Genomic DNA, 57,671 nt, shown 5'->3' on the forward strand with positions numbered 1-57,671 from the left:
ACAACAGCCTGCCCAAGCGAAACCCCGCCGTCATTCGTCGGTGCCTTAGCCTGCAACAAAACATCAAAGCCATCCCCCTCAAGACGGACTGCGAGCTCCTCGACGAGAACGCGATTCTGGAACACCCCGCCCGTGAGCGCGACGCGCTTCGCAATCCGCGCCTCGCCATCGAACGCCGCTTTGCGAACCATCGCGGCGATCGCCCGCGCGAGGCCTTTATGGAAGCGCGCGGCGATGACCGCGGGCGGCGCATTCTCATAGAGGTCGCCAAACAGCGCCCGCCACATCGCGGCCGGCTCGATATAAGGAAGTCCCGATTCTTTGAGGTTGGGGATGCTGAACGGATAGGCGAGATCCTCGTCGACGGCCGCCAAGGCTTTGGCGTCGACAAGCGCCTCGAGCCGCATCGCGGCTTCGCCCTCATGCTGCGCGACGTCGCGACAAACGCCAATCGCGGCGGCGACGGCGTCGAACAGGCGCCCGCAGGAGCTCGCCAGCGGAGCGTTGAGCCCTTGCCGGATCATCGCCGCGAAGGAGTCGATCGGCTTGCCTTTCAGGAAATCATAGAGCGCGATATCGCCGAAATTCATCGCGAAAGCTGGCCAGCCCATTTCGGCGAGGATGTGGGCGAGGACATTGCGCCAAGGCTCGCGCATCGCCTGCGCGCCGCCCAACATGGCGACCGGTTTGAACGTCCCGACGCGGCGGTATCCGAAATAATCGGCGAGCAGGAACTCGCCGCCCCAAAGCGCGCCATCGTCGCCATAGCCAATGCCATCCAGCGCGACGCCGAGCACAGGGCCTTCGCTTGCGGCTATGCCATTTTCTGCAAGACAGCTTGCGACATGGGCATGATGGTGCTGTGCTTCGATAAGCGGCAGACCTTTATCGGAGGCCACTCGCCGGCCCAGTTTGGTCGAGAGATATTCTGGATGGAGATCGACGGCGATTGCTTCCGGCTCATGATCGTAGAGCGCGGTGAAAAGATTGAGCGCGTGTTCGAAATCGGCGAGCGTGCGCGCGTCTTCGAGATCGCCGAGGTGCTGCGACAAGATGGCGTCGCCGCCTTTGACCAGGCAGAACGCGCTCTTGAGCTCAGCGCCCATCGCGAGGATCGGCGGGCCCTCGCGCAAGCCCTGCGGGAGCGGCAGCGCGCCCGGCGCATAGCCGCGGGCGCGGCGGATGACGCGAGGCGCGCCGTTGACGACGCGAACAACCGAATCGTCGAGCCGCACCGCGATGCCGCGATCATGGGTCAAAATGAAATCCGCGATCGCGCCGAGCCTCTTTCGCGCATCGTCATCGTCAATGACTTGCGGCTCGTCGGAGAGATTGCCGCTCGTCATCACCATCGGCCGGTCGAGGCGGCGGAAAATGAGATGATGCAGCGGCGTATAAGGCAGCATGAAACCCTGCGTCGAAAGGCCGGGAGAGACCTCTTGCGGCAAGCGCGGTTCGCTCCGGGCTGCGAGCAGGACGATCGGCGCGGCGGAGCTCGTCAGCGCTCTTTCCTCTTCCTCGCCAACGAGTGCATAGCGGCGGATGACGCCGAGATCGCGTCCCATCAGCGCGAAGGCCTTGCCATAGCGGCGTTTGCGCGCGCGCAGCCGCGCCACTACTTCTGCATTTGTCGCGTCGCAGGCAAGATGGTAGCCGCCGACGCCCTTGATGGCGACGATATGGCCCTTCAGCAGCATGCCGGCGACGGCGTCCGCGTCATCGAGCATGCTGAAAGCGGAAAATTCCACGGCGCCGCCGCCGGTCTTTTCAATCGAGACCCTCGGCCCGCAGACATGGCAGGCGATCGGCTGCGCATGGAAGCGCCGGTCGGCCGGCGCCTCATATTCCGCGCGGCAGTCGTCGCACATCGCAAAGGCCGCCATCGTCGTGCGCTCGCGATCATAAGGCGCGGCGCGGATGATCGAAAGGCGGGGTCCGCAGTTCGTGCAATTGGCAAAGGGATAGCGGAAGCGTCTGGCGAAGGGGTCGCGGATTTCGGCGAGGCAATCGGGACATGTTGCGGCGTCGGGCGCGACCTCCGTATGCATGCGCCCGCGCGCGCTTACGGAAATGTGAAAGCCGCCGAGCGCGCAAGGCCTCGCCGCTGGGCGCAAGTCCACCTCGTCGATGCGCGCCAGCGGCGGACATTCGGCTTTCAGAGCCGCGACAAGACGCTCCGCGGTCCCGCTATCGCCGCCAACGCGGATCAGCACGCCATCGGAATCATTCAACACTTCGCCGCTGAGCCCCAAGCGGTTGGCGACGCGCCAGACGGCTGGCCGAAAGCCAACGCCCTGCACCAATCCACGAACCCGGATCTCCGTGGCCATCGCGGCGGCGAAAGGCGGAGGCGCCGTCATGACGCGGCCCGCCACAACATGACGCGGTTATTGCCGGAATCGGCGACGACCGCCGCATCCCCAACCGACGTGACGCCGTAGGGCCAGCACAGACTATCGCGCACCGGCGTCCGCCAGCGATTGTCGCCCTTCGATTGGAAATCAGGCTGACCGTGCACGGCGCGCGCCGGAGCGCCGGTCGCAAGTTCGGAAATCGCAAAGCCAAGGAGACGCGAATTCGCCGTATCGGCGACGAGTATGTCATTTCCCATCACGGCGCAGGCATAAGGCATGTTGAGGCTCGCGGCGTCCGGCCGATAATTAGCGCGGTTGTGCTCGGATGCCGACGGGTTGATCTGGCCGATCAGGAAATCGGCCGGCGCGCCATTTTGGCGCGGCATGCCGCGCCAGACCATCACGCGATTATTGCCCGAATCCGCCACGAGCAGCGTCTCCCCGGCGACCGCCGCAGAATGCGGCCAGCGCATGCCGCGCGCATCGACGCCAATGCCGCCATTCTCGTCGCGGCAATCCATCCGGCCCTGCCCGAGGACGAGATCGGCGGGCGTCCCATTGGCTGTCGGGATCTCATGCCAAAGCAGCACGCGGCGATTGCCGGTATCGCAAACGATCAGAGACTGGCCGACGATGCTGACGCCATAGCACCAGTTGAGCGTATCGGCGCCGACTTCGCCGCCGCGGTTGGCGAGCATTCCGCCAAAATCGGCTTGGCCGAGGACGACATCGGCAGGCTGGTTGTTGGCCTCCGGCAGGCCGCGCCAGATCAGGACGCGGTGATTCCAGGCGTCGGCGACGGCGAGGACTTCGCCGCTGGCGGCGACGCCGGTGGGAACGTTCAGCGTGGCGGCGCCAGGCTCGCCCTTTGCGTTGCGCCCTTCATGCGCGAAATCGGGCTGGCCAATGAGAAAATCGGCCGGCGCGTGATCGGCGATCGGTCGGCGCCGCCAGACCAAAAGCCGGTGATGGCCTGTGTCGGCGACGAACAGCGGCCCCTCGGCGCCGGCCAACGCAGCCCCGCGCGGACCAAACATCGTCGTCGTCGATGCCGCGACGGGCGTTGTCAGATCGAACCCACCGACCGTCGAGCCAAGCACGATTTCGGGGCCGGCCGGATCGAGAAGCGGCGGCGCGGCGGCGGAGTCGCCAGGGAGCGGCTCCGCGAGCGCCCGGAGGGAGACGCGCATCGCCTCAGCCCTCGAACCTGATTTCAACGCGCTCTCCCACGAGTCGCACGGCAATGGCCTGCAATTGCGCCACAGGCGCGGTCAGACATTCCCCCGACATCAAATCATATTCGAAGCCGTGGCGCGGGCAAGTAATTCGTCCCTCCGCGACAACTCCGCCGGATATAGGCGAACCAAGGTGAGCGCAGGCGTCTCGAAAGCACGAAACGACGCGGCTGAGGCGGCTGAAAATAAAAGGCGCGCCATCGACGGCGAAGGCCTTCACGCCCTGCTCGGGAATCGACTCAAGGGTTGTCGCCAAGCGCCATTTGGCTTCAAGGCCGGCTGAGAAGGGACTGACGTAATCGACTTTTCCCTGGGCCGTCCCGGATCCCTTCACCTGCCGCACATCCTTGATCTCGGGGCAATATTCCTCGATCGCTTGTTTGACGCCAGCGACAAAGGTCAGCGTCGACGATGGGCAATGATCGCAATTGCCGACAAAGCGAACTTCGACAGCGTCCGGCGGAAGGAAGGCGACGAATTCCACATCGCCGCCATGCGAGGCGAGCATCGGCCGGATCGATGCGAGCGCCTGTTCGACGCGTTCTTGCAGGCTCGCCCGGATCAGCCCGTGATGCCGCAGCACGGCATAGACCAGCGGGTCGGAGGCGGCTTCGCGCAAAGCATCAAGCGCGCCCGGCGCAATCTTGACGCTGGCGATCAGTTTGCGCAACGCGTTCTTGTGCAGATCATCGATGGCGTGCCGGTAGGCGAAGGCAAGGGTGCGCTGGGATTCGTCCCAACCTGCGATCACCGCCTCGAGCCGCTCCACATCGCCGACGAGGTCGTCGACGCTTTCCCCGATCCTTGGCGCTTGATCCTCCGGCCGTTGCGCATGCGCATTCATGATCGCCTTCCTTGAAGCGCGCTCTGGCCTCGCCAGGACGCTCCGACCTCAATTCAGAAGCAGCTCTATCCCGACCATATGCAAACCCGTCATCGCATGCCGCGCGCTTTCAGGCGGGCAAAGAACGCTTCACCGGTATTTCAGATCCTTGAACAGGGCCGGCTGCACAGTGCCGCCGATGAACCCCGCGACGACGCCGGCCAGCACTATGTTGGCGAGCTTGGCGACGACAAGAAAAACAACGACGGTCAGCGCGATGCCAATCGCCAGCCGGCGCAGCGCATCGGACTGATCTTGAAACAGCTTCCCCTGGAAGAAGAGGATCGCGGATGATTTCACCATCTCGAACATAGCGGCGCCCTTTCAGAACAGAACGGCGGCGATGCCGACGCCGATGATGACGCCGACGGCGCCAGCGAGCGGCCCGTAGAGCGCCCCTAGCCAGGCGGCTAACTCATTGCCGAGCGCCTTGCCGCCAACAACGATCCCGCCGACGGCGCCGCCAACGACGGAGAATGCGGCGCCTAGGACAATGGCGGCAAGTCCGAGACATAACGACCAGATCATCAACTTCTCCCGTCATCCACTTTGATTTTTGTTCGATCTATTGCGCGCCGACCGCGCGCGTGGAGGCAGGCGAAATTTGCGCCAGCTCCAATTCGATCTCGGCGCTCATTTCCGCAATGATCGCAATTTTTTGATGTTCGCCGGAGGCCGCGAAAATTTCCTCAGCCTCGCGGTAGCAGCGCAAAGCCTTGTCGAGATTTTCCGCGTTGCCGCCTTCCGGGCGTGCGACGTCATCTGGAAGATTGCGAAGGCAGTTGGCGTAATTGGCGAGCGTGTTGGCGTATTCGACCGGAGTCGTCGCCCGCGTGCGAACCTTGAGGGCTTCGTCATAGGCGTCAAGCGCGCGCAGACAATTTTCGACCGAGTGGCTCGACGACACATATTGCAGCGCGTTGCCGAGATTATTTTGAAGCATCGCGTATTCGTTCGGATGGTCGATGATAGTGACCACCTTCAACCCCTCCTGAAACGCCTGCACCGCGAGCGCCTCGCGCATCTTGGCGCGCTCGTCGGTGAAGGGAATCGAAAGGAAAGCGGTCGCCAGATTGTTTTGAAGAATCGCGTATTCCTTTGGAAAAGCATTGGCGTCGAAAGTGCGCAGGGCTCTTTGATAGGCGGCGATTGCGGCTGTGATCGGCGCCGCATTTGCGGCGGCGAGGCTCTGAAAGACCAAACCGAGGTTCATCTCGATTTCCGCGAGCTCCTCCGGCGCTCCTTCGTGCTTGAGGATGTCGCGAGCCGCTTCGAGATTTTGCCGCGCCCTCTGTAGCGGATCGAGATCCTCCGCGGGGATCGCCTGCAGCGCGGTCGCTAGCCGTGCATGGATCCGGCCACGCAAGAGATATTGCTCGGCGGGACAAAGTCCGAGCGCCGTTTCGTATAAGGCGACGGATTGAAGCAAGTCATCGGGAGATCGCGGCCGGATCTGCAAGCCCATGGCCATCTCCATGAGCATCTCGACCTTTTCCGCGAGCGGCGCGCCCTCGGCTTCCACTGCGGCCAAAGCGGCTTCAACATCGGTGTCCGCGCGCGACGGCATGTGTGGCGCCCCTCCCAAGAGCCCCGCCCGATTGAACTCGAGCTTATCGCCCCTCACGCTATGCGTTCAAGCCGCACGAGTCTAGTTTACTTTCGCATCGCCAACCAAGTTTGCTCATCGGCAAAAAAACCGACAACCAAAAATCCGGCCCGGGCTTCAGTCCATGTCGCGTCAATTGGAAAGTCGCGGTTCTCGTCGATCCCATTCAGACGCAGGAAATCGGCCGCATGAATGGCGCGATCGCCGCGCGCATTGACCTGCTTCACCAGAAAACCGCCGGCTTCCGCGCCGCAGATCGGCAAGATCAAAAGATCGTCGCCCTCGCGCAGCAATGCGACGTTGCTCACATTCGCCATATGGGTCGCGAAGTCGGCCGCATCGACGTAAAGGCAGTCGCGACGCACGCGCATGAGCAAGGCGCCGCTTCCGCCAAGCGCCATGCTCATGGCGCCGGCTCGCTCGCCGAATAGGCTTCCATCAACTGAGAGATGCGCGCGGTGACGATGTCGGCGGCGCGGGCGACAGGCGCAGAAAGTTCGAAGCCGAGGCCGAGCGTCTGAGCCTCGATAAGAAAAACCGTCACGTCGTCTGGAAAATCATTCGCCCAGATCCGCCGCCCAGCGTAAAGCGCATGGTCCCAGCGAAAGTCGTGCAGCGTGTAGCTCGGCGTGGGGTGGTTTTCAAGCGCGCCGCCGGGCGCCTCAAAGACCGCGCCAGGTTCAGCGCCGCTCGCGCAGGCGTCGATGATGACGAGCTTCCTGGCGCCCCGCGCTTGAAATAAGACATCCATTCCATTCGTGCCGGCATCGAAGACCCTGATCCGTCGAGATGGCTCAAAGCCGATCGCCATGAGGCGCCGCGCGATGATCACGCCGACGCCGTCATCGCAACGATTGAGATTGCCGCAGCCGATCACCGCCAGCATGGGAGTAGCCCCGCCGGCCGCGGCTCGCGGCGAATTTGATCGCGCCGCAGCCGATTTCGCCTGTCGCTCAAATGCGCCACAGACGGCACCACCAGTCCGGTTCGACGGGCACGGCCAATTCCGGCAGATCGCACCATTTTCGATGCACGAGGTAATACATGCATTCCATGCAGCGATATTGCTCCTCGCCGAAGGGATGATTGATGAAGCCCCCGATCACGACCTTGCCCTGCAAATCATCCGGGCTCAATGCGCGCAACTCTCCCAAAATTTCGCCGAATTCCTTCTCGGTCTCCGGAAAGGGCTCCGTCTTGGTCTTCAAACCATTTGCCAACAGCTTGGCGATTTGATCAAGGACGCTGTTTGTTTCGCCCGTAGACATATTTTGTGCCCCACAAACCTATCCAGTCGCTCAAACGCGAGTCGCGCGCCACGACGATCCGCCCTTCGTGCTGAAGACGGCGGAATGGGCGGATGGCCTTTTCTAGGTCCACGTCCAGAACGCCACTGCTTTCCTCGTCAGCGGCAATGCAAGACGCATAGGCCAACGCTTGGGCGCCAGCAACGCAAATCGGCATGCGGCTCTCCTTGCGCTCCGTCGCGTTCAAGCGGTTCTGAAGCGAGCGAGTTCGGCTCCGGTTTTTGCATCATGCGCATGCACGGTGCAGACGAGACAGGAATCATAGGACCGCGCGACATGGCCGACTTCGACCGGATCGTGTTGATCCTTGATCGGCGTTCCAATCAGCGCCTCTTCGATTGGACCGCGCTCGCCGGTCGAGGCGCGCGGGCCGACATTCCAGGTCGTCGGGGCGATCATTTGATAATTCTTGATCTTGCCATTTTGGACCTCGATCCAGTGACACAAAGCGCCGCGCGCGGCTTCCGTCGCGCCCCAGCCGCGTCCGTCCTTTTCCGTCGGCTTGATATACCATTCGTCGCCAAGACGAAGCTCGCGCAGCACCCGCTCCATCTCGCGATAGATTTTCACCGCCTCGTGCATTCGGGCGAAATGGCGCAGCACCACGCTCGCTCCCCCAAGCTTGCGATACATATCGAGAACCAAAGGATCGTAATGCTGCCAGCTTTCGCCATGACGCCCGCCCGCGACGAGCTGGCGCGCCAGCGGTCCCGCCTCGAGGCGGCCATTGTCGATATGGGCGACAGCGGTCGACCAGGAATATTTGGCGTTATGGTCGAGATCGTTCTTGGAAATCGGCTTGGTGGTGCGATCGAAAGGATGCACAGGGCCGCCCTCGTCATACCAAGCATGCAATGTGTCCTCCCGCGTGAAGGACTGATCCATTGCTTTATGGCTATCCGTCTTCCCGTCATAGACCCCACCCTTCATGATGACGGCGGCGTTGCGGCCCTCGATGGTCGGATGATTGTATTTGTCTTCATGTGGGAGATAGCCCCAGGTGACATATTTGCCGAGGCCGACGCCATATTTATCGAGGCCGATGTCGAGGCTCATGCGCCAGAACATGCCGAGATCGGAGTTGGCGTGTTCCGGCCGCTCGTCGAGCCAGGCCAGGAAATCGTCGTAGGATTTGATCTCCTCGTAGCGCTCCAGCGAGCAGCCGAGCCACATCGGCTCCATCCAATTGCGCCGGAAATGCTCGAGAATCGACCACGCGCGGGTGACATCGGTGAGCGTGGGCGCGCTCATGACGCCGCCCGGCACCATATAGCTCGAATGCGGCCATTGCCCGCCAAGGAGCGCATAGATTTCAACCGGCCGGCCGGAAATCGTGACGCCGGCTTCGTAATGTTTGCCGGTGAAGGGCGCCCACCGTTTCACGGCCTCTTCGTAATAGCGGCTGCTCGCATAGGCCTTGTTCGTGTAGTCGATCATGAACAGGCCGTAGTGATGCCGCGGCAGGCTCTGGAGCGATTCCGCGAGCTGCCCGAGGTTGCGCGCCAGAATGGCGTTGCGCGGCACTGTCGTCTTCCAGGCGGTGTCGAGCGCCCAGGCGGCGCAGGTCAGATGCGAGGCGCCGCATATGCCGCAAGCGCGGGGCGTGACCACGAGGCCCGCCTGCGGGTCCTTGTCCCGCAAGATGATCTCGAAGCCGCGAAACAATTCGGCCTGGGTCCAGGCATTGACGACGACGCCGTCGGCGATGTCGACGCGAACGTCGAGGTCGCCTTCGACGCGGCCTACAGGGGATATGTCAAGCGTCTGAACGGCTGCTTCGGCCATGATGCGGTGCTCCTGAATTGCGAATGAGGCGGGCGCCTAGAGCGCGTCTTGAAAAAGGCGACCGACTTTTTCGATAAGGACATGCTCAATCAAAAACATCCGTGCGAAACCCATTCAACAAGGTCGGATTTCGCACGGGCTGAACCCGATCAGACGACGAAAATGTCCTTCTCCGCCCAGGCGGGCGCTGCGGCTTTGGCGGCGGCCGTCAGCTTGATGTAGCCAGTTTTATCGACGCCCGCCGGCATGTCCTTCGGCACGCCCATCACCGTCTGGGTCTTAAACACCGTCCCCGGCGCCAAATCAAAGAATGGAAACTCCGGCTCGGTGCAGCCAAGGCAGGGCATGCCCGCGCGGGTTTTCGATGATTGCCGGTTCCACAATATCCGGTTGCAGGGGCTGTGCGTCATGGGTCCGCGGCAGCCGAGATCGTAGAAGAGACACCCCTTGCGCTGGCCGAACGCCGTCGCCGAGACCTTGTAGGCGAAATGCATGTTGCGGGTGCATCCCGTCTGCGTGAAGCTCGTGAAGAATGTCTTCGGCCGCTGGAATTCATCGAGGCTGAGATCGCCGGCTCTGCCCGAGGCGACAGCGACAAGGATCTGTGTCACCCAATCAGGATGCGCGGGGCAACCGGGAATATTGATGACGGGAAGGCCCGCCTTCGACTTGAACGCCGTTCCGAGCGACCCGCCGGGAGCGCGCTTCAGGAATTGAAGTCCAACCGATTCGCTTGGATTGGGGGCCGTCGCCGGGATGCCGCCCCAGGTGGCGCAATCGCCGATCGCAACCACGAATTGCGCCGCCTCCGACAATTCGCGAACCCAGTCCTTCATCGGACGGCCGCAGAAACGGTTCCAATTGCCGGTGCCGTTCGGCGCATTCACGACAGTGCCTTCAAAAACGAAGATGTCGAGCGCAATCTTGCCGGAAATGCAGTCCTGAAGCAGTTGCTTGACATTGTCGCCAAGCTCGATGCCGAGCGAAGGATGCCAAAGCACGTTAATGCCGAAATCGGTCACGAGGTCGCAGGCGCTCGGCTCCTCGGCATTAAGAAAGGACATAGTATTGCCGGAACAGGCGCCGCCCTGAAGCCACAAAAGATTGGCCATTCTATCCTCCCGGAGCGCCGCGCTGTCATCGCGCAGGGTCGCCATCAGAAGCATGGCGCAAGCTTCGTGCCCGCCGCCACAAGAATAGAAAGACTCTAGATATCAGTTTCCTACGCGGAAGGGACGACATCTGGGCAGAGCAATTGCTAACAAACTTAGTTTTCATCTGCAAACTAAGTTTGCATACATGAATGATAGCGTCAGCACATTATCCATGCCGATTGCCGCAACGAGGACATTCAACTTCAAGCGCATAACCGAACCAGACGCCTCGGCAGCGGCTGCACCAGTGGCCGGTCATCTGGCCTTTGCGCATCCCCAAGCGGCGCGCCATGGCGCCGGTTCCAAGATCCTCAAAGCCGCCGGCGCTTCCCGAAGGCGTCGTGCGCGAGAATGGGAATCGCAGGATTTCCGCGGCTTTCTCAGCATCGTCCTCTTGTTCGTCCATTGGCCACCCCTTCCCCAATCGTGGGATCGCGGCCAATTAAGACCGGCGACGGCTTGATGAGGCCCCGTCAAACCGTCTTTCACCTTCTCGAAGGGCGCGTCAATCCGCCCGCGCGGCGCCATCCGCCAAGGTGTAGCGGCGAATTTTATTCGCCAACCCCACGCGCGATAAGCCCAGTTCCCGCGCCGCCTTGCTTTGGTTCCAATGGCATTTCTCCAGCGCCTGTCGCACCAACTGTCCCTCGAGGGACTCCACCATCTCTTTCAGGGTGCGGCCGTCCGCCATCAATCCCAACCGATCATTGGCTGACGCGCGCCATGTCGCCAGGGCCGGAGACAGATGCCGCCTCGTCAAATACTCGCCATCCTTCGCCAAAGCCACCATGCGCCGCACTTCGTTCTCGAGTTCGCGCACATTGCCGGGAAATCGATAGGACTTGAAAATTTCGATTACGTCATTTGATACGCCGAGCACGCGATTGCTGAGGAGGCCGCCATGCTTGCGCACGAAGAATTCCGTCAGCACCGGAATGTCCGCGGGCCGCGCCCGCAACGGCGGCAGCTCGAGATCGAAGCCCTTTAGTCGAAAGTAAAGATCCTCGCGGAACTGGCCTGCCTTGACCAATTGCTTCAGCGGCTTGTTCGAGGCGGCGATGATGCGCACATTGGCGTGCACCATCTGGTCGCAGCCGAGCGGCTTGACCTCGCCTTCCTGCAAGAAGCGCAGCAAGCTGACCTGAAAAGACGGCGAGATTTCCGAAATCTCGTCGAGGAAGACCGTTCCGCCGTCCGCCGCGCGAAAAAGGCCGAGGCGATCGCTGATGGCGCCCGTGAAGGCGCCGCGCTTATGGCCAAAAAGCTCGGAATGCAGCAGTTCGTCGCGGACGCCGCCGCAATTTTGCACCATCAAAGGGCTCGACGAGCGGCGAGAATGGAAATGCATGGCGCGCGCAAGCAATTCCTTGCCGGTTCCCGTCTCGCCTTCGATCAAAATTGGCAAATCCGTGCGGGCGACCTCGCGGGCGAGGCCGCAGAGTTCCGACATGGCCTCGCTGGCGTAGACGAGGCGCTCGAAATGCGAGGCTTCGGCTCTTCCCGCTCGATCTGGCTTGTCATGTAAGAAGGCGGCGTCATCGTCGATCTTGAGTTCGCGAACAAGCCGGCGATGACGGCGCGCGAGTTCGCCCGTCTCAAGGGCGCGCTTGACGACCAGGCAGGTCTGCTCAACCTGCAGTGGCTTGGTCAGATATTGGTAGGCCGCGGTTCGCGCCAGCGCTTCGTTCAGCCGAATGTCGGGCTCGCCGCCGACCAGTAGGATCCGCACAAGGTTGGGATGCGTGAATCGCAACCGCGACAAAAAGGCCACAATGTCACAATCCGGCCTTTCGACATCGGCAAGGATTAAATCGACGTGCGCATTGTCGAGAACCTCCGCCGCTTCGCGGCCGCGCGCCGCAATGATGACGCGGTAGTCCGGCTCCCGCGCCAGGACCTCCGCCGCCGCTCGCAGCCGGGGACAAGCGTCGGCAACAAACAAAATCGTCGATTCGATGCTCATGGCTTCGATGCCGCTCCTCCCAATCGATTTGAGCGCTGCGCCGCGCCGCATCGACTTAAGCCCACCCGCGAAATCTCCATCACGCCGAAAGCCGCGGTGCGCATTTATTACCTATTTTCAAACCTTACAAAAATTGCCTCATTTTGTCCTTTCCAGCAACGGGATGATTTCAAATTGCGTAATGACTCATCTCCATCATCCCTCGGTGCGAAGGAGATCAGGAAGAGGCTCATTTTTAAGGCGCACGACGCGAGGGCGGCATATCGCCCTGGATGACGCGACGTCGAACGATGGCGCCGATCGAGCCCCTGTCTTCGCTCGCCGACGCAAAAGAATCCGGTTTCGGTCGAGACAGGACTTGGTCACGCAGCGCCCTATAAAACAGAAGGAAACGCGAAAGCGTTACAGTCTCACATTGAAGCTGAAATCAACCCCGGCCTCGCCTTTTCGGTTTTCGGTCGAGCTGCGCAAATAGCGCCTTGTCCCTCGGACGCCGCCGTCGCCCCGGCAGAATGGCGGTATCATAACGCACCGCTATTTCGGCACAGGTGCGATTGACGAGGGGGTCATAACGACAGGTCTTAATGACCGCAGTCTTGGTGTTGCCTGGGATCAGGAGATGCTGCACGCCATCACCCACATTATCAACGAACAGCCGGTCGCCGGCCGCATGCGTCTGCCGCATCGTCGGCGACGGCTTCGATTCAAAACTCGATAGAGCTCGCAAAACCGCGAATGGCTGTAACCGCTCCGCTTTTTGCGATATATTCGTTCCAAATGGTCCGCAGGGCGACGTGCTCGCGCTTCAACTCTCGATGAATTGCTGGGCCAATCCGGCTCGGCGTGACGATGGTGGCCCCGCTTGCTCCTTTCCGTTTCATGGCTTCTGGCTTTTTGTCTCAATCGCGTTGATGATCGCCGGCGCGTGCCTCAAAGCTTGGATGGACAAGTGTTTGCGGCTGTCTCGGTTTTGATCTTGCTCTTTAGCTTCGCGGGTATAAGCATGCCCGCCTCGGCTGCGGCATGCTTAATTCAACCGAACCCGCGGGACGCGGATTTCGTTCAAAAGGCATTGCTTTCGCCCGAGGAAATGTCGCTGGAGGAAACAACCGCACGCGGCGACAACAGCGCTAACTATGATGCCGATAGAGACGGCCAACTGACCATGCGGGACTATGCCTGCCTGCGCGGTCAACCGGAAAGCTGGAGAACAGTCTTTGTCGCGCCGCAAGAACCCGGCGCTGGGCCGGGTCAAGGGACATCTGATGATCCGTTCCGTCTTTATGATGGAAATGAGTATGATTTCAATATCTTGCTTAGGCAGACGCTCGACGCCGGAATCAATGTCGAGGTTATTTTCCGAAGTGGCGTCTATCTGAACGTCCGTCTTCAAATCATCAAGGAAGGCTATAGGGGACTTGCGCCGGGCAATAAATCGGCCGGCGCTCTCATGATGCTGGAGGATGCGCCTCCCTCGGGCTTAAACCAGAAATCCAGGCAAACAGCGATTTCCCGCTGCGCAACGCCTACGCGACCGGAACAGAAATGCGTTTGCAACCGGGAGGGCCGGAATTGCCGGGTGCCCAGCGACTATTTTGCGTTCGGCTACACCGAGCAGCACTATGACAACAATCCCAAGCTGGTGTTGCGCGCGGAGGAATTAGGCAAGGCTGTATTCTGGGCGCGGGATTTCGCAAACACACATAAGAATATTGGGACAGAGGCTCTGTTAATTTCAGGAGCCGCTCTCACCGGTCCCACCAACCCGGATATCTCGTTCAGCAATCTCAATTCGAAGAAGATTCAAAATATTCTCGTGTCTGGCCTAGCATTTCGTGAATATACGAACGGCATTCATGTTCAATATGGAACAAGCATAGTTGTAAAAAACTGTACAGTGTTGTCGGTCGGGACCAGAGATTTGACTGACCTGACAGGAAAAACCGAAAAGATTGGCACCTATGGTCTGAGAGCAGATGGAGATTCGCAAGTCGTTCTATTTAAGAATAACAAAATTATTGATGCCTGGAATTCAGTAAGGGAGCCTGTCGTAGACAACACTAAGAAAATTGGCGTTCTCGGGATGATTCATTCCATCTATTTCGGCTACGTACGAGATGTCATTTTTCTTAGCAATGAACTCAATAATGCATCTGGAGCGCTCCTGAAATTTGGATATTATGCGCCATTACTTGATGGAAAGGCGAGCAGGGAGTTAGAATATCCGCACGAATATTCGTGGCAACGACGTGTCTTCTTCCTGGGCAATCACTTCATCCAAGACAAGGTTTTCGATCGCGACAAACATGCAACCGTTAGTTCAGCAATCATGAGTTTCGTCCATGAAAACTCTCAGACTCTCAATATCGCCGGTGAACGCACCGCCGGAGCCCAAGGGGTCGTCATGATTGGCAATCGGTTCAGGATCGACATCCTGGCCGCGGAAGCTGGGGATCCTTTGGACCATATGTCCTTCCTTCGTGAAGAACTGCCAAAGAAATGCATGGTTCCTGAATTCAAGGATTGGTTCGTAGGGGGCAATTCGATAACCGGCAGACATTGGTCTCTGCCGCAAGCAAAAAAAGACGCTACGGACAGGCATCCCCTCTTCTACGCTCGGGCGCGCGGTTCGGCCATCGACCCTCCCCCCGCTTATCCGGATCCGGCATGCCATGGCGCCGACCGGCTCACGCCGTCATTCCAAGCCACGTTGCAGGAACAGGCAAAGCCGAATGCTCAACCTTTTGGCTTGAACGCAGCCATCGAGGCCACGCTAGGAATTCTAGACAACAAGCTAAGGTCCGACGATCCTGCCCGGGACCAATTGATGAAGGATATTGTCAAAGCGCGGGGAATCCCGGGACTCGATATTCCGGACTGAGTGTTGCCGTTATTCGAAGCGGTGTCGTTGTGTGTTGCGGGCCTCATCGCTGGTCATGCGCCGCTCGGGAGTTACTGACAGAGGCCGCTCGCCGCCATCACGCCGCAGAATACTGCAAACACTTGACATTGTGTGGGTGAAGGCTTAGCCGGCCACTGGCTTGATACAATTCTTTTCATACAGATTACCCCAAACATTTCAGGAGAGATTTATGAGTCCTGCCTACAAGGCTCTGTCATTGCTCAGGCCCTATGACATAGATAAACCTAAGACCCGCATCGGGCCTCTTGGCGATGGCGGATATGTGTTAGCGGACGATATTTCGCCTGACCAGGCAGTAATAAGCTACGGAATCAGTTCTGAATATGATTTTGATAAGGAGTTGGCGGAGAGAGGGCATGATGTATTTATGTTCGATCATACTATTGAAGGAATCAACGCAACAAACGAGAAGATGCACTTTTTTCGGGAGGGCGTTGCAGGGTTAACTGATGCGTCCAAGAACTTGTTTAGCATTGAAGATCATTTACTCCGGCATCAGGTTGCCGGCGATCGTCTGATTTTGAAAATGGATGTCGAAGGCGCGGAATATGATGCCCTCGAGTCGGCGTCAGCAGAGACCTTGCGTCGCTTTGAGCAAATTGTGCTGGAAGTTCATGGCTTACATTTGTTGAACGACTTAAGATTTGTAGAAAAATTTTGTGCGGTGTTCGGTAAGCTCAACAGCTATTTCACTTTGTTTCATGTTCATGCAAATAATTATGACGGATCGAACAGTCTATCTGTTGTATCTGGAATGCCCGTTTCCAAGCTCATGGAGCTTTCTTATATCAATTCGGATTGTGTCCAGCGTCGTAACTCGCAAACTCTGTATCCGACAGCACTCGACTATCCAAATACGCGCCAGAAAGACAAGCTTCTGTGGTTTTTCCCTTTTATGCCTACTCATTTGTCTTTGGAGGACTTCGCGGTCTGCGGCAATCGCGTTGAATCGTTTCATCGCCAGGATGATCAGCGTTCAAGAGAACGCCTATTGATCAGCGAACGCAAACAGGCCGAACGTCAACTGGTGAATATTGCGATAGGCAGGCCGGCTACCCAAAGCAGCTACTCGCCCTGGTCGACCCAATCCGAAGCATCACAGGCGGTTTCGGGGGCAATTCAACGTCCGTTTGCGTTCCACACCGATCTCGAGGATCGCCCATGGTGGCAAGTAGATCTGCTGAGCGTCTATCCGATCGAGTCCATCGTGATTCACAATCGGCTGGACGGGTTTGCCGACCGCGCCAGGACATTGCGCGTGGAAGTATCCGAAGGAGCTGAGGTCTGGCGCCTCGTCCATGCCGGGCTTACGGTCTTTTCGGGTGGCGCCAGCGGTTCTCCACTGAGTTTACCCTTGAACGGCGCGGTCAATGCCCGTTTCGTGCGGATCTCTTTGGACGAGAAACAATGTCTGCATTTGGCGCAGGTGCAGATATTCGTTCACGCTCAAAATATTCAATCTTCGTAAGAGCAGGCCTTCGCTTCGTTTAACGCTGCTTGCAATTGGAAGAATATCGTGCTGATATTCAAAAGCACGAAGATTGTGCAGTATTATCATTTTATATTTAATGAGAATCCGCACGACCGGCAGGATTGAGGCAAGATCTTTATTTAGTAGCCCTAACATGTAACGTGAGATAATTGAATGGCGAAGGCTATTGAGGGAAAGGACGGTTTTCTTTTTCTTACTAACGACAACAACAATATTATGCAGCAGACGACGGGCCAGTATGTTATGCCCGACTCCCACTTCGAACAGGTGCTTTCCAGGCACGATGAGCGCATTGCGGTCTGCCGAAGTGTCGGCGCATCCTACCGTCACGTCATTGTGCCGAACAAGGAGACGGTTTACCGCGCCTTCCTCCCCGAGGAATTTCAATATGAAAAATTCGGGCCGACTCCGGTGCGGAAGTTTACCGAACAGACTCGCCCTAGCCAAGATATCGCCTGGTTCCGGCCAGAGGCGTTGCGGCAACTGATCGACCGCGGCGCCATGCCCTATAGGCGCTGCGACACACACTGGACAGATTCCGGCGCCTACTCCTACCTCGTTGAAATACTGCGCGAGGCCAACCATGCCTTAGAACTTGATGCCTTGCTGCGCACTGAGTTCGACAGCAGTATCGTCGGGATGAAGGGCGACTTGGACCCGCATGCCAACAGGCCGATAGAGCAGGTCAACCGGCTTACCATTCGCTCGCCGAAGTTTGCTGTCGCTTTTTCAGGCCAATGCCGCAATGAAGGCTACGTTCGGCATCAGCGGTCGCTAGAGCCAGGCGCCAAACGGCGCGCGCTATTGTTGCATGATAGCTTCTCGCAATGGCTCTTTCCGTTCTTCGGTCAAATCTACGACGAGGTGCTTTCGATCCATTGCCCGGATCTCGACTTAAGGCTCGTCCAGCAATTTTGTCCGGATCATGTGTGGTTTATTCAGGTAGAGCGTTTTTTCACGCGCTTGCCCCGTAATGGAATCGACATTGTCGCGGCCGTGAGGCAACAGGAAGCAGCCAAGGGCGTCTCAACCTCCACCTCTGAATACCTTTGTTCCATTCTGACGTCTCAGAGCACGCCGGTGACATTACCAATGCCGCTCATCAATGTCGCGCAAGGTAAGCCTGCAACACAAAGCAGCTATTCACGATGGTCTACAGAATCCGAAGCATCGCAAGCGGTCTCAGGGTCAATTCAACGTTCGTTTGCGTTCCACACCGATTTCGAGGATCGCCCATGGTGGCAGGTCGATCTGCTCGGCATCTATCCCATAGAATCCATCGTGATTCACAATCGACTGGACGGGTTTGCCGAGCGAGCGAGAACCTTGCGTGTGCAGCTTTCCGAAGACGGCGAGGTCTGGCGCCTCGTCCATGCCGGCCTCGCGTTTTTTTCGGGAGGGGCTAGCGGCCCTCCTTTGACCTTGACGTTGAACGGCATTGTTTCTGCCCGTTTGGTGCGACTCTCTTTGGACGAGAAAGAATATTTCCATCTAGCCAAAGTTGAAGTTTTTGTCTTTACTGAGAGTAAGCAGATTATAGATTTTCGAGATCGGCATGGCATAACGGATTTGAATCCGAGAAAGCTTATCGGCCTAAAGAAGAATGCAGAAAAATACCAGATCGAACAGCGGAGCAAAAATATCAATGTGCCCATAATTGGTCTTAAGCTCTTGTATGTTGGCCGATTTGGGAACATGCTGATACAATATATCAACGCAATACTTATTGCGGAGAAAGGCGGACTAAAATACGTCCAACTCGGCCAACATGAATTAAGTGACCCTATCGCGCCAATTCATGCCGGATCCTTGACCTTTCTACCCAGCAATGTTCCGCTTCCTGAAGAAGGCGCATTTCTCACCGGAGCTTTTTTCGCCGCAGCCTTCACAGGGGCGAGCGCTTCCGAGGCCGAAAAATGCCGCGTTGCACGCGAAATTATCCGTCCCCACTTGTTGACCGGACTTGGTCAAATTAAGAATAATTCGTTTCAAGATTTCCTAGCAATTCACATTCGTTCAGGCGATCTTTTTGCCGATGGAAATGCGGTTCACGCAGGCTATCGACAGCCGCCGTTATCCTTCTACATCCTGGTCATCAGGAGATTGCTGGCAAATGGAACGATAAATCGCGTCCTCATCGTTTATGAGGACCGTGGCAATCCTTGCGTGGATGCCCTTGAAGAATATCTGACCGCCGAGGGTATCCAGTTCCGTAGCCAGTCCGGCACTTTGGCGGAAGATCTCTCGGCCCTTGTCGATGCGCCTCATCTCGTGTTCGGGTTGGGCACATTTGGCTATGCCGTTTGCAGACTATCGACCCGGATTCAGACGGTCCACTACTTTGCGCCATCCCCAGGGGTAAGCTACGAATCGATTCCCGGAATCGATAAGGTTTATTCAGTCCATGACCGGGAAGGCAGCTACATAAAGGTTGGCGATTGGCATAACACCGCCGAACAACGGCGGCTCATGTGTAGTTATCCTGTCGATGCTCTGGAAGTAAGAGAATTCAACTGTAGTCGATAGCCATGCCCGCCGTTTCGAGATCAAGTTAGGTGGGGCAGAATCCTCCCAAAGGGTCAAGGATGGGAGTGTTTGCTGAATGAATAGGAGGGCCTGATGGAAGCGTTGCGACTGTTGAAGTCTTTTGGTCTTAGCCCAGATGGCATCATTCACGTGGGGGCCAATTACGGGCAAGAATTCGAGGCCTATCAGAATTCGGGGGCGGAAACCGTCGTTTATGTTGAACCCATTTCATCCGTGTTCGACGCTTTGAAAGGCAAAGTCGAGCGTGCGCGAGGCCATTATGCGGTAAAGGCAGTTTGCTCTGAGCGGGCTGGCGATAAGGTTCGTTTCAATGTGGCAAGCAATAGTGGCGCTTCATCCAGTATCTTGGAACTTGGCAATCATGCAAAAATTCATCCTGAGATCGTGTACGTCAAGCATGAGGAAATGACGACGACGACGGTCGACAAAATTGTTTCAGAACAATTCAATAACAAGCTGTTTAATTTGTTGGTTATCGATGTTCAAGGCGCTGAGTTATTGGTTCTGAAAGGAGCGATCGAGACGCTTCATAAAGTTGACGGAGTCTATGTTGAAATATCGGAAGCGCCTCTTTATGATGGCGGCTGCACTTGGCCGGAACTGGAAGCGTTTTTGAGCTCTTTCGACTTTCGGCTCAAACATATGTGGATCGGACGAAATACCTATGGTGATGCATTTTTCTTGAAGAATTCGGCGTTTTCGTTTTGGCGTCATCCTAAGCTGATTGAGCGGTCGGGAATCAACGTTGCTCTTCGCAAACCCGCAACGCAAAGTAGTCTCTCGGTCTACTCGCGCCCCAACGACGCGCAGGGCGCTGTCAGCGGAGTCCTTAATGGCTCTTACGGATTTCATACCGGCAAGGAGAACCGGCCTTGGTGGCAGGTCGACCTCGAAGCTAGTTTTCCGCTGGAAGAGATCGTTATATTCAACCGGCTCGATGCGGCGCGAGAGCGCGCCTATTTTTTCGTGGTCAAGCTTGCTTCCGAGGAAGGTAAGTTTCGTGAAGTCTATGCTCACAACGGAGTTCCCTTTGGAGGAATCGATGGAACCCCGGCTACGATCAAATTAGATGGAACTGTAGCGCGTTACGTGCGCATTGAGCTGCCTCGGGATGAGTTTTTGCATCTCGACCAAGTTGAGGTCTATTCTCAGGGCGGCTCTGTAGGACAATAATTGACATCAGTAGTGATTGATTGTGATTGCCTCGGCGCCGCGCCGGCAATGCTCAGTACTTGCTTACATCGTCAATGACCCGACAAGATCGCCCAAAATTCGTTCGTTCCCGGTTCTGGCTCCTTCACCCCGTCGAGACCCAAATTTACCGTTCCTGACGACCGTAGATCGGCAATCAACTGAGGGAAGCTATCCGCGGTAAAGACCCAGCAATGGGCGTCCGTGTATTGCCCGCTCTTCTCTTCGGCCATAATGAGCGCCTTGGCCAAGCTGAAGCGAGGTTCAAATTTCCTGGGCAGGTTGCCGTCCCACAATTCTTTCAGGCTAACCTTCTGATGGTAGTAGAAGTGCTCGGCAAGATGCCACATGTCTGGCTTTTCAAGGCGGTCTCTATGCGCCCTTATCATCTGCGTCGCCAGACTCAGAGGGCGGAAATAATCGAACGTATAGCGGCGATCGGGGACCGCCAAAAACGCAATTCCACCCCGCGTGAGAAGCGTTTGGGCTTGCTGAAACCAGAAAATTAGATCGGGTATGTGCTCGACCACATGATTTGCCACTAGGAGATCGAACCTCTCCTTAATCTGATCGACAAATCGGTTCGATTTGACAACATAATCGACATCGACAATAGCGTCGAGGTCGCGGTTCTGGTTGTCTTTATGCATCTCGCGCAACTCTGGACCAGAGAAGAAGTCGAGATACTTCACGTGATCCCCGAGCTCACGACGGAATGTAGGATTGTCGAAGGCCCCAAACTCGAGAATCCTCGGCTTCTTGCCACATAGGCGATTCTCTATGAATGCCCTCCGCCGCATTGCCACATTGCTAAGCATGGACTTGGCTCCGCGTGTTGGACGGCTCCCTTTGTATACCGTCGAGTCTTGTTCCTGTGATGCGTCGCCGTGCCTGCCTGTGTGCAGGGAACATCGCTGGTCAAGACTGAAGAGAGTTTTCCGGTAGCCCAGACCAAGAGACGGCCACGCAATCGCGTTCAGTGAATCAAAGAGCTGGCTCTGCGCCCTCACGATTGTGCGATGACGCGCGACCTATAGCGCTCATGATATGCGCGTCATATTCCCGAATGCGATCGTTAAGGGAATAGTGCATCGCGACCCGCTCAATCCGTTCCGCGCGCGTCCGCCGAATATTGTCGAGATCAGCGATCGTGTCCTTCAACGCGGCAAGCCATTCCTCCGGGTCTGGCGGCACTAGGCGGCCGAACCCATTGGCCTCGACGATGTCATGATAGCTAGGCACATCGCTGAAAAGTCCGAATAGTCCGGCGCCAGCGTATTCCAGGCACTTGAGGGCCGATTTCGTTTCGTTGAAAGCATTGTCGCACAGGGGAGCAACGGCGAAATCCATATTCGCGGCGACCTTGCGAAACCAAGGAACGAAGGCCGGATAATTTCCGGTCTCTGGTGGGAGCTTAATTACGCTGAACCATGGCTGCGGATCGAGTGCGCCGCCGATGACGAAAAAACGCACGTCCGGCCTTGCCGCCTTAAGCCTCTCCATTGGCCTGCGAATAAGCTCTAGGTCGGCGTCGTGAGTATTAGACCCCATATAGACGATATGAATCTCGCCGGAGCTTGCTTTCACAGGGACAGCAGGCAGCGGCGCTTTTGACAGCGGCGCGAACCATAATCGCGAACTGAGGCGATTCCCGACAATCTTAATATTAGGGTTCAGCGGAGCCAATCGTGCGCGCAGCGGTTCTGTTGACACAATGATTGAATCAGCCACCCGCAGCAGTTTTCTCAAGCTTGGAGCGGTGGCGGCATAGCGGCCATCGGGATCCTTGGAAGGCGGCACATCAAGCAGGTCATCGTCGATCTCGACGAGGAGCGCTACGCCTTGGCTGCGGCACCGCGCAATCGCTTTATCGACGATCAATGGGTCGAGGGAGTCCCTTTGTATAACGACAGCGGAAAGCTCGGCTATGCGCTCGTCATCACACATATCGGCATTCTTGATCCTCAAGTAGCGAACGGAGCGCGTATCAGAGTTCCTCGTCCATTCCCACATGCGGACATGCGTCGATCCGTTCGCTTTGCTCGTTTCATTATCCCCGCATGTAAGCGTTCCGACCAGCGGCGAGGACCCGCGACTCTGGCCGAGGCGGGGGAAGGCTGCTCTCGCATCAACGACCTTGCGGTAGAGCTCGGCATACCGCTCGGCCATGATCGGAACCGTGTTCCTCACAACCTCGTGTTCTTGCCAAGCCAATAAGCTGTTCATCTTGCGCTTATAATCGTCGGCGTCTTGAACGATTTCGAGGATTGCCGCGAGCATTGCTTCAGGTCCATCGTGTGGGATGAGCCAGCCCCCATTTGACGATCGAATACGCTCTGCGACAGCGCCGAAATCGAAAGCCAATACCGGCAGGCCCACCGACCACAATTCGGTGAGCGTGTGACAATAGGTTTCCGGCCAAATCGAAAAAACCGCGCCAAAATGAGCCTTGATGACCTCGGCCCGCGCGGAGAACTCCTCGCGCTTGTACACGCCATGCCGGATAATTCGAGGCCCGGAGAGTGCGCCGACCGCATCGCCCAGAATATGAAATTCGAGGCGCCCGAGCTTATCGGCATCACGCAATGCCAAAATCTCGCGTGCTCCTTTTGCGTCGTTGATGTTTCCGGGAATTAAAATGCGAACCCGTCCAAAAACCCGCGGTGGAAGAGGGCTCGCGCTCTGCATTGCCAACGTCCTGCCATGAGCTATCACCTCGAACAGTCTGTTGCCCAGGAAAGGAAAGTTTGAGAGCAGGATATCCCGCGCGCTCTGTGACGTGGTGACAAACGCCGCGCATTTCTGCAATACGGCTTCCATCATGCTGCGCCACTGGCTTATCCAGCGATGCTTGAGAGGTGGCACCCGATCAGCCGGCCATAGCTCGGTGGTGCACGTCCCTTTACTGGGCGTGCATGTGCCGCCGCAGAAGTCCAGACTGTCGTCGAGCAGCTTGACGGTTGGACAAATCGCATAAAAATCATGGAACGAGAAGACGACGGGGATGGACAACACATCGCAGCGATCGATGAGACCGAGGCTGTGCCAGGAAATATGCCGGATATGAACGAGCTCAATCGAGTGGCGATGCAGCCAACGAGCAATGACATCGTCGTATTCCTTGGACCGGTGCGAGACAATGTCGATGGGCGTATCCAGAACGTGGCGTTCCACGATGCTCAAATCGAAGGAGTGTATCAGTTCCATCACTCGGGTATTGCAGCGCAAGAGCCATGTGTCGAATTCACCCGAAAGCCCCTGCATCAGGTCTGCATTGGTTTGTGGCGTACCGCCTGATGTCGTCGACACGACATACAGGATACGCATACGCCCTGTTGCTCTTGCCTCGAGGCCGAAGGACACGGTTCGCGCCTTGTAGCGCATCGCACGGAGCTCGGGCGAAATCCTGAAGGTCGCGATCGCCTTTTGGTACTCCGGATAGCGGTCGTCGATGATCGCGCGTCCGTGGCGATAGAGCTCGGTCTTTTCTTCGCCAAAGCTCGCGGAGCGTCTGTGATAAATGAGCGTCTTGTCATCAATGACGTGAGCCCAGCCCTTGCGCGACGCCCGCATGCAGAAATCATTCTCTTCGCCATAGCCGCGAGGGAATGCGGCCTCGTCCAGGAGCCCAATATCATCCAGGCAATCGCGGCGAACATAGAGGCAAAAGCCGTTGCCTGTCGGGACGCGGGGCAGGAGACTTGGCATTGCCTGGCGCAGCGCCCGCGCATATTCCTCGCGGCTCATCCAAGTTGGGCGCGGGTTAAAAAGTCCGATCTCCGGAATGGAGAAAGCGCCTGCATTGTCGGAGGTTGCGGTCACGGTCCCGACATCTCTCGCGGAATAGGCGGCAGTGCGCAGCCCTTCGAGCCAACGTGGCGTAACGATCGTGTCCGAATTTAAAAAAACAACATCATCCCGGCCGGCATGCGCAATGCCTTTGTTGACTGTTCGGGTAAAGCCAAGGTTCTGTTCATTAGTGTAAAAGTCGAGGCCCTGAAATCCGCGATAAAGGTCGAAAATCTGTTGAATGCGTTCATCGGAACTCTTGTCATCGATGATGATCGCCCTGGCATGCTCTGTCGTATGACGAACGAGAGAATCCAGGCAAGCCTCGACATCGTCGGCCGCATTATAGATCGGAATGATGATGGCGACGCCGGCATTCGAATCACGCGCGGATAGATGCAGGGGGACGCCTTCGACGGATTTCGGTTGTACGGCGGCATTCGTGACGGTAAGAGACGCCTTGCTGCTGAGCGCTACCGGCTGACCGCGCTTTGCTATAGAAATGTCGAAGGTCGGCTTACCGGTCGGCGAATACGGAATGTGACAATTGAAGCCACCCCCATCATGCCAGGGGAATGCCCGGTGCAGATCTAATCTGGGCAAGTCTGCACAAATCGTCGCATATATCAATCCGTCAATCAGAACATCGACTTCCACAGGTTTGCCTATACCACACGTTCGGACGGCCCATCCGGTCAACAGCCCCTCCTTGTAGCGCTCGGCGTTCGCGTTAATGTCGTCTGAAAGTTCGACATCCATGCGTCCAAGCTCCCGACCCGCTGCAAGGAGACTAATGGACATCCTGCTGTCTGGCGATCCATTGGTCTGAAAAGCAGCCTGTTTGGCCGCGCGCGGGATTGCGCCGACGGGAACGGCGAAGCCTACAAGTTCGTCGAGAGACATCCCAGCGGCGACAACATCCGGCCGCGGCCTGTCCAACTTGAGAGGGAAGGCTGGCGCACCATTGACTGTTAGAACCGGCTGCGCATCAATCGCAAGGTTCGACGCATCAACCCATCCGGACAGTACGCCATTTTCAATTGCCTCGAGGTTGCCTCGCGGTTCGACAGGAGCAAAAGTGGGCTCGGCGAGGCGAATGCGGTCGCCACACGTGCGCAAACCAATCTGTGGGGCAATGAGAGCGCCGGTGTCCGGATCGCAAAATGATTCTATTGGCGCGAAGATGCGAAATCCTGCGTGGCCGTCACCAAGACCGTTTGCTCTGAGATCCTCACGAAAGACCTCGAACCAATGTCCCTCGACCACTGTTTCATTGGCGAAAACTGCCCGGTCTCTCCGCTCGCTTTGCTCGAGTAGAAGCCAGCCCTCTATAATCATATAGGAGCGGCCCGCTTCGACGCGATCTATGTAACCCTTGAGCCTTCGCTCTCGGCTGTCACTGCCAGGCATTGACCTCAATATAGTGCGGCACCTGCTAATGACGTGATCTGTCAGCCACGACGATAGCCGACTGGCTCCCGGCGTCAGCTCGCGGGATCTCAGGAGAAAGCGCTCTCGCTGCGTTTTCACTGTGGCCTGCAGCTGCTTCAGCGTGCTCACGTCTACACCTGGGTCTATTCTTCGGCACGAGCCTGCGTCGAATGTCCGAACCCCTTCGTTCAGACGAGAGCTCTCCGAGCAATGCATAGGCTAATATAGACATGCATTTTGCATTTTATCAGAATGTTGGCAATAGCTCTCAGTCGTCCGCCTGCCCCGCGCCCTATTGTCGGTGATTCTGGGTGCGGAGATCCCGAGCGGCCGTTAAGCGCGTGGGCGAAGCAGCTCGATTGCTTCAGGACCTGAAGAGATCATTTGAAACGCCGCGACAACAAATGTTGTTGAATTTGCGGGCGTGAGTTGAAGAATGAGGGATCTTGCGCATTCGACTTCAGTCTTGCCAAGGCTGGCCGGCGAACATTGACCAGTCGACCTGAAGATGCCGTGCGGAACGCCGTTGCTTCTGTCGTCATTCGGTTCGATCTTGGAGACGGCCCCAAGACCTAACGTCAGATAGCACCTCGTCGATGCCTGCCGAATAATTGCCATGGTGATAGCTTGTCGCCATGTTCGGCAAAAGTTCAACCAGATCGATCGCTGGCGCATGGGGGCGTCTGGGATCGGATTTTGGAAAGCTGTGTCCGAGCCTGTGACAGCGACACGCTGCGCCAGACCCCGACCGAACAGGGCGCCTGGGCCACACACCTAATAAGCGCCGGGCATAATCGGGCGAAATCGACAGGGAGATGCCCCAAGCTTGGCCACGGTAGCAGCGGACGTTTGACGTCTCCGACTTTGAAAGTTTAAGTTACACGATCTGGAAGTCCAAATAACACGTCGTCTTCATCCGTAGTTTCGCCGCTAAGGTACTGTACGGATAGCTGAGGAGCAGTGTTCCGCAAATTGGCCAGTCAGAGGGACGGTCAAAATTGTGATTCTCAAACATGTTCACAAAATTATATAGACCCCGCCGAGATACGCCGTGTCGCGGTGTTCGGATACGTCAAGGGCAAGAGAGCGATCCATTTGCCTCGGGTCTCCGGAGAATGAAAATGCAATTTTGCGGGCAATGCTTCTAGCCCCTAAACTGCATCAAAAGCCACGAAAATGAGGATTAGAGGCCGAACCGACTGCATCGCTGGCGCCGATCCGCCGCTTTAGGCGGCTCCTGAAACCGAGGACGCGTTAGCGTTTTTTCCGCGCCGCGTCGAGGGGCTCACACCGATAAAGCCATTGGCTTTGGCGGAAATGCTTATTCAATAAAGCTGCGCTGATTTTTAGGAATCTTATTGGGATAGCAGATGAAATTCTCCCGAAAAAAAAAACGCTTCGGCCATTTACGGGCTAAGGCTTCCGATTCGGGCCGCTTCCAATGCGCCATGTGTAGCCACACCGATCCCGAATTAGTGCGAACCGCCGCCATTGTCATGGAACGAGCGTCGGGGCTGGAAAGGCAACGCAGCGAGTTGGCGCTTGCTGACGAAAGGCGCAAGGCGGTGCTTGAACAGGCGCTGCACAACGAACGCCTTCGAGAAGCCGAAGCTCAAATTTCAACGCTGAAGGCGCGAGTGGTAGATCTTGAGCGAGATATCGAACGTCGCGGTAGGGAGAACGCCGCGTTATTGAACAGTCGCTCATGGCGATTGTCTACGCCATGGCGGGCATATACGCGGACGGCGTCGTGGCTGGGCCGGGTTCTGCGCGGCATTAAAGTGAATCCATTGTTTGATCCAGAGTGGTATCTGCAGCAATACCCGGACGTGAAATTCAGCGAAATGGACGCTTACGAGCATTATTTGAGGCGCGGCGCAGGGGAGGGACGAGATCCCAACCCGCACTTCGATACGGACTGGTATTTGCAGCAAAATGCCGATGTGCGAGAAAGCCGCGTGAACCCGCTCGTTCATTTTTATCTTCATGGCGCGGCCGAAGGCCGCGATCCGCACCCGTCCTTTTCAAACGCTCAATATTCTCAAATGCAGCATTTGCAGCCGCCGCTAAAGAAGTCGCGCAGTATATTGGGGGCGACGCAATTTCTAGCGTTTTTTCAATCGTTTGCTAGAGCGCGATCAGGCGTCAGGGGAAATTTCGATTGCATAGCCTACGGCGCCGCTCTGGGCTGGGTTTTCCGTCCTAGACAGCCAGAGTTCCAGTTCACGGTTGAGATCCTAGCTGGCAAACAAGTGGTGGCTCGGGGCAAAGCCTGCGAGTTTAGGAATGATCTGCGAAGCGCAGGCTTGGGATCCGGATATTCTGGATTTGCGGTGCCTCTCCCCCCGGATGTGATTGATAGACCTGATGATATTGTGATCCGGGTGGTGGAAACGGGCGCGCTTTTGCCAAAGGTCGGCTTTAAGCCAATGACAAGCACGACTTTCGGCAGCTTCGATGGCGTCCACGGCTATACCGTCACGGGATGGGCGCTAGACCTACGATCTCGGGAGCCGGCAAAGGTCGAGTTTTTGGCCGAGGGGAAATTGATCGGCGTCGCTACGGCAAACCTGTTCCGTGAGGACCTGCAAAGGGCGGGCATAGGAAACGGAGTTGTCGCTTTTCGCGCGACGTTGCCGATTTCCGATCCTACTAAAGAGCTCGAAATCACTGCTCGCGTTCAAGGCTCTGGCGTTGAATTGGATCATTCTCCACGGAAGTTTGGATTGAACCGTCCAATACAGCGATGGCTGCGAAGATCCTCCCGTCTTTCGCGGGAGCAGATCACTCGGCTCCGCCGTCGATTAGACGCAGCGATCGAAATCGGGCTAAGACTCTCTATTGTTATGCCGGTCTACAACACGGACCCCACATGGTTGAAAGAAGCATTGGACAGTGTTGTTGTGCAATGGTGTGGCGCTTGGGAGCTAATTTGTGTCGATGACGCGTCATCAATGCCTCATGTTCGCGAAATTCTAGAGCGCTACAGTGATCTTGAGTCGCGCATAAAATTGATTTTCTTTGATAAGCACGCTGGAATTTCAAAGGCGACGAATGCCGGCATTTTTGCGGCAAAAGGCGATTACGTTGCTTTCCTTGACCATGATGACTATCTAGAACCCGACGCGGTTTATAAGCTTTTACGCGCAGGCAAGGGCAATCCGGAACTTATATATTCCGATGAAATCATCACGGAAGAAACCCTCGCAGGCGTGGCGTCCCTCATCGCGCGCCCCGCTTTCTCCTATGACTACTACCTGTCCCATCCCTACTTCGTTCACATTGTCTGCGTCAGACGCGACATTGCATTGAAGGTCGGTGGTTGGGACGAAGATATGAAAATTTCGGGAGACGTAGACTTCGTCTTGCGTGTGATCGAGCAGTGCGAGACGATCACCCACATACCGGCTCCCTTATATCGCTGGCGCACGCATTCTGGGAGCGCAGGCCATCAGATGAAGAACGCCGTCATGGAGGCCACAATAGGAGCAATTGCCCGCCATCTTAAGCGCCTTGATATTCCAGCGAGCGTCAAGCCGGGTCCGACTTTCAACCAGTTTCGGATCGATTTTGAGGATGGAGGCGGGAAGGTTGGCATCATAATACCAACTCGAAATAGAGTCGACTTATTGCGAACATGCATCGAGTCGATAGAACGAACTGTCGACATGACACAAGTCAAGATCGTGATAGTCAATCACGAGTCCGACGATCCTGATACCTTAGGCTATCTGCGTCGCTCGGAGGGCCGGCATGTTGTTATGGCCTATTCCGGTCCTTTCAATTTTTCCGAAATAAACAATTTGGCGGTCGATGAATACACAGGGGACTGTGAATATCTATTGTTCATGAACAACGACATCGAAGCCATTCAATCTGGCTGGCTTGAACGAATGCGATCGTTAGCCGGACGCAGGGACGTTGGCGTGGTGGGTGCGACGTTGCTTTATGGCGACAACACAATTCAGCACGCTGGCGTAATTGGAGGGCTAAACGGGCCCGCCGACCATGCGCACAAGTTCGCGCCTTTTATGAATGGCGCCGATCGAAACAGAGGTTATAACGGCAGTCTGACTTCGGTGCGCGATTATTCCGCTGTAACAGCAGCATGCATGATGATGCGGAGAGAAGTGTTTATCGAGGTTGGTAAATTCGATGAACGGTTGGCGATCGGGTTCGGTGACACTGATCTGTGTCTTCGCACATTGTCCGCGGGTTATAAAATTTTGAACGACGCGTTTAGCGTCCTGTTTCATCATGAATCCGCTACGCGAGCGAAGACGATGCAACTTCAGCATCCGGTAGATACCAAACGATTTACGGAAAAGTGGCCTCAATTCGCTCGAGGCGACGGTGATGTATTTTATAATCCAACGCTGACCCTTTGTGGCGCGGAGCCCACGGTAGTTGAACGTTGCAACGCTGCTGTAGGGCGGTCAAGAAGCCAAATGGTAGTCTTGCCGCAGGTCCAACGCCGGAGTGCGCCGCACTACTAGCGCTACCTGGGTAGAATAATTTCCAACGTTCCCTGATGCGCATTCTGCAGTGCGGACATCGTTCCTAAAATTCCTTTCGGGATAGCGCCTTGATGACGGCGTGTCGCGGTTGCGGCTAACAACCGTACGCCGAAGGCCGCCGGCATTTATGCTGCGCTCCGCCGAGCGGATTGGGTCCACGCCCATGGCGTGAGTTCGTCGATGCGGCTGTTTGGCTATCGTTCGGCAATCTTTTGTTTCGCGTCGGAACCGCCATCAAGACTCATGCGCGACCTCGAGGAGATATTTTCCATAGTCGTTCTTGCCCATGCCTAAGGCAAGTTTGAGAAGCTCTTCGCGCGAGATATAGCCGAGCTGGAAAGCGACCTCTTCGGGACAGGAAATACGCAGACCTTGCCGCAACTCCAGCGAGCGAACGAAAGCGGCGGCGTCGAGCATCGAATCCGGCGTTCCTGTATCCAGCCAGGCGTACCCGCGTCCCATCCGCTCGACCGAGAGTTCGCCACGCTCGAGATAGATCCGATTGACGTCGGTGATTTCAAGTTCGCCCCGCCGCGAGGGCGCCAGATTGGCGGCGATGTCGACCACCTGTTCGTCGTAGACATAGAGCCCGGTCACCGCCCACCTCGATTTCGGATGCGCTGGTTTCTCCTCGATGGATATGGCGTGGCCATCCTTGTCGAATTCGACGACGCCGTACCGCTCGGGGTCATGAACCTTGTAAGCGAAGACTGTCGCTCCATGCGCGCGCGCCCTTGCGGAGCCGACCAATTCTGAAAGGCCGTGGCCGTAGAAGATGTTGTCGCCGAGGATCAGCGCGGAAGCTTCGCCCTCGACGAATTTGGCGCCGATGTGATAGGCCTGCGCCAGCCCCTCGGGCTTCGGCTGTTCGGCATAGCTGAGGGAAATGCCCCAGCTACTGCCGTCGCCAAGTAATTTCTGGAAAAGTGGGAGATCGTGTGGCGTCGAGATCAAGAGGATGTCCCGCACCCCGCCGAGCATGAGCGTCGAGAGCGGATAATAGATCATTGGCTTGTCGTAAATCGCCAGCATTTGCTTGGAAATCGCATTGGTCATCGGGTTGAGACGGGTTCCGCTGCCCCCGGCTAGGATTATCCCCTTCATCTTTCCCTCTTCCAATTTTTCATATGGCCGCCAGAAAATCGCTCTGGAGGCCGAAATTACATGTCCGAATTTTTCGTGACTTGTTCCATGACGGTCTGGAGCGCTTGCCGCCACTCCCTTGGTTTGATCCCATGACTATGGGCGATCTTCGCGATGTCGAGCTGCGAGCGCGTCGGGCGACGCGCCGGGGTCGGAAAGTCCGATGTCGCTATAGGGATGACGCGGGCATGGGGACCTCCGAGCGCAGCCGACATCGCGAAAATCTCGGCGGCGAAGCCGGCCCATGTCGTCACTCCCGAATTGGTCAGGTGGAACAAGCCGCGCAGGGACGCCTCGTTCGGAGACGCAACGAGATTGCGCGCGATCTGTTCGATCGCGGCCGCCAGATCGCGCGCGGATGTCGGCGTCCCGTGCTGATCAGCGACGACCCGAATCTCGTCGCGATCGCCGGCAAGCCGCAACATCGTCCGCAGGAAGTTTTGACCCTCCGGCGCATAGATCCAACTCGTCCGCAAGATGACATGGTTCGAGGTGGCGGCTCTGACGGCCTCTTCCCCAGCGAGCTTGGAGCGGCCGTAGAAATTGATCGGCGCGGTGGGATCGTCTTCCCGGTAGGCGCGCGTGGCGGCTCCGTCAAAGACATAATCGGTGGAAAGCTGAATGATCGGCGCGTCGAGCCTCGCGGCCGCCCGCGCCGCGGCGCCCGCGCCAAAGCCATTGACCGCGAGCGCGGCGTCTCGGTCGGCTTCCGCTTTGTCGACGGCGGTATAGGCGGCGGCGTTGACGATCACATCGGGGCCCAGCTCTTTGAAGAGCGCCGTGGGGTCAGATTGCGCGCCAAGATCGAATTCTGGCCGTCCAATCGCCACAACCTCGAGCCGTTCTCCGGCGCGGTTCCGCAGCGCGCGCGCGACCTGGCCGTCGCGGCCGGTCACGAGGATCCGCAAGGGGCGTTTATCGGACATCTTCCACAGCCTTGATCAGGCCCAGGCGTTCGCCTGAATAGAGCTTTTCGCGCAGCGGCCGCCACCACCATTCATTCGCAAGATACCATGCGACCGTTTTCTCGATCCCGGTTTCAAATGTTTCTTCGGCGCGCCAGCCGAGCTCGGCTTCGAGCTTGCCGGCGTCAATCGCATAACGCTGGTCGTGACCAGGCCTATCGAGCACAAAGGCAATGAGTCTTTCCCGCGGCGCCGATGACGGCGCCAAATGATCCAGGATCTTACAAATCCGACGCACGATATCGATATTGCGCCGCTCGTTTCGACCGCCGACATTGTATTTCTCGCCGACGCGGCCGCGGGTCAAAATCGTGAAAAGCGCGCGCGCGTGATCATCTACAAAGAGCCAGTCGCGCACATTGGCTCCATCGCCATAGACGGGCAAAGGCTTATCGTGCAGGGCGTTGAGGATGATGAGGGGAATGAGCTTTTCGGGGAAATGATAGGGCCCGTAATTGTTCGAGCAATTCGAAATGACGACCGGAAGACCGTAAGTGCGGTGCCAAGCGCTCGCGAGATGGTCTGCGGCGGCTTTGGTGGCCGAATAGGGCGATGACGGATCGTAGGGGGTCGTCTCTTGAAAGAACCCCTCGCTTCCAAGTGACCCATAGACCTCGTCGGTAGACACATGCAGAAAGCGGAAGCGGTTTCGCATCGACGCGTCGAGCTTCATCCAATATTCCCGCGCCGCCTCGAGCAAAGTGAAGGTTCCCACGACATTGGTCGCCACAAATTCGCCAGCGCCGTTGATGGAGCGATCGACATGACTCTCAGCGGCGAGGTGCATCACCCCGTCCGGTTGAAATTCGGCGAAGGCGGCGTCCATCGCCGCGCGATCACAGATGTCCGCTTTGAGAAAATGATAGTTTGGATCGCCGTCGACATCGCGCAAAGAAGCGAGATTTCCGGCGTAATTCAGCTTGTCGACGTTGAGAACCTTCGCGCCGACGTCCTTGACAAGGCGCCGGCATAAAGCCGAGCCGATGAACCCCGCTCCGCCGGTCACCAATATCCGCATGTCCGAGCCCCTAAATCGCTTTAGAGCATGTTCTTAAAAAAGTTGATCGGCTTTCGATATTTAGACATCGGATATATCCGATGTCTCATCAGAACATGCTCCAACTCATTGAATCTGAGCGATTCCTTTTTGATCAGATGCCTCCATCTGATCAAAAAACGCTCTAGCTGAAATATTCCGGGAGACAGGCCAGCCGAGGATGGCTCCTGTCCTTGTCCGAGAGAACCGCGTTGGCGGCGCCAATCGGCCAGTCGATCCCAATATCGGGATCGTCCCACGCAATGCCCTTATCGTCTGCCTGACTATAATAATCGGTCACTTGATAAATAACCTCGGTATCCGGCTCCAAGGTGCAGAATCCATGCGCGAAGCCGACAGGGATCCAGAGCTGCGCCCAATTCTCCGCGCTGAGCGCGGCGGAAACATATTGGCCATAGGTCGGCGACTGGCGCCGGATGTCCACGGCGACGTCGAGGATCGCTCCTCGCGCCACGCGCACAAGCTTGCCTTGCGCAGTAGGAGGCGATTGAAAATGCAATCCCCTCACCGTCCCTTGAGCGCGCGATAGAGAGTGATTCTCCTGCACAATGCGGGCTGCGCCAATCAAGGGGTCGAAGGTCCGCTGGTTATAAACTTCAGAAAAGAATCCGCGAGAATCGGCAAATTTCCGTGGCGTCAAAAGCAATGGGCCGGAAATGGCAAATGATTCTGTTTCCATGCCAGCATCCAGATCCAATGGAAAAGTGGAAAAGCCCAAGCATTCGAAACCACGCCAATTTCAATAAGAGCCCCTCAGGAGCGCGTCAACTCAGCTGATCGTTGGCGCCGTTGCGTGGCAGCGCGTTGTTCTCACGGCATGATCCTACTCATGATCCCCAGCGTTGCGCCTTTCGACGCGCCACCTGTCCGGTCTCAAGAGACCCTACCGAGCGCGTCAACACCCGAGAAGGTTGCATTGGCGATGGGTTGATATTGCACGTTGACGATGGCGGCGGTCTGATGCAGAATCATAATTCAAGGATAATCAGTTTAGTATATTTAGTAAGTAGTGGATTTTGCAATATCGTCAATTGCGGCCGGGTTTCGCTTGGCGCATCGCCGGGAGGGGCGCAGCATTTACGAGAAAAATCAGCGCGGCGGCCAAAGTCAGTGATGTCAAGGGAACTGGACGTTGGGACCGCAATTATTGGAAGAGCCTGCCGATTGCCGGGCGCCAACTCAACCGAGCAACTCTGGCAGCTTCTTTCGGCGGGCAAATGCGCCGTGTCGCGCATTCCCGCCGATCGGTGGTCATTGGAGCGATTCGGCCATCCTCGGCGCCGAGAACGCGGACGCAGCTACTCGTGGGCTGCGGGCGTTCTCGACGACATCTGGGGGTTCGATCCGGCGGTGTTTGGCATTTCGCCTCGCGAAGCCGAACAAATGGACCCGCAACAACGCCTCTTGCTGGAGCTCTCTTGGGAGGCGCTCGAGGATGCCGGCATTCGCCCTTCCGACCTTGCCGGCGCGCATACCGGCGTATTTGTCGGCGGCTCGGCGCTCGACTACGGCAACCTGCGGCTCCATGATCCGGCGGCTGCGGACGCCTATTTCGCCACCGGCAATACGTTAGCCGTTCTTGCCAATCGAATTTCCTACATTTTCGATCTCCACGGTCCCAGCTACACGATCGACACGGCCTGCTCTTCGTCGCTCGTCGCCCTGGACGCCGCCGTCGCGGCGATCCGAAGCGGACAAATCGACACGGCCATTGTCGGCGGCGTGAACGCGCTGGCCAGCCCCTTCGGATTCATCAGCTTCTCGCAAGCGACGATGCTGTCCCCGACTGGCCTCTGTCAGGCGTTTTCCGCCAATGCCGACGGCTATGTGCGCGCCGAGGGCGGGGTTGTCCTGATCCTGCGCGCGCTTGGCTGCGCTCGGGCCAATGCAGATCGCATTCATGCCCTGATTGTCGCCTCCAGCGTGAATTCCGATGGCCGCACCACCGGCATTTCGCTCCCGTCGAAGGCGCATCAGTCCGCTTTATTGGAGCAGGCCTACGCGAAAAATAGCCTTGACCCGAACCGCCTGGCCTTCGTCGAGGCCCATGGCACGGGAACGCCTGTCGGCGACCCCATCGAGGCCGCGGCCATCGGCGAAGTCCTGGGCCGGCGGCGCTTCCTTCCTCTTCCGATAGGCTCGATCAAGACGAATATCGGCCATACGGAACCGGCATCCGGCCTCGCCGGCGTCATGAAGGCGATGTTGGCCCTCGAGCATGACGAATTGCCGCAATCGCTGCATTGCGATGAGCCCAATCCCGACATTCCTTTCGCTGAACTCAATCTCTCCGTCTGCGCCGCGCCGCTGGCCTTGGAAAGGAATGGACGCCCGCGCTATGCCGGCGTCAGCTCCTTCGGTTTCGGCGGCACGAACGCCCATGTGGTGCTGGCCGACCCGCCGGATGTCGCAAAGCCGGATGTCATCGCGCGCGCGCCTCGGTTTCTTTTGCTTTCGGCGCAAAGTCGGGATGCTTTGGCGGAGCTCGCGCATCAATATGCCGCAAAGCTCGCGGGCGCCGACGCAGCGGAAATACAGCGCATCGTCGCCGCGGCCGGCCACCGGCGCGAACGCCTTCCGGAACGGTTGGTGATTCCGGTCGGCGCGCGGGAAACCCTGATCGAGGCGCTCGACCAAGCCAGCGACTGGAACGCCGAGGTTTCGGAAAGCGCCGCCGGCACAGCTATTGAACGCGCCGCGACCGTCGCCTTCGTCTTTTCAGGCAACGGCGGCCAATGGCCAGGCATGGGCCGCCATGCCTATGAGACAAACAAAATTTTTCGCGGCCGCTTCGACGCGATCGACGTTATTTTCCGCGGCCTCGCGGGCTGGTCGCTCGTCGAATCGCTGTTCAGTTCCGACATCGCGACGCGGCTCGAAAAGACCAGCATAGCCCAGCCGCTCATATTCGCCATTCAAGCGGCGACGACTCACAGCCTGACGCAGCTGGGCCTCGTCCCCGCCATGGTCCTGGGTCATAGCATGGGCGAGATCGCCGCCGCCGAGGCCGCGGGAATTCTCGATCTCGCCAGCGCCGTCCGCGTCATTCATGTTCGCAGCATCCGCCAGGAAATTGTCCGCGACGCCGGCGGCATCGCCGTCCTCTTCGGCTCGATCGAAGCGGCGGAAGCGCTGGTCGACGAGATTCCAGGCCTTTCGATCGCCGCGCATAATTCGCCGCGAAGCTTCACGATCGCCGGCTCCTTTTCGGCGCTGGATCAAGCGTCGAAGGCCGCCCATGGCCACAAAGCGCGATTTCGGCGCCTTGATCTCGCCTATCCGTTCCACAATGATCTTATGACGCCGGTCGAAGTGCCGCTCCTCGCCGATCTCGACGGGCTTTGTCCGAAACCGGCCAAGATAACGTTCATATCGACCGTGGAGGCAAGCGTCCTGTCGGGCGTCGAGCTCGGGGCTCGGTACTGGTGGCGCAATGTCCGCGAGCCGGTGCGTTTCATGGAAGGGGTGCAGCTCGCGATGCGCCGCGGGGCGCAAATTTTCATCAAGATCGGGCCAGGCGCGACGCTTGTCGCCGATATCAAGGACATCGGCGAACAGATGGGCGCCCCGATTGGCGCGCTCAGCGTGCATGGGCCAAAGCCCATATCCGGCGATCCGTTCCAGGCCGCCGTTGCTCAGGCCCTGGCGCAGGGGGCCGCCGTTGATGCAGCGATCGCGTTCGGCGCGGACCCTGGCCCAACGCCGAGTTTGCCGCACTACCCCTGGCGGCGCGCGCCCTATCGATTGGCGGAGACCTGCGAGGCGACCGGTTTTTCGAGCGTCCATCGGTGGCGCCCGCTCATCGGCGCACGGCTTTCGTCCGACGCCTTGGAATGGCGCACGCAGCTCGACCCGTTGCTGGCGCCAGCGCTCGCCGACCATCGGATCGGCGGTCAAGTCCTTCTGCCAGGCGCCGCTTTTGTCGAAATGGCGCTCGCCGTCGCGCGCGATTGGCTTGGTGTGGAAACCGCCGCGATCAGCGATCTCGAGATCGCGCAACCGATGATTTTCGCTAAGGGTGCCTCGCGCGAGGTCTTGTGCCGGGCGACGCCCGCCACGAACGCGATCGAGATCATGAGTCGCCCGCGGCTGAGCGGCGCGGCCTGGGTGAGCCACGCCAAAGCAAAATTTATTCAGAAGCCTGCTTCATCCGCGCCGCCTCCCGCCGCGCCGGGCCAATTCATAAAGGCGATTGCCGGCGCGGACCTCTACGCCGAAGCGCGCCGGTCGGGGCTCGACTTCGGCCCGGCGTACCGGCAGGTCGCAACAGCTTCGCGGATTGCAGAAAACACCATCCTTGTCGATCTCGTCGAGGCGGCTTCAGACGAAGACTATGGGCTCGATCCGGCCCGCCTCGACTCCTGCTTCCACGGTTTGATTCCGCGCTTCTCCGATCTTGCTCCAATGGACCGCCAGCTCGCCTACGTGCCGGTTCGGTTCGATGAAGTCCGGCTGGAAAAGCCCGGCGCCGTCATCGCGCGGGCGAGAATCGATATAAAACGCATCGCCGAGCGCTCCATCATTGCGGATTTCATCCTGCTCGATTGCAACGGCGAGCTGATTTCCCAATTGCAAGGCGTGCGCTTTCAGGCCATGCGCGCCCGCGCCGCCGGCGATCTCGCAGGCCAGGTGGTCGTTCAAAGCTTGGTTCTCGCCGATGAGCCCACGGCCATGCGCGGCGCCGCTTCGCTCACGACGGCGCAGCTCGCGCGCGCCGCGACGCATGAGGCGGCCGCCGCGCTCGAAGGACTGCGCCCCTCGGACCTGCTGTTGATCGAAGGCTGGGCCACCGTCGCCGCTCATCGCTTTGCATGCGCTCTGGCTGACGATAACAGGATCGACCCGGACCAGCTGATCGCGGCGGGACGGCTCCCTGCGGCGCAGCGGGGCTGGCTTGTCAACCTGCTCGGCGCGCTGGCGCAGAGCGGCCTGGCGCGTCAAGAGGCCAACTCCGAGGCCTTCACCTTGACGGATGACATCGCTCTTCCCGCTCCACACGACATTTTACATGATCTGGCGACCGTTCACCCGAGGCGCTCCGCTGCGCTTCTCCTCGCCGCCCAAACCGGCGCCGTGCTGGAGGCGCTGGCCGCGGGCGAGAGGGAGGTCGGCGGGATGTCCGATGCGACCGTCGAGTCCTTCGAGGTCGGGTCGGTTTCAGTTGTCGCTTCCGCCGATCTCCTGGCCGAATTTTTCGCCCGGCTCGCGCCGTCCTGGCCGCAGGATCGAGGGCTGCGGATTCTCCAGATCGCGCATGGACCGCTTTCCTCGCACGCCGTCGCATTGGCGGACGCGCATGATGGGCGGCTGACTATCTTCGACCTGGATCAAGCGCGCCTTGAACACGCGCGCCTTGCATTCGCGCATGACGCGCGGATCGCATTTGCCGACAGCCTCGAAAATATTCCGAAGAGCTCTTTCGATCTCATCATCGCCGCCGATAGCCTCCATCGCATAGCGTCGAGCAAAGTCCCGTTCGCCCGGCTGGTCGAAACCATGGCCTCTGAAGCGTTGATCGTGGCGATCGCGCCGGCGCCGTCCTTGTTCCAGGATCTTGTTTTCGGCTTGCGCGACGGCTGGTTTCGCGGCGGCGAGGCCGCTCGCGGCGCGATCCTCTCGCTGTCCGATTGGGAAGCTCTCTTCGCGTCTGCGGGCCTCCATGCCTTGATCGCCCAGACGGTCGCGACCAAGGCCGGCCCGGCGTTTCTCGTCGCTGGACAGGGGCCGCGAAAGTCTCGCCAGAGCCGCCCATTGGCCAAAGCTCTCATCATCGGTGAGCGCGACGCAGAAACGAGTGAGACAGCAGCCGCGCTTGCGGAGATCCTGGCCGCCGATGGACTGGATTGCGCCATCGCGCTCGACGATCAACTCGAGGAGGCGCCCGAAGCGGAGGCGGCCGCGATTGTCTTTCTCGCCAGCGCCGCCCAAGGCGAAAAGACCTCCGCCCAGTCTCTCGCCGCGCGGTGCCTCGCGTTGAAACGTCACGCCGAAAGCCTGGGGAGGCGCAAGGCGCGCCTTTGGATCGTGAGTTCCGGCGCGGTGCGCGGCGCCGCGAATTCGGCAAATCCGGTCGAATCCGGCTTCTGGGCCTTTACGCGAACATTCGCCAACGAGTTTCAGACGCTTGATGTCCGCCGAATAGACGTCGCTTCTGATTTGGCGCCGCGGGTCAAGGCGGAGCGCATAGCCGACCTCATTCTATCCGGGACGACCGAGACGGAGATCGTTCTCGATGCCTGGTCCACGCGCGTCCTGCGCTTGCATCCGCGCAACTCCCATCGAGTCCCGCCGCACTGGCTGGCCGCGCCCGCCAGTCGGCTCGAAAAGGGCGAGGGAACCGGCCTCGACCGCATTCGCTGGACGCCGACCAGCCGCAGGACGCCCGGACCAGGCGAAGTCGAAATCGCCGTCGCCGCGACTGGCCTCAACTTCCGCGACGTCATGTGGGGCCTTTCCATCCTTCCGGACGAAATGCTCGAAGATGGTTTCGCGGGTCCGACGCTCGGCCTCGAATGCGCCGGCCATATTGTCGCCGTTGGGCAAGGCGTGGAGAATTTCCGCATCGGCGACGCCGTCCTCGCCTTTGCCGGAGGCGCTTTCGCAACCCATGTCACGGCGGACAGCCGGATGGCGGCGCGTGTCCCCGAGGGCATGTCGCTTGACGCGGCCGCCACGATCCCGGTCGCCTTCCTCACCGCCTATTACGCTCTGATCGCCTGCGCTCGTCTACAACGCGACGAATGGGTTCTCATCCATGGCGGCGCGGGCGGCGTCGGCCTCGCCGCTCTGCAGATCGCTTGCTGGCGCGGCGCGCGCGTGATCGCGACTGCGGGTTCGGCGGAAAAGCGCAATCTTTGCGCCGCGCTCGGCGCGGAGCATGTCTTCGATTCGCGCTCTGGCGGCTTCATCGACGCGGTGCGTCAAGCAACGCCCGGCGGAGTTGCGGTCGTGCTCAACAGTCTTGCGGGCGAGGCGATGGAGCGCAGCATCGGCTTGCTCGAGCCTTTCGGCCGTTTTGTCGAACTCGGCAAGCGCGACTATTTGGCGAACACGCATGTCGGCCTGCGCCCGTTCCGCAACAATCTCGCCTATTTCGGCGTCGATCTAGACCAGCTCGTCCTGACCCATATGGACAAGGGCCATGATTTGTTCCGAGAGGTCATGCAGCTCTTTTCGCAAGGAATATTGTCGCCGCTGCCCTATCGCAGCTTTCCGGCGCGGGAGTTCATCGACGCAATGCGGCTCATGCAGCAATCCGGGCATATCGGCAAGATCATCATTACGCCTCCCGGCGCTGGCGAAATCCGAATCGCTCCGCAAGAAGAATTCAAGGTAGCCTCGGACCGGACACATCTGATCACGGGCGGGCTCGGCGGCTTCGGACTGGAGACCGCGCGCTGGCTCGTCGAACGCGGAGCCCAGCATCTCGTCCTCGTTGGACGCAGCGGCGCGGCGAGTCTCGCGGCGCGAGAATGCCTCGCCGATCTTGCCGCCGCGGGCGTCAGCGTTCGGGCGGAAGCCGTCGATGTCGCCGATCGGGCGGCGATCGAGGCCCTCTTTCAACGGATCGGTCGCAAGATGCCGCCGCTCGCTGGCGTGGTTCACGCCGCCATGGTGCTGGATGATGCGCTCATCGCCAACCTCGCCCCCGAACAGTTCGAAGCCGTGCTGGCGCCAAAAGTCCTGGGGGCGGAATATCTCGACGAGTTGACCCGCGATCTGCCGCTCGACTATTTCGTCATGTTCTCCTCGGCCACCACTGCGATCGGCAATCCCGGTCAAGGGGCCTATGTCGCGGCGAACGGCTTTCTCGAAGGGCTCGCTCGGCAGAGGAAAGCGGCGGGGCGAACGGCCCTCGCAATCGCTTGGGGTGGGATCGAGGATGTTGGCGTCCTTGCACGCAATCGCGCGCTCAAGGATGCGCTGGCGACTCGCGCCGGCTTCAAGAGCATGGAGGCCCGCACCGCGCTGAACCTCATGGGCGAGGCTCTGTCTCGCGCCGCCGCGACCGCCGAAGAGGCCGTGCTCATCATCGCAGACATGAATTGGGCGAAGGCCCGCGAACATCTGCCGCTGCTGCGGTCGCCAACCTTCGCCGAACTCATTCGCAAGGACCCGGCGTTCGAGGTCGATGCGCGCGAGAAGATAGACCTCCGCGGGTTGATTGCGACGCGCTCTCGAGAAGAGGCGCGCAAAGCCGTCATCGCAATCATTGCGGAAGAGATCGCGCATATTTTGCGTTTGCCGCAGCAGTCGCTGAACCACGCCAAGCCGTTGGCCGAGGCCGGTCTCGATTCGCTAATGTCCGTTGAACTGGCGGTCCGCCTCGAAAACCGCTTGACGCTGGAAGCGACGCTCTCGAAATCAGCCGGGAGCTTCAATGTCGCGGAACTGGCCGACCATATACTTGCTCTCTGCGTCAACGGGACCACCGAAGAGGCTTCTGTCGCGCAAAGCCTCAGGGAACGCCATCTCGGCAAGGACATTGAGGCGGCGGTGGCGCCCCTGTCCGCCCTCGTCGAGGAAAAGAGCCGCGACCTCACGAGGATTCTGTCCTGAAGCGCCTGCAAATTCGGTGGAACTAGAAATCGCGCCAGCGGGGAAAGGGCTTCCTTCGGCAGGATCCGACGCCGCTTTTGAGGTTCAATCATGGTTGTCCCGGTTGCTTATGACATCACCAGACTCGCCACGCGGGTCCTGAACGTCACGCCAAATGGGATCGATCGGATCGATTTCGCTTTCGCGCGCCATTTTCTTGCGCCCGCGCGCGACGGCGGCTCTGGGATCATGATGACGCTGCTCGGCCCCCGAGCGATCGCGCTTGAAGGCGCCCGCGATGTGGTGGACGGCATTTCGGTTCATTGGGGCGAAGAAGAAAAGCCGGACCAGGACGAAAGCTATCGCCGGATCGTCGAATGGATCCGAGGCGGGGCGCCAAAGAGCTCCGCCGCGCGGCGCGTCGCTCGAGGCCGCTCGGGACGGGCGACCGGTGTTCTAGAATGGATCGGCCAGCACGGATTTCCACTCGGCTGCTCTCCCGCCGCCGTCCTGCCGAAGGGGACGCGCTATCTCAACGCAAGTCAATTCCCGCTCTGGATCTCGCGCTATTTTCGCTGGTTGGAAAAGCGCCCGGACGTCAAGGCCGTCTTCTTCATCCATGATCTCCTGCCGATCGAGACGCCCGAATATTTTCGCAAGGCCGAGTACGAACGGCATTTGCGCCGCCTTGAAAACCTGGCGCGTTTCGGCGCCGGCGCGATCGTGACGACTGAGGTCGTGAGAACTGCGCTCGCGCGGCGCTTGAAGATGCTGGGGCGAGGGGACATGCCGATCCTTGTCGCGCCGATCCCAGTCGCGCCCATTTTTCACCGCCGCGGCGAGGCGGACGCAGCCCTTGCGGCCCACCCCTATTTCATTGCCTGCGGCACAATCGAGCCGCGCAAGAACCATCTCATGCTCCTACATGTTTGGCGGGAACTCGTGCGCCGCGAGGGCGCCTCGGCCCCCAAGCTTGTCTTGATCGGGAGCCGGGGATGGGAAAATGAGAATGTTATCGATCTCCTCGAACGCTGCGACGCGATCAGCAATCATGTGATCGAGGCGTCAGGGCTCTCGACTCCCAGTCTCAAGCGATTGCTCGACGGCGCCAGGGCCTTGCTGATGCCTTCGTTCGCGGAAGGATATGGTTTGCCGATTGCCGAGGCTTTAGCGGCCCATGTGCCCGTCATCGCCTCGGATATCCCTGTTTTCCAGGAAATCGGCGGCAGCCGCATTGTTGCGGTCAGCCCGATCGACGGCGAGAGATGGCTGGAAACGATCCGCGCCTTCGCCAGGCCCGATTCGTCGGAGCGGAGCGCGGTTCTGACAAAGGTCGAAGAGCAAGAACCGGCGAGCTGGGAGAACTATTTCGCTTTGATAGGCAAATTTCTTGAGAGCCTATAAATCAACGGCCGTCGCTATAGGCGCGCGCGGGTCCAGCCGGGAGTCCTCAATCCGCAGTTTCTGCGCTACTTTCAGCAAGTTCACGATGAAAAGAGCGACGAAGACGACGCCCGCGCCGCAAAGCGCAAAGTCGTAGGACGAAAACTCGGCTCCGCCGATCAGCATCTGCGAGCCCCCTTCGAGATACATCCAGCAATTGATGCCGATCATGGCGAGGCGAAGCTCGGTTGGCCCAAGACCGAGAAATGACAATTGAAAGCTACCCGAGACATGATTATGCAAGAATACATACATACAAAGCATGAAATAGCCGAGGAGCGCGAACAGCGCGACATCCAACCGGATGAAGGGAGAAAGCCCGACCCCCACCATGATCATCAAATTGCAGACGGCGTCGACGGAATGATCGAGGAAATAACCGTAGCGCGGTCTCTCGGCTCTGCGGTAACGGGCCAGGCTCCCGTCGAGCGAGTCGCCAAACCAATGCACGACGAAGCCGAACGTCGCCAGCCAAAGGAACGCTAATTCAAACTGGCTGGCCACATATCCCGTGAAAACGATCGCCGCTCCGACCACCCCAAGTCCGGTCAGGCGATCCGGCGTGACGGCGCGCGGCATATGCGGGCAAAGCCAATTGAGCAGATCGCGCTCTAGACGGGCCAGAATATTCTTCTGAATGCGTATCGACGGGCGCACATGGACCGTGGATACCGCTTGTCCCCCGAGTAGAATTGATTGCGACACAACCCGCCCCCGCGTTCGGCCTTAACAAATCCACCTTGTCGCAGGAAAGAGTTTAACAACCAATAACTCTTATCCATTCATCAATGATTAATCGTCAATTGTGACCAAAAAGCGCCATGCACCTAGTCTTCACCGTTATTCTTATGGCGTGGCTCACAATAGGAATCGTGAGCACGATTTCCGCGTGGCGCTACACCTGGGGGCTTCCGCGTCCGGAAGTGCCCGGACGAACGCCGCGCGTCGCCGTCGTCGTTCCCATCAAGAATGCATCCCCGCTGACCACGGAGTTTTTGCGGCGGCTGCGAAGCCAAGCCTATCCGGACTACCGGATCATCGCGGCGGTCGAGACCGAATCCGACCCGGCTTTTGCTGTTCTCTCCGAAGCGGCCGAGACCTCCGGCGCAATTGTCTTTACTGTAGTCGCTGGCCCGGTCGAGCGCGGCGGCCAGAAAGTTTGGAACCTGCTCGCCGCTCTCCCGGCGATCAAGGCGGATGACGAAATCATCGTCTTCACCGACGCCGACACGCTGCCGACGCCTGAATGGCTCGCCAGAATCGTGTCCGCCCTGACCGATGCCGGATACGATGCGGTAACTGGGTACCGCTGGATGATTCCGATCGACGGGCGATTGAGTTCGGCCATCGTGGCCGCGGCGAACGCCTCGATCGTGACGCTGCCGCGCATTCCGGCCATCATCAATCTGTGCTGGGGCGGGACGACGGCTCTGAGGCGCGAAACCCTGGAGCGAATCGGCATAGCCGATTATTGGCGCGGCGCGATCAGCGATGACTTGCAGATGACCCGCGCCCTTGGCGCGGCCGGATGCGCGATCTTTTCCCCGCGCCAGAGCCTTCTGCTCTCCCCAATAGCGATGGATTGGAAGGAGGCCTTTGCGTTCGGACAGAGGCAATATCGACTGATTCTCATGCATGTGCCGAGCCTTTGGGTCTTTGCGGCGTTGGTAACCCTCGTCCCCGTCGCGGCGGCGCTTCTTTCCCTGATATTGGCCTTCCAAGGGCAGATCCCGGCGATCGCGGCGCTGGCCGTTTCAACCGCGCTTGGCGAATTGCGCTTCCGCTACCGTCGTCGGATTTTCAGATCTCTTTGGCGGGAAACCGATGCGGCTAGCCTCGCCGGCTATTGGCGGGCCGAGCGATTGCTGCGGCCGGTCTGGTGGTGCTTTCACTTGGCCTGCGTCTTCGCCGCGCTCGGATCACGGCATATTCATTGGGCAGGCATCGATTACCAGGTTCGGGGACCGCAAGACGTTGAGGTCTTGTGGCGAAGGGCCGACGATTAGAGTTCGCGCTCGTAGATCCGAAACGTCCGCGCATGGCGGGCGGGCAGGCTTTCGACGAGATTCAACACGGCATGGTTGGTTTCGAGCATCCAGCTGATCTCGATTTCCTCGACCCTGGCGCTGCGCGCCATCGCAATGGCTTCGGCCAAAAGAAGTGAAACCGCCATCGAGCCGACGCGGGTTCCACGCCAGCGGCTTGCGACGCCAATCATCGGAATTCTCGTCATCCGCGTCCCGCCAACGTGGATGCGCCACAACATCTGCGCCCAACCGAATGGCAGCAGCCTTCCGCCCAGCCCTTCAAGCGCTGCGTTGACATCGGGTATCTGCGATACGACGGCGATGTTTTCGCCTCGCCACTGCGCCATTCTGATCCACGACGGCTTGCAAACGGGGAGCATCAGCCGAGAAATCAGCTTCGCTTCGGAGCGACTGACCGGCGTCGAACTCCAATTATTTTTCCAGGCGTCGTTGTAGAGTTCCAGGACCTGCGGAAATTGCGTCGACCAGCGAGTCCGGGACAGGCCATAGGTGCGGATGTGCTTGGCCGGTTCGAACCGATCCGCGAGCGCGGCGACGCGCTCCGGGAAGTCCGACTCCGCCGCCTTGCAGACATTGGCGAAAACGTCCATCGCCTTGCGCAGCCCGAGCGCCTCGATGTGACGCGCGTAATGAGGCGGAGCGTGATTCGTGCGCACGACGTGATTCTGATCGAAGCCTTGGACAAGAACGCCGATTTCATGATTGATCGACAGGCTGAAGGGGCCGCGCATGCGAAGGAGCCCCCGGCGGCGCAAGAAGTCCGCGGCGCGATCGAATAGCGCCGCGAATGCCTCGCTGTCGTCGATCGCGTCGATCAGGCCGAAATGTCCGCAACCATCCTGGTATTTTTCCAGGTGCGCCCGGTTGACCACCGCCGCGATCCGTCCGACGGGCTCGCCATCGCGAAAGGCGACGAAAGGCTGAATTTCGCTTTCGAGCATCAGGGGTGAGCGCTTCTTATCGAGCGCCAAGCGCATTTCTTCGCGAACCGGCTCGATCCAGCGCGGGTTCGACGCCTGGGCGCGTCTTCCCGCCTCAATGAAGGCGTCGACATCAGAGGCGCACTGGACCTCCCGCACCTGCAGCGCCGTCACTTGCGGTCGCCTGCCGCAAGGCCTGGGATCGCCAGAATCAACGCACTTTCATCGATCTCATTCAACGCGCGGCCGACGGAGGAAATTGCGTCGCGCACCTGCTCGGCGCTATGTTCGGAGGTGAGGAAAAAACGCAACCGAGCGGCGCGCTCGGGGACCGCCGGATGGATGATCGGCTGGACATTGACGCCATATTGAAAAAGCTTTTGGCTGAGCGCGACGGCGCGAACCGAGCTGCCGACGATGATGGGAATGATCGAGTGACCCGCGCTTGTTCCCGTATTCAGTCCTTGCGATTTGGCGGCCTCGAGAAAGACGTGGCTAAGACGCTGCAATCTGTCGACCCTGTCCGGTTCGCGCCGCAAAATGGCGAGGGCCGCCGCCGCCGCGGCGGCCAAGGGCGGCGAAAGGCCGACGGAATAGACAAAACCTCCCGACATGCATTTCAAATACTCGACTAGAGCCGTCGCGCCGGCGATGAAGCCGCCGCATCCGGCGAGCGCCTTCGACAAGGTCCCCATCCAGATGTCGACGTCGCGGGGATCCGTCCCCCAATGCTCGAACAGGCCATGTCCCTTTCGTCCGAGCACGCCGAGGCCATGCGCCTCGTCGACCATCAGCCAGGCGTCGTGACGGCGCTTGATTTCGATTAGTCTCGGCAGATCAGGCACATCGCCATCCATGCTATAGAGCCCTTCGACGACAATCAGGACACGCTCGAACTGCCGCCTCATAGAGACAAGAAGCGCGTCAAGGGCGTCGATATCATTGTGCGGGAAGGAGCGACGTTCGGCGCGAGACACAATTGCGCCCGCCAGTATGCTGTTATGGGCCAGGCTATCGTGGACAATCAAATCCTTTGGTCCGAGAATGGCGCCGATGGTCGAGACATTGGTCGCATGGCCGCTGACAAAGGCGACGCAGTCATCTTGACCGTAATGTTCGGCCAATGCCTGTTCGAGTATCCGATGTCCGGGCCTTTCTCCAGCGACCACTCGGCTCGCGGAGGCCGACGAGCCGAATGCGTCGATTGCGGCATGCGCCGCAGCGCGAACCTCGGGATGTTGGTTGAGCCCTAGATAGTCGTAGGAGGAGAAATTGATAAATTGCCGTCCGCCGATGCGCGTTGTGGCGCCGGCGCCGGTCTCGTGCAGGCGAAAAAATGGATTGTCGAGCCCAACGAGAGCCGCCATCGAGCGCTGCATCTTGAGTTCGCGGTAACCTGGCAAATTAACGAAGTCTGTCCAGCCGGCGCGCGCTGGCTTGTCTTGCGATAGCAAAGAGGGCCTCGATGCAACCGTCGGCTGATTGTTGAGTCGGCTCAAGACGATTTTGTCGAGCAATTGCCGATCATCATCGTCAAGGCCATGCCCGTTGTGGGATTTCATTGCAAATGTCCTGTGATCCAACTGCCAAAAAAACTCCGCCAAGCTTTTGGCCAGCTACGATCGGATAGAATCATCTGATCGAAAAGGGATCGCTTAAGATCAAAGGGTTGGAGCCCGTTCTTATGCGGCATTGGATATATCCGATGCCGCAATATCGAAAAAATCTATCAACTTTTTTAAGAACATGCTCCAATGTGGCGATGTCGATTCGTCTTATCGTCTTAATCGGTTACTAGACTAGTCTAGGTCATGGAGTTCAGCCGCCCAACTTTGGTTGTCGCTGATTTGCTTAGTATATTGCGATTAGGTCCTTGCCTCTAGCATGCCGCCACCCGTATGCACACGGTCGCCGCCGTTGCAGTCGGGCCCATGACTGCGCTGAGGACCGCCAAAGCCTTCTGGACATCGGTGATCGGAGCATTGGACACGTAGAGCAAATCTCTGCTAAGGACGCGGAAACTCTGGGCTACGAACAGGCTGTTGGCATCGCGCAAGTTCAGCCTATAGACGATTGGCGTCAGCTGTCCGGGCGTAATCAGCGGGCTTTCCGGCCTGAGGGCGCGAGCGACGCTTGCCGGCTCGAAGCGGAAAATGAAGACGCCGGCCGGATCAGCCCGATGGTCGAGAAGGCCCCCGGCTTTAGCGAGCGCCTGCGATAGGCTGATGCCTTCGGCGTCGAAAGGAATCTCCGCGTTTCGCCCGGTTGCGCCATAGGCGATGAATGTTTGTGGATCCCGAATCAGCGTAAGAACGTCATTTGCGCGCAAATAGATGTTCTCCCGAGGGTCGGACGTAACCCGGGTCATGGCCACACGGGCGGTGACCGGCCCTCTCGAGAGCTGGACATAGGTCTCGTTGACCGGCGCGCGAATCCCGCCGGCCGCGGCGATGACATCGACAACGCGGTCGCCCTTGACGCTCAGCGGCACCCGGGCGCCGTTGGCGACTTCGCCGGTCACGGTGACCGTATTGCTGACCGAGTGGGTGACGTTGATCAGAACCTGAGGCTGGATCGCTTTGCCTTCGAGAGCATGTTCGACGATCGTCTGGACATCCTGGGTTGTGCGCCCCGCGACGCGGACGCGGCCCGCATAGGGAACGGTAATCGCCCCATCTCGGCCAACCACTTGATCCGGGATCGTCGCGCTCTTCGAACCCGTCGAAAAACGGTCGGTGGCGAGGGATCCCGAAAACAAGCCGCCCGATGCTGCCTCCCAAATGGTTGCCGAGATCGTGTCGCCGACGCCAATGCGAGGTTCGACGGATGGCCGATAGTCGCCGAAGCGGGAGAGAAGACTCTCCGCGCCATTATGCCGCAATATGTCGACTGTGAAGGCGTCGATGTCGACGATTTCGTAACGTTGGAAAATTGCCGCCCCGACCTGCGCCTGCTGAGCGACGTCGTCCGCGCTTGGCCCCGAATTGGGGATGCTCGAACAGGCGGTCAAAACCAGCAGCGCGGCGAACGGTAAATTGCGAGCAACGATCTCAAACGTATTAATCATGTGCATTAAACTCAATATCCTGCAAACCAATAACACTTCCTACTTGTCAAAACCAATTAAAGCCCTACTGGCGCGCTTTTCCTAAAAAAGTGTATCAGGAAGATCACATAAATTTTTGTACCGAAAAGCATTCGAACCTTCCGGCCAGGGCCTCAAAGCCATCTTAACGACCGGTGACGGATTGCATTTTGTATGATTCTATCGTGGCCTATTGATTTGGGAGCCGACGCTTCGACGCCTGCTCCGCGACAAGCCTCGGCCCTCCCACATCGCACCGCTAGAACACAAGGTCGCTGTTTTCGCTTCGTCAACGGACGCTAATTTCATTATCAACGAATGCGCCTGGAGAGACGTTCGCCGATTAGACCGAATGCAAGGCAGGCAGTGGAAAAGGAAAGGAGATACGAAACATTCAAAATCCTATCGGGATAATTCTCATAGTAGGAATAACGAATCCACTCGACGCATTGAAGCAAGGGATTGAGTGCAATCCAATAATTGTATGGCTCTGGAATATTAGACGGAAAAAAAATAACCCCGGAAGAAACCCACATGAGCGGCATCGTAAGGTTATAAACGGTGGCCCAAAAAGGGAAAATTTGAGCAATTAGAGAATTGATGACGCCAAAAGAGAAACCAAAGTATATTGCCGCGAACAACGCAAACAGGATTCCAGCCCAGTCACGAGGTTTGAATCCATCTGAGAAAATATCCAATATAAATATAACAAAAATAAAAACGATAACGCAGCTTACCGCCTCTAAAACTCCTCTTGCGAATATAATATCGAATACCTTTACTCTATTAAAGAACAGAAGCGGCCGGTTTTCCTGTAACGCTATCACGATGCGTCGTGAAAGATAGAGAAAAATGACAAATGGCAGAATCGACAAGCCGAAATAGACGATCTGATCGTTCCCAACAGGCGCAAGCCGTTTAAATATATGATATATTGTCAAAAGTGCGACCAGATGCGCTAGCGGCATCAATAATATCATCAAGAAACCCGTGTAATACGGTCCCGACCTTACTCTGATATCGCGTAAGACAATCGCATTAATCACCGCGAGGTTGATCGCGAGTGCGGAAGCCGCGGGCCTGCGTCTTGCCTCCGTCATCTCTTTTGCATCCATACCGCGCCTCAATTGTTTTTTCGGTAAAATTCGACAGCGTCGTCGATATGTCCAAAAGCGATGAGCTTGCCGCGATGAAGCGCCAGCCCCCGATCACAATAGGCCTTTATGGTTCCAATGCTGTGCGACACCATGATAATGCTGCTGCGGCCGCGCCTTTCGTCAAAAGCCTGCTTGCACCGCAAGTTAAATCGGGCGTCGCCGACGGCGGTGATCTCGTCGACGAGATAGCACTCGAAATCGATCGCCATCGAAAGGCCGAAAGCGAGGCGCGCGCCCATGCCGGATGAATAAGTGGAGACAGGCATGTCCAAATAGTGGCCGATCTCAGCGAAATATTCCACGAAATCGATGACGCGCCGCGTATCGGCGCCATAAATGCGGCTGATGAACTTGACGTTCTCCCGACCGGTCATTTTGGGATGAAATCCGCCGCTGAAGCCAAGCGGCCATGAGACCCGCAGATCGCGTGTGACCTTGCCGGAATTCGGCTGTTCGGTGCCCGCGATCAATCGCAAAAGCGTTGATTTGCCCGCTCCATTCGGGCCGAATATTCCATAGGAATGGCGGGTGTCGAACGTATAGCTTACGTTGTCGAGAACGACCTTGCGGTGGTTCTCGGTCTTGTAGATCTTCGTGACGCCGGCCAGTCGGATCATCGCTGCACTTCATCTCCCGAGCTTGCGCAGCGCCAAACGCGATCCCGCGCGCCCAACGCCACACATCACGCCCACGACGCCAACGCCGAGAAGGCTGAACAAAAGCCGTTTTGGATAGGACGGATCACGGGCCAGAACCGGATGGACGAACGTGGCGAGATAGACTTTCTTCCCTCCAGCGTTGATCCTGGCCCGCTCGAGCGCCGCGGCGGTCAAGGTATATTGCTTTTCGGCGATTTGCCTTTCGAGCTCCAATTCGTCGAAATGCGTGATTTTGCTGGATATCGCGTCGGCGCCGGATCCTCCCTCCGAGGTAAGGAGCTTGCCGAGGCCGGCGATCTGTTCGCCGATGACCTCGATCCGCGTCCGTAGAATTTGGTTCTGTGGCGCGGTCTCGGCGACCTTGCCGCGTTGTGAGGCCGTCAGCTCCTGTTCCAAACGGATTTTCTCGAGCCGAAGCTCCGAAATCAACCGGCCGATCCCTTCCGCCGTCTGCCGCGGATCGAGAGTGGATTGCTCATTGCGCAGGTCCCGCAGGGAGATGCGCGCGTCGCGAAGTCGATTTTCAGCGCGCGCGACCTCGGATTCCGCTTCGCTCACCGCATCTTTTCGCGCCTGCGCCGAGAGCCCGTTGGCCAACCGTTCACTCAGCTCCACTGTGGCCTCGGCGATTTTAAGCGCATCTTCCGGCGTGAATGCGCTGACTTGAACGGTCACGATTCCAGATGGCGCTTCGATGGAGATGTTGACGCGCCCACGCCAATATTTGACGAATTCCTCGATCGGAGCATTGACGTTGAAACGGGACAGCCAGTCGATCTTATCGCTCGCGTAAATAGCGCGAAGCCCGATCCGCCGGTCGAGATCTTCGACCATGGCCTGGCTTTTGATATAGTTGACGATGATGAGAGAGTCCTGCACCTGGGTGAAGGAATTAAGGCCGGTGAGGGCCGAGATAGCGTCGACAGCGGGTCGCTCACCGCCCCTCACCGCAAAGCGCGCCTCGGAGACATATTGGTTCGAGACAATCAACGAGAAATAGGCGATGATCAGGCCGGCCGGCGCCACGAAAAAAACCAACAAACCGAGCAGGGTATGGCGCGACTTCCAAGCTTGGCTGAAAGTCTGAAATCCGGCCCAGGCCACGACCTGCCAGTTTGGCCTTGCGACGGCGCGATTTTTGGCGAGCCGCACCGTCCTCGCCGCGCGACGCAATTCCTCGGAGACGCTCTCGGCGCGCACAAGCGCCGCCGCCCGCCTCTCGGCGCGCGCGTTTGTCTTCGGGTGATCGGCCTCATCCTCGGCGACCGTCACCTCTTTCGTCCCATGGCCGGTTGCATCGCCCTTATCTGCGCCTCATGACGACAATGTCCTGAAAGTCGTGAATCGCGCCCTCGGCATAGGCTACGATATCAAACCATTTTGTCCAAACCGCGTCGATCCATTTTCGCCCAACGAAGGTGACGCCGTAGTCATACTCGGAAGAGGTCAAATGGCCCGCCTGCCGGATGAAAAGGAAGCCCGAACCATGATCGAGGGCCGCGCGGGCCCGCTCGATCGCCTCGATGGGCACGCCGAGCAATTCAAGAATAGCGGGGTCCGCGGTCGCACGCTCCAACGTTCTACGGCCATGAAGCGTGATCATCAAAAACGCGCCCGGTCGCGTGACGCGATAGAGTTCTCCGCTGTAGAATTGCACGTCGCTTTCGGTCATGTGGGTGAAGACAGAAACGCTGACGACCGCGTCGAAACGCGCCTCGGCGCACGGCAGCGATTGCCTTGGAACCGTTCGAAGGGCATGGACCCACGGCAAATTGCTCCGCACCCATTCGATCATGCGGGCGTCGACATCGAGCCCCACATAGGAACCCCGATATCCCTTAAACAGGCGCGCGAGTCGCCCGACCCCGACCCCGAAATCGAGCCAGGATCGAAAGGAATTGAGCGGCGCGGGACTGATGGCGGACAAGGCCCGCATGATGTCGACGCCGTGCCGCGCGAAATCCTCGCGCCTATGGAGCCCGGAGGTTTCACGCATCAATGCGACCGGAGGAAAGGGAGCGATTCCGCCTTGCTCCATCTCGCAAGCGCCAATGGCGATGTCGTTTTGCGCGAGCCAGGCCTTCAGGGGGCCTTCGACGCCCTGAACGATCGGCGCGGCGAGGCTCAGATCGGATGGGCCGAGCATGGATCGAGGCGGATCCAACGCGATGAGATCATGCGCGGCATAGAGGGCAAGGAGATCGCGCGCCATGTCGGTCGGAGTCTTCTCATACGAGCTCGCGGCGCTCATGCGGCTCGCCATCTCGGGAGCGTCGGCGATCTTCTGCAAAATGCCGGTCAGGCTGCCCTGATCGCCGCGCTTGAAATGAAATCCGTTCACTCCATCGTCGACGAATTCCGTCATCCCCAACACATCCGAAATGATGACTGGAGTATGAGTCGCCAAAGCTTGAAGGAGGATCAGCGGACTATTTTCGTACCAGGTGGAAGGGATGACGAGGTAATCAAGCTTTGCCAAGGCCCGCGCCAACTCGGTCCGCGGCAAGATTCCGCAAAATTTGACCGGCAGCCCTTCCGCCTGTCGCCGCAAGCCCGCGTAGTAGGCAGGGTCCTGATCATGCGGTCCCCATATGGCGAGAGAAAGATTTGGGCGCTCGCAAGCGCGCAATGCATCAAGCAGGAGGTGGGCTCCCTTGTGCGGGAAAAGCTGGCCTATGAATCCGAGCCTCACAGCGTCGCCGTCGAGGCGCGCCGGCTTGAGGGCGCGATCGATGTCGACGCCGAAATGACTGACGCGCATCGGCGCGGGAAACCCATTGCTCTCATAGGCGCGCTTCAGAAAAAGCGTCGGGGCGATCGCTTCCCGATAGACCTCCATCGCGGCGCGAAGAATGCGCGGCCGAACAATGATGTCATTTGGGGCGAAGGAGCTGATGATGAAGGGATCGGCCTCCCTCTCGCCAAGGCGGGCGAGGCCGCGGGAGACGGACGGGCGCAGCGCTGGATGCCCGCCAAGTCTGGCGATGGGTTGGGCGTCGGCGCGCGAGCCGACGGCCTTGAGAAAACATGCGATGCAATTGGCCCGCGCCAAGTCAGGTCCTTCGCAGAGCTCCCCTTGCGCATTCTCAAGGCGATTATTGTAACAAAAGCCGAAGAAATCGGTCAGCGTAGCGAAGACGGGCGTCCTCATTCGCCGAGCTGCGTCGAGCACGGCGGTCGTGTGGCTGATCAGGTGACAGATGTGAATGACGTCCGGCTGCAACATGCGAAGCAGCCGCTCATGCAAGTGGCGTAAGGCCGGCTGCTCATAAGTGTCTCGCACGCTTCGGTTCGGAAAGAGGTTCTTGTCGATCGAGACGACGCGAACGCCCTCGTAGTGAGAGTCCTCTATGATTTTCGTCTGCCGGGGTTCGCCGGATAAAGTCGCAGAAACCACGACTGGCTCATGTCCTAGGCCGACCAGTTCCTTCGCGAGAGCAAATGTATAGGCTTCGGTGCCATAGAAATGGCGAGGGAAAAAGCAATGAACGTAGAGCGCGATCTTCATTGTGCGGTCTTGGTCAGGCTTGCGATGGTTCTGCGCATTCCTTCTTCGAAGGATACGCGAGGCGACCATCCGATCTCTCGTAGCGCCTTGCCGGGATCCAGCACCGACACCGGCGCGTCGAAGAGCCGCGCGGGCATGCGTTCGACCTGGATCGGCTCGTGAAAATGCTCTTGCAGCGCGCCGATCACATCGTTCAATGAATGACCTTTGCCGCTGCCGATATTGAGCGCATGCGAGGCCTGCTCAGCGTGGCCTGCGCGCAAAAGAGCATCGACGGCGTCCTCGATATAGACATAGTCCCTGACAATGGAGCCGTCGCCGAAAAGCCTGATGGGCGCGCCGGCAAGCGCGCTCCTGGTGAAATGGGTGATGGCGCCAAAGGGCCGCGATGCATCCTGTCCGGGTCCAAAGACGTTTCCTATCCTCAGCGAAACAGGGCGGATTTTGCCAAGGAGCGCGAAGAATTCGAGATAGGATTCGACCGTTCGCTTCGAGACGCCATAGGCGGACAAAGGATTGAGCGGATGATCCTCCGCCGCAGGCGCATGGAGAAGCCGGCCGTAGACGGTTCCTCCCGATGAGGCGAAAACCACCCGCGGGCGCATCTCGCTCTCCACGTTTTCGAGCAAGCGCAAGGAGCCGACGATGTTGACGCGCGCGTCTTCGGACGGCGCCAGATTGGATTCGGCGGGAATCGTCGACCAGCTCAAATGATAGATCAAGCCGACGCCGCAAAGAAGTTCGCGCAAGGGCTGGGTCGGTTCGGAAAGATCCACCGATCGCCAGACCAGCCGCGCATGCGACGGAAAAGGGCAGGCTCTGCGTCCGGTTGCGATCACCGTCTCGCCCAAAGCAAGAAGCGCGGGCACCAATGCGCGTCCAAGAAAGCCGCTGGCGCCGGTGACGAGAACTTTCGCGGTCATGATCGCGACGCTCTTAGAGCGGAAAGTGGATCGCGTCGGGCAAGCCGCGCAGAAAGTCGATGTCATCGGGCGCAAGATCCCGATAAATATTCAAATAGTCGACCGCCATCCGCTCCACTGAAAAGCGCGCGAGCGCCAGGGTCCGGTTGCGTTCGCCGATCGCGTTGAGCCGCTCGCGATCGTCGAGCAACGAGACGACGATCTGGGCGGTCTCATCGAGGCTCTCGCCCAGCGTATCCGAACCGCCGAGGATTTCGGGGATGGCGCCGACGTTGTAACCCGCGACGGCGAGCCCGGAACACATAGCGAACGGGATCACTTGGCCAAAGCTCTCTTGATGCACGGGCGCCACGAAGGTTTTGAAACGCGCGAACTGGGCGGGCAGATCCTCATAAGGCACATATCCTGTGAATTCGAAATTCGAAAGCAGAGATTTCTGCGCAACGCGCGATCGAAAATGCGCGAACAATGAACCATCGCCGACGATGATGACCCGCGTCTTTGGCCTTTTCTCGACGATTGCAATGAAAAGCTCGATCGCGTCCGCATTCAATTTGTCGTTCTCGAGCCGATAGACGGCGCCGATCGCATCGAAGGAATCGGGATCGACGACTGGAGGCGGGGCGAACCGATCGAGATCGACGCCGGGATGAATGACCTTGGCGGGGGCCACCGAACCAAAGCGACCGAGAACGCTGTCCGAAACGAACACATTGCGATCGACATGTACGTCGGCGAAAGGTGCGATCGGCGTATTGACGTTCTGCACTATCGGACACCCGAATTCGGCCGCCGCCTCGAACACCATCCTGTACCATGATTCGTCCACATCGCCCCAATAGTGCACATGCGCGATGTGAGGTCGAAAACGGCTGAACGCGCTGCGCACCTGGTGACGCGAGGCCGGCTGCGGCGCGAGCCTGATCGTCATGCCTCGATGCGCTCCTCGACTAGGCAGAGCTGAAGTCAGGACCTCCATGTCGATTCGATGGCCGAGATAATCGTGAAGATCGACGATGAGCTGCGTAGAGCCTCCGACCCAGACATTCGCGATTGCGTGCAAAACTCTTGGCCGGTTGGCGAGAGCGAGCCTTTGCCGCGGCCGAACCCGATAGAGGGTCGGCCGAGAAAGGCCAAATGAAGCGCGCAAATTCTTCACGAAGACATGAGGGTCGACCTTTCGCGTCCAGATCTGTCCAATTGGGTCGAACGCGAGCCTTTCGCTGCGAAAGCGCGCCTCGTCGATGCGCCGCGCAACGTCGCGCCAATGATAAACCGACCCGACGAGCGCTGCCGCGAGTTTTGCGGCGGCGCCAAGCGCGCGAAGACCCGAGCCACCCAAGGAAGCCAGTCGCAGCAGCGGCTCGAGCCGCGCCCATCGCTCCTCCAGATCGGCGAGATGGTCTTGCAAGATCATCATATCCCGCTTTATCGCCATCTGCGCATGGCCCGACGACGCGTGACGGTCGCCGCGCGGCGACTCCGCGCCACTGTCGAACGTTGGTTGGGACAAGCTTAAATGAGGCGTCGGCTCGAGTTGGCCTGGCTCCTGACCGACCGGTTCGGCAAAGGCTGCGCCCGAGGTCGGAGTCGCATCCGACGGAGGCGGCGCAATTGCTTCTCCAAACTCGGATCCCTCGGCGACGCCAATCAATGATTCGTTCCCATCCGTCATGCGGGGCGCCAATTGCGCGCCTCGAAATCGTCAATTATCTCTTGCACCCGCCGGGCAACAATGAGCATTTGGCTAGGCGAGCGCAAGCGACAAGCTAAAGAGCGAGAGGCCAGGATGAAAGAACGGATCATCCCGCAGACGATCGCGCCAGCGACGCCGGAAATAGGCGCGCTCCGCCGCATGAATGTCGAGGCGCCGAAAGGTGGCCTTGCCTCGGCTTGCCGATTCAAAATGGATAAGGCGAGCGAAAGGCGTCCATAAGGTCTGGAATCCAGATTCCTCCAACCTCATACAGAGATCGATATCGCCGAATTCGACAGGCAGATGAACCGCGTTAAACCCGCGAACGGCGAGGAATTTGGACCGTTCCACG

Annotated in this window: 39 protein-coding genes (1 of these 39 running past the window's edge); 8 read left to right on the forward strand and 31 right to left on the reverse strand. The window is 58.6% G+C overall.

The genetic code is table 11. The features are described from left to right. From hypF to DL86_RS13160, 14 genes are all read right to left on the reverse strand, one after another. Positions 1-2,360: carbamoyltransferase HypF (gene hypF / locus DL86_RS13100; RefSeq protein ID WP_051953403.1), on the reverse strand; the 2,360-nt coding region annotated here is incomplete at its 3' end. Next, complete coding sequence (locus tag DL86_RS13105) at positions 2,357-3,544, reverse strand: NHL repeat-containing protein (protein WP_036262280.1); 1,188 nt, start codon at positions 3,542-3,544, stop codon at positions 2,357-2,359. The genes DL86_RS13105 and hypF, both read right to left, overlap by 4 nt. 4 nt (positions 3,545-3,548) lie before the next feature. Beyond that, a complete protein-coding gene (locus DL86_RS13110; RefSeq protein ID WP_051953384.1) occupies positions 3,549-4,433 on the reverse strand; it encodes a NifU family protein in 885 nt (294 codons plus the stop codon). A 129-nt stretch (positions 4,434-4,562) separates the two neighbouring features. Continuing rightward, positions 4,563-4,784 carry a hypothetical protein gene (locus DL86_RS13115; protein ID WP_036262282.1) on the reverse strand — a complete coding sequence of 74 codons (222 nt, stop codon included), beginning with the start codon at positions 4,782-4,784 and terminating at the stop codon, positions 4,563-4,565. A gap of 12 nt (positions 4,785-4,796) precedes the next feature. Next, on the reverse strand, positions 4,797-5,000 hold the full coding sequence (locus DL86_RS13120; RefSeq protein ID WP_036262284.1) for a hypothetical protein: 204 nt from the start codon (positions 4,998-5,000) through the stop codon (positions 4,797-4,799). A gap of 37 nt (positions 5,001-5,037) precedes the next feature. Then, on the reverse strand, positions 5,038-6,039 hold the full coding sequence (locus tag DL86_RS13125) for a tetratricopeptide repeat protein (RefSeq protein ID WP_036262286.1): 1,002 nt from the start codon (positions 6,037-6,039) through the stop codon (positions 5,038-5,040). An 86-nt stretch (positions 6,040-6,125) separates the two neighbouring features. Then, positions 6,126-6,485: a hypothetical protein gene (locus DL86_RS18785; RefSeq protein ID WP_156964640.1), complete on the reverse strand. Its 360-nt coding sequence runs from the start codon at positions 6,483-6,485 to the stop codon at positions 6,126-6,128. After that, positions 6,482-6,964, reverse strand: a complete 483-nt coding sequence (locus DL86_RS13135; protein ID WP_036262288.1) for a hydrogenase maturation protease — start codon at positions 6,962-6,964, stop codon at positions 6,482-6,484. Before DL86_RS13135 ends, DL86_RS18785 begins: the two co-directional genes overlap by 4 nt. Before the next feature lie 67 nt (positions 6,965-7,031). Then, the gene (locus DL86_RS13140) at positions 7,032-7,286 is read right to left on the reverse strand and encodes a hypothetical protein (protein ID WP_342585869.1); all 255 of its coding nucleotides are present in this window, start codon (positions 7,284-7,286) and stop codon (positions 7,032-7,034) included. Positions 7,287-7,314: 28 nt separating this feature from the next. Then, complete coding sequence (locus DL86_RS20140; protein ID WP_162180435.1) at positions 7,315-7,542, reverse strand: hypothetical protein; 228 nt, start codon at positions 7,540-7,542, stop codon at positions 7,315-7,317. A gap of 26 nt (positions 7,543-7,568) precedes the next feature. Beyond that, positions 7,569-9,170, reverse strand: coding sequence for a nickel-dependent hydrogenase large subunit (locus DL86_RS13145; RefSeq protein WP_036262292.1), 1,602 nt, complete (start codon positions 9,168-9,170; stop codon positions 7,569-7,571). A gap of 149 nt (positions 9,171-9,319) precedes the next feature. Beyond that, entirely contained in the window at positions 9,320-10,282 is a 963-nt protein-coding gene (locus DL86_RS13150; protein WP_036262355.1) for an NADH-quinone oxidoreductase subunit B family protein, read from the reverse strand. A 208-nt stretch (positions 10,283-10,490) separates the two neighbouring features. Then, entirely contained in the window at positions 10,491-10,730 is a 240-nt protein-coding gene (locus DL86_RS13155) for a hypothetical protein (protein ID WP_036262294.1), read from the reverse strand. 99 nt (positions 10,731-10,829) lie between these two features. Further along, on the reverse strand, positions 10,830-12,287 hold the full coding sequence (locus DL86_RS13160) for a sigma-54 dependent transcriptional regulator (RefSeq protein ID WP_036262357.1): 1,458 nt from the start codon (positions 12,285-12,287) through the stop codon (positions 10,830-10,832). 862 nt (positions 12,288-13,149) lie between these two features. Between DL86_RS13160 and DL86_RS13170 the strand changes: the two genes are divergently transcribed. From DL86_RS13170 to DL86_RS13185, 4 genes are all read left to right on the forward strand, one after another. Beyond that, on the forward strand, positions 13,150-15,168 hold the full coding sequence (locus DL86_RS13170) for a hypothetical protein (RefSeq protein ID WP_036262298.1): 2,019 nt from the start codon (positions 13,150-13,152) through the stop codon (positions 15,166-15,168). Positions 15,169-15,379: 211 nt separating this feature from the next. Continuing rightward, complete coding sequence (locus tag DL86_RS13175) at positions 15,380-16,678, forward strand: galactose-binding domain-containing protein (RefSeq protein ID WP_036262301.1); 1,299 nt, start codon at positions 15,380-15,382, stop codon at positions 16,676-16,678. A gap of 177 nt (positions 16,679-16,855) precedes the next feature. Continuing rightward, the gene (locus tag DL86_RS18790) at positions 16,856-19,228 is read left to right on the forward strand and encodes a discoidin domain-containing protein (RefSeq protein WP_051953387.1); all 2,373 of its coding nucleotides are present in this window, start codon (positions 16,856-16,858) and stop codon (positions 19,226-19,228) included. Between the two features lie 93 nt (positions 19,229-19,321). Beyond that, the gene (locus DL86_RS13185) at positions 19,322-20,422 is read left to right on the forward strand and encodes an FkbM family methyltransferase (RefSeq protein WP_036262303.1); all 1,101 of its coding nucleotides are present in this window, start codon (positions 19,322-19,324) and stop codon (positions 20,420-20,422) included. Between the two features lie 71 nt (positions 20,423-20,493). Here DL86_RS13185 and DL86_RS18795 read toward each other — a convergent pair whose 3' ends face one another. After that, positions 20,494-21,258 (reverse strand): methyltransferase domain-containing protein, encoded by a 765-nt coding sequence (locus DL86_RS18795; protein WP_156964641.1) that lies wholly within the window; start codon positions 21,256-21,258, stop codon positions 20,494-20,496. Positions 21,259-21,424: 166 nt separating this feature from the next. Then, a complete protein-coding gene (locus DL86_RS13195) occupies positions 21,425-25,639 on the reverse strand; it encodes a glycosyltransferase (RefSeq protein WP_162180436.1) in 4,215 nt (1,404 codons plus the stop codon). 1,391 nt (positions 25,640-27,030) lie between these two features. Here DL86_RS13195 and DL86_RS13205 point away from each other — a divergent pair. After that, the gene (locus DL86_RS13205) at positions 27,031-30,156 is read left to right on the forward strand and encodes a glycosyltransferase family 2 protein (protein ID WP_084572909.1); all 3,126 of its coding nucleotides are present in this window, start codon (positions 27,031-27,033) and stop codon (positions 30,154-30,156) included. A 255-nt stretch (positions 30,157-30,411) separates the two neighbouring features. Here the strand turns inward: DL86_RS13205 and rfbA are convergent, their stop codons facing one another. The 4 genes from rfbA to rfbC form a co-directional block, all read right to left on the reverse strand. Next, on the reverse strand, positions 30,412-31,281 hold the full coding sequence (gene rfbA / locus DL86_RS13210; protein ID WP_036262311.1) for a glucose-1-phosphate thymidylyltransferase RfbA: 870 nt from the start codon (positions 31,279-31,281) through the stop codon (positions 30,412-30,414). Between the two features lie 56 nt (positions 31,282-31,337). Beyond that, the gene (gene rfbD, locus DL86_RS13215; RefSeq protein ID WP_036262370.1) at positions 31,338-32,228 is read right to left on the reverse strand and encodes a dTDP-4-dehydrorhamnose reductase; all 891 of its coding nucleotides are present in this window, start codon (positions 32,226-32,228) and stop codon (positions 31,338-31,340) included. 7 nt (positions 32,229-32,235) lie between these two features. Beyond that, on the reverse strand, positions 32,236-33,303 hold the full coding sequence (gene rfbB, locus DL86_RS13220) for a dTDP-glucose 4,6-dehydratase (protein ID WP_036262314.1): 1,068 nt from the start codon (positions 33,301-33,303) through the stop codon (positions 32,236-32,238). A 163-nt stretch (positions 33,304-33,466) separates the two neighbouring features. Then, a complete protein-coding gene (gene rfbC, locus DL86_RS13225; protein ID WP_036262373.1) occupies positions 33,467-34,021 on the reverse strand; it encodes a dTDP-4-dehydrorhamnose 3,5-epimerase in 555 nt (184 codons plus the stop codon). A gap of 434 nt (positions 34,022-34,455) precedes the next feature. Here rfbC and DL86_RS13230 point away from each other — a divergent pair, with 434 nt between their 5' ends. Then, a complete protein-coding gene (locus tag DL86_RS13230; RefSeq protein WP_036262317.1) occupies positions 34,456-41,901 on the forward strand; it encodes a type I polyketide synthase in 7,446 nt (2,481 codons plus the stop codon). Positions 41,902-41,991: 90 nt separating this feature from the next. After that, entirely contained in the window at positions 41,992-43,284 is a 1,293-nt protein-coding gene (locus tag DL86_RS13235) for a glycosyltransferase family 4 protein (protein ID WP_036262319.1), read from the forward strand. On the opposite strand, the gene DL86_RS13240 is transcribed toward DL86_RS13235, so the two are convergent. Further along, the gene (locus DL86_RS13240) at positions 43,279-44,028 is read right to left on the reverse strand and encodes a CDP-alcohol phosphatidyltransferase family protein (protein ID WP_084572910.1); all 750 of its coding nucleotides are present in this window, start codon (positions 44,026-44,028) and stop codon (positions 43,279-43,281) included. The genes DL86_RS13235 and DL86_RS13240 overlap by 6 nt on opposite strands. 167 nt (positions 44,029-44,195) lie before the next feature. Here DL86_RS13240 and DL86_RS13245 point away from each other — a divergent pair, with 167 nt between their 5' ends. After that, positions 44,196-45,329 carry a glycosyltransferase family 2 protein gene (locus DL86_RS13245; RefSeq protein ID WP_245276371.1) on the forward strand — a complete coding sequence of 378 codons (1,134 nt, stop codon included), beginning with the start codon at positions 44,196-44,198 and terminating at the stop codon, positions 45,327-45,329. Here DL86_RS13245 and DL86_RS13250 read toward each other — a convergent pair. The 10 genes from DL86_RS13250 to DL86_RS18805 all read right to left on the reverse strand — a co-directional run. Next, positions 45,326-46,465 carry a hypothetical protein gene (locus DL86_RS13250; protein WP_051953393.1) on the reverse strand — a complete coding sequence of 380 codons (1,140 nt, stop codon included), beginning with the start codon at positions 46,463-46,465 and terminating at the stop codon, positions 45,326-45,328. The two genes, DL86_RS13245 and DL86_RS13250, sit on opposite strands and share 4 nt — an antisense overlap. After that, positions 46,462-47,853, reverse strand: coding sequence for an aminotransferase class I/II-fold pyridoxal phosphate-dependent enzyme (locus DL86_RS13255; RefSeq protein WP_036262323.1), 1,392 nt, complete (start codon positions 47,851-47,853; stop codon positions 46,462-46,464). The genes DL86_RS13250 and DL86_RS13255 overlap by 4 nt, the downstream gene beginning before the upstream one ends. Before the next feature lie 317 nt (positions 47,854-48,170). Beyond that, complete coding sequence (locus DL86_RS13260; protein ID WP_036262325.1) at positions 48,171-49,358, reverse strand: polysaccharide biosynthesis/export family protein; 1,188 nt, start codon at positions 49,356-49,358, stop codon at positions 48,171-48,173. A gap of 329 nt (positions 49,359-49,687) precedes the next feature. Then, complete coding sequence (locus tag DL86_RS13265; RefSeq protein ID WP_036262327.1) at positions 49,688-50,491, reverse strand: ABC transporter permease; 804 nt, start codon at positions 50,489-50,491, stop codon at positions 49,688-49,690. An 8-nt stretch (positions 50,492-50,499) separates the two neighbouring features. After that, positions 50,500-51,150: an ABC transporter ATP-binding protein gene (locus tag DL86_RS13270; RefSeq protein ID WP_036262329.1), complete on the reverse strand. Its 651-nt coding sequence runs from the start codon at positions 51,148-51,150 to the stop codon at positions 50,500-50,502. 9 nt (positions 51,151-51,159) lie between these two features. Continuing rightward, positions 51,160-52,464: a KpsE/RkpR family capsule polysaccharide export protein gene (locus DL86_RS13275; RefSeq protein ID WP_036262332.1), complete on the reverse strand. Its 1,305-nt coding sequence runs from the start codon at positions 52,462-52,464 to the stop codon at positions 51,160-51,162. Between the two features lie 31 nt (positions 52,465-52,495). Then, complete coding sequence (locus tag DL86_RS18800; protein ID WP_051953395.1) at positions 52,496-54,700, reverse strand: glycosyltransferase; 2,205 nt, start codon at positions 54,698-54,700, stop codon at positions 52,496-52,498. Then, a complete protein-coding gene (locus tag DL86_RS13285; protein ID WP_051953397.1) occupies positions 54,697-55,623 on the reverse strand; it encodes an NAD-dependent epimerase/dehydratase family protein in 927 nt (308 codons plus the stop codon). The genes DL86_RS18800 and DL86_RS13285 overlap by 4 nt, the downstream gene beginning before the upstream one ends. 13 nt (positions 55,624-55,636) lie before the next feature. Beyond that, a complete protein-coding gene (locus DL86_RS13290) occupies positions 55,637-57,298 on the reverse strand; it encodes a glycosyltransferase family 4 protein (protein WP_036262334.1) in 1,662 nt (553 codons plus the stop codon). Positions 57,299-57,370: 72 nt separating this feature from the next. Next, positions 57,371-57,671, reverse strand: the 3' portion of a protein-coding gene (locus DL86_RS18805) for a glycosyltransferase (protein WP_156964642.1). The gene runs 1,724 nt beyond the window's last position; 301 of the gene's 2,025 nt are visible here — the last part of the coding sequence; the start codon falls outside the window, past its right edge; the stop codon is at positions 57,371-57,373.

Origin of the sequence: Methylocapsa aurea (assembly GCF_000746085.1) — a bacterium.
GTDB lineage: Bacteria > Pseudomonadota > Alphaproteobacteria > Rhizobiales > Beijerinckiaceae > Methylocapsa > Methylocapsa aurea.

Coding starts and splice junctions, on each gene's coding strand:
- DL86_RS13125 (WP_036262286.1), bottom strand. CDS start 6,039: ATGCCGTCGCGCGCGGACACCGATGTTGAAGCCGCTTTGGCCGCAGTG.
- DL86_RS13260 (WP_036262325.1), bottom strand. CDS start 49,358: ATGATTAATACGTTTGAGATCGTTGCTCGCAATTTACCGTTCGCCGCG.
- DL86_RS13160 (WP_036262357.1), bottom strand. CDS start 12,287: ATGAGCATCGAATCGACGATTTTGTTTGTTGCCGACGCTTGTCCCCGG.
- DL86_RS13175 (WP_036262301.1), top strand. CDS start 15,380: ATGAGTCCTGCCTACAAGGCTCTGTCATTGCTCAGGCCCTATGACATA.
- DL86_RS13265 (WP_036262327.1), bottom strand. CDS start 50,491: ATGGATGCAAAAGAGATGACGGAGGCAAGACGCAGGCCCGCGGCTTCC.
- DL86_RS13195 (WP_162180436.1), bottom strand. CDS start 25,639: ATGCCTGGCAGTGACAGCCGAGAGCGAAGGCTCAAGGGTTACATAGAT.
- DL86_RS13270 (WP_036262329.1), bottom strand. CDS start 51,150: ATGATCCGACTGGCCGGCGTCACGAAGATCTACAAGACCGAGAACCAC.
- DL86_RS13105 (WP_036262280.1), bottom strand. CDS start 3,544: ATGCGCGTCTCCCTCCGGGCGCTCGCGGAGCCGCTCCCTGGCGACTCC.
- rfbB (WP_036262314.1), bottom strand. CDS start 33,303: ATGCGGATATTGGTGACCGGCGGAGCGGGGTTCATCGGCTCGGCTTTA.
- DL86_RS18795 (WP_156964641.1), bottom strand. CDS start 21,258: ATGCTTAGCAATGTGGCAATGCGGCGGAGGGCATTCATAGAGAATCGC.
- DL86_RS13135 (WP_036262288.1), bottom strand. CDS start 6,964: ATGCTGGCGGTGATCGGCTGCGGCAATCTCAATCGTTGCGATGACGGC.
- DL86_RS13145 (WP_036262292.1), bottom strand. CDS start 9,170: ATGGCCGAAGCAGCCGTTCAGACGCTTGACATATCCCCTGTAGGCCGC.
- DL86_RS13290 (WP_036262334.1), bottom strand. CDS start 57,298: ATGACGGATGGGAACGAATCATTGATTGGCGTCGCCGAGGGATCCGAG.
- DL86_RS20140 (WP_162180435.1), bottom strand. CDS start 7,542: ATGCCGATTTGCGTTGCTGGCGCCCAAGCGTTGGCCTATGCGTCTTGC.
- DL86_RS13115 (WP_036262282.1), bottom strand. CDS start 4,784: ATGTTCGAGATGGTGAAATCATCCGCGATCCTCTTCTTCCAGGGGAAG.
- DL86_RS18785 (WP_156964640.1), bottom strand. CDS start 6,485: ATGAGCATGGCGCTTGGCGGAAGCGGCGCCTTGCTCATGCGCGTGCGT.
- DL86_RS18800 (WP_051953395.1), bottom strand. CDS start 54,700: ATGAAGATCGCGCTCTACGTTCATTGCTTTTTCCCTCGCCATTTCTAT.
- DL86_RS18790 (WP_051953387.1), top strand. CDS start 16,856: ATGGCGAAGGCTATTGAGGGAAAGGACGGTTTTCTTTTTCTTACTAAC.
- DL86_RS13230 (WP_036262317.1), top strand. CDS start 34,456: ATGTCAAGGGAACTGGACGTTGGGACCGCAATTATTGGAAGAGCCTGC.
- DL86_RS13150 (WP_036262355.1), bottom strand. CDS start 10,282: ATGGCCAATCTTTTGTGGCTTCAGGGCGGCGCCTGTTCCGGCAATACT.
- rfbC (WP_036262373.1), bottom strand. CDS start 34,021: ATGGAAACAGAATCATTTGCCATTTCCGGCCCATTGCTTTTGACGCCA.
- DL86_RS13185 (WP_036262303.1), top strand. CDS start 19,322: ATGGAAGCGTTGCGACTGTTGAAGTCTTTTGGTCTTAGCCCAGATGGC.
- DL86_RS13120 (WP_036262284.1), bottom strand. CDS start 5,000: ATGATCTGGTCGTTATGTCTCGGACTTGCCGCCATTGTCCTAGGCGCC.
- DL86_RS13205 (WP_084572909.1), top strand. CDS start 27,031: ATGAAATTCTCCCGAAAAAAAAAACGCTTCGGCCATTTACGGGCTAAG.
- DL86_RS13285 (WP_051953397.1), bottom strand. CDS start 55,623: ATGACCGCGAAAGTTCTCGTCACCGGCGCCAGCGGCTTTCTTGGACGC.
- DL86_RS13235 (WP_036262319.1), top strand. CDS start 41,992: ATGGTTGTCCCGGTTGCTTATGACATCACCAGACTCGCCACGCGGGTC.
- DL86_RS13255 (WP_036262323.1), bottom strand. CDS start 47,853: ATGAAATCCCACAACGGGCATGGCCTTGACGATGATGATCGGCAATTG.
- DL86_RS13155 (WP_036262294.1), bottom strand. CDS start 10,730: ATGGACGAACAAGAGGACGATGCTGAGAAAGCCGCGGAAATCCTGCGA.
- rfbA (WP_036262311.1), bottom strand. CDS start 31,281: ATGAAGGGGATAATCCTAGCCGGGGGCAGCGGAACCCGTCTCAACCCG.
- DL86_RS13110 (WP_051953384.1), bottom strand. CDS start 4,433: ATGAATGCGCATGCGCAACGGCCGGAGGATCAAGCGCCAAGGATCGGG.